Source organism: Neobacillus sp. GCM10023253 (assembly GCF_042653105.1).
GTDB classification, from domain to species: domain Bacteria; phylum Bacillota; class Bacilli; order Bacillales; family Cytobacillaceae; genus Neobacillus; species Neobacillus citreus.
In genome coordinates this window covers 54,366-112,036 of sequence record NZ_JBHSHV010000012.1, presented here as the reverse complement: position 1 = coordinate 112,036, position 57,671 = coordinate 54,366, and the positions used below count along the sequence as shown (strand labels likewise).

Below are 57,671 nucleotides of genomic sequence, written 5' to 3'. Positions count from 1 at the left end.
TAATCCCAAGTTACAGTGATTTTTTGTGTATCTTGCTCAAATTTTGCTGCCAAGCCGCTAGGTGCCTCAAGCTTGTTATATTTCTCGGATACTGTTTTCGGGGCATGGCCCTTTACAGCATATTCCGTGAGTACTTCGCTGTCAGGAGTGTATTCACTCGCAAGCACAGCCGGCATGGAGCCTTTTTCGATTCTGACCTTCTCCACACTATTTGGCATAGTAAAGTCAGCTGTTTGTTTGCCTTTTGAGACATGCGCTAGTAAATTTTTAAAGATTAACTGGGCAATTCTTTGGTTATTTCCCTTTGCCTCAATCGGCGTTTTATAGTCACCGTAACCAGTCCAAATGGATGCTGTGTAATTGGTCGTATACCCTGTAAACCAAGAATCTGGTACCGCGCTTTTACTAATATTCCAAGCATTTCTTTGTTCTTCCGAATAGTTTGTAGTCCCTGTCTTACCTGCCATTGGGAGTCCTGGTACTTTTGCGTTTGTCCCCGTACCCGGAGAAACTAGAACACTCTTTAGCATGTCGGTAACCATAAACGCTGTGGAATCCTTCATGGCCACCTTTGGTTCTGGTGCTGTGTCAATAACGGTACCATCACGCAGTTGAATTTTCGTGACAGCATGCGGCTTATTGTAAATACCTTTGTTGCCAAACGCCGCATAAGCTCCAGCCATTTCTAAAGGTGATACCCCAACGGTTTTTCCGCCAAAGCCGCCAATCGCATAGGATTCAGAGATTTCTTTTAACGGGATGCCCAGATTTAAGGCAAATTTCATGGCATTATCCAGTCCAACCTGTTGAATGGCCTGAACCGCCGGTGTGTTCCTAGATAACTGAAGGGCCGTCCTCATCGTCATCGGACCCTTATATTGACCGTCCCAGTTTCCGAATTTCTTACCAGACGAATACGTAATTGGTTTATCCTCAATCATTTGGTAGGTGCCCCAATTCAGGTATTCGATGGCAGGGCCGTAATCCAACACAGGTTTAATGGTAGAGCCGGGCTGGCGCTGTATATCAATGGCATAGTTGTAGCCGCGCTGCACCTGTTGGTTTCTGCCGCCGCCAATCGCCCTAATTTCTCCAGTCTTTGTGTCGAGAAGTGCGACTCCTGCCTGGAATTGATCATCAGGATATGGAATAAGGTCTTTGGAGTTTAAAAGCTCGTTAACATAGTCTTGCGCGTTTTTGTCAAGTGTTGTATAAATTGTTAAACCGTCAGAAAAAATATCAAAATCGGTTGTTTTTTTAACTTCATCAATGACAGCATCTACGAAGGCATCATATGGTTTGTCATTTATTTTACGCTGTTCCTCTTTCAGGACCGTATCTTTTACGGCAACCTTCTTAGCTTCTTCCATCTGTGCCTTTGAAATAAAACCATGCTGATACATTAAACTCAATACGATGTTTCGTCTTTTTTCGGCTAAATCCGGATGGTTAAAAGGATTGTAATTATTCGGGCTTTGCGGCATCCCAGCCAATTGGGCTGCTTCCGCAAGTGTCAACTGATCAAGTGTTTTTCCGTAATATATTTTTGCAGCAGTGGCAATACCCCAGCTATTTTCCGAGACATATACCTTATTGACATACATTTCAAAAATTTGATGTTTTGTATATTTTTGTTCCAGCTGATAGGATAGCCATGCTTCCTGAACTTTTCGTTTCAAGGTTTTATCACGTGATAAAAAGGCGTTTTTGACAACCTGCTGGGTAATCGTGCTGCCGCCTTCCGAACCAAAGCCATCACGGAAATTTGCGAGAACCGCACCGCCAAGGCGTATCGGGTCGATGCCATGATGTTTATAAAAACGATAATCCTCCGTTGCCAAAATGGCATTTTCAACCTGCTCCGGTATATCTTTATAAGTAACATATTCCCGGTTCACTGAGCCGGCTTCGGAAATAAGCTCTCCATCTTTATCTAGAATCTTTGAAGGGATAGGATCTTTTAATAATTTAGGATCAAGCTTGGGAGTGTCCTTTACTAAATAGGCGAAAGTGCCGACACCAGCCAATAAGCCGACAAAACAAAGCACCACTAAGGAAAGGAAAATTTTCTTTGCCATTCCGCCTTTCTTAGCCTTTGCTTTTGGTTTGGCCTTATTGTTTGACTGCTGTTTCTTTCGGCGCTCCTCTCTTGATTGGTATTGCTCAGCCATTTTGAAATTCCTTCCTTTCTGCTCTTTATTTGTTTATTAATAAAGAGGTAAAAGATTATCTAATATTTTAATATAATCAATTCTTGGATGAAATCCAAGCGGTATGAGATAACCGTTGTGTATAATTTCTTCCCTTGTAATCGATTTTCTTCCTCCACTCATCATTCTGTCCCAAAAACCTAACATATGCCTTGCCTCTAGCAAATATACCTCATCAAATCGCGAAAATCGGATGATAACAAAGCAAATCCCACCCTGATTCATCACTTCTTCCATATGGGTAATTTGGTGCTGATGGAAATTTTTCAACGGAAATGAAGTTGGATTTTCTGTTTCCTTTGCTTCAAAATCAATATATTTCCCTTTATAAACGCCATTATAATCAGTGGTGGAGGCAAGTTTAAAATAGGCTTCTTTAATAACTGCAGCACTTCGCTTTGGGTAATCCACTTGGACGATTTGAATTGGTGTCGGTTTCTTATGGATAACGGCCATCTTCCTTGAACGGTAATATTCATTACTCTCGTTTAAGTCCTCTTCAAGTGTCATTCCCCGATTGCCATATCCATCATTTTTTTTGATTTTTACCGGTGCTTTTTTCTCTTGATCCAAGCGAACATACTTTTTTCCATTTGGATAATTAAAGCTCATTTTCTTCACCTCTTAAGACACTCACTATCATATCAAATCTTAGAAAAAAGTGGGTGAATAAAATAGCCCTTCAGGTAAACGCTAATATTAATTGTACCGTTTTTGTTATAAAAATAAATGATTCATTCTTCTTAAGGGATTAGCATGCGCTAATAATCTATTAAAAACTGAAGGAAAGATGCACAAAATATGAGTCTCCTTACAATACACGAACAAAATATCATTCGTCAAATTGAAACCGAAACAAGCAAAAAAAATATCGATAATATTTCAAGGACTAATGCATATTTTTCCTACTTTAAAGAAAATCCGGATATTCAATGGTCTTTTCTGGCAAGCATGGTATCCCGAAATGGCGGCTGGAATATGTGCGATCTTGAAGGATCTATGTTTCGGCAGCTGCTTGCCCCCCAGGTCAGAAAACAGCTTTTTTTTACATATGAAAGGGCAAATTGGCTAATATTTCATGATGTTTTCCCCCAATTATTGGTCTATCAATATTCGACGAAATTAGGCCGGCCTCTGTTTCATTTACTTCCCTATTTTCATGTTTCATCCTTTATTCAAAATGAGTGGCACCGCTTTTGGAGGGATAAAGATAGTAAAAGGCTCACGACCGCCCTAATCATTAATGAACAAAATGTGATTCAGAAACCGGTCATTGAACACCCTGTTTATAAGAAGAAGGTATTTCAATCACTTATATTCAATTTTCAAGATTGGCTGCATTTTAGCTGCGTGTTGTTCCCAACCTGCGGCGGGGAGGTATATGGCGCAAGCGTGAATGGCTTTAGGTCTCTTTCAAAAAGGATTAATCTTGGAAAAAGGCTGGCGAGCATTCTTTTTCAGCCGAGGTTATTTCCTCATTTTTTTGAGTTTGCTGAAAAGACAACACATACAGGCTCAAGAAATGATTATGAACAGTATTTCAAAATGAAAACGGAAGGAACTACTCCTATCTTAAGAATGACCTACCCGGTAATCAAGCACCATCGGCAGGATAATCAGGATTGGAGTAAAGTTCGAAAGGTCTCTTCCTCGTGGCTGCATTTTCCAGTCCATCATCGCCACCCGATTCACCTAACCGATTGGTACGTGGCTAAATCCCATCAGCTGCAGCTGCTTGTTTCCTTGAAAAAGGCACTGGATTTAAAAAAATGGAAATAAGAAAAAAGCAAGGAGGGTGATCTCCTTGCTTTTTTCTTACTCAGCCGGTCGGTTTGGTCCTTCTAACTTTTTATCGCCGTAACCTGTTCTTTTTTCTGTATCAGATTGCCGCGGTTGGCTTTTGTTTTGTTTATTGTTGTTAGACAAAATAAACACCTCCACTAATATCATGTGCTGAATTTTGGTTTTCATACGATTCTAGATTCTGTCGAATGAAAATAGAGAATATGCCAGAATGGCACTTTCTTTGCCGAAATGCTTCTAGTTTTGTCAAGGGTGAAGGAACCATTGATTGGAAAGAGAATATTAACTTTAGGAAAAACGTGGGGGAGGTTTTAGAAAATGAATAGTTCATTTAGTGATAAGGATAGGCTCCTGTCTAAGCTGGCGGGGATATATGACCAATTGGAAGAATTAGATGAGGCACTAAAAGCATCCTTTTCTGAACTTCGCATCGAGCTTGATCAAAGGGAACAAGATAGACTGCTTGATTCGGCTGAAAAAATTACAAAGTTGGAAAGAATTACAGACCAAATGCTTTTGAATGGAGAGATGGTCCAAAATCCGCTTTCCCACCATTCCGCAAAATCATTAAAGCTTGAAATGGGTTTTTAATATTCGGTATCATAGTTTTAAATCTAAAAGTGGCATTTAAAATAGTGCTGCTTTTTTATTTGGCGGGAAGGGAGTGAGCATTCTTGGAAAAGGAAATAGAGCATTTAACAAAGGAGTTATTATCATTCAATGAAGAATTTTTGAGGCATTTTCAGGAAGCAAGAGAAACGGGGAGTGAACAAAATTTTGATAAGGTGATAAAGCCATTTGCCAATAAGGTTAACTCAATAAACGGAGAGTGGAAAGAGGAGATGAAAAAATGGCTTATAAACCTTCCATTAAAACATATCCGCATTCAGCAAGTCGAATCTGTTTCAGAACATATTGAACAGCTCTCCATCCAGGCTTTCTTTCCGAAAACAAGCAAATCAAGATTTCTAAATGCCCAGCGGACAGTCGAATTTTTTCTGACGGAAGTTTTAAAAGAAGTTAATAAAGAGAAAAGAGATGCATGAGCATCTCTTTTTTTGACTAACTATTATGTTCGATGAGGGAGTTTTCCTGCGCTGCCTCTGGGGGCACCGCACCTTGATTTTCAAGTTCACGGACAAGATTGCGATATTCTTTAATGCTAATTTCATTGAAGATATAGGCCTTTTTAACAAAATCCATTAGTGCATTAACATCATCAGTGGTGTAATCACGGTTTTGACTAAATCTCACTTTTAATTCGCGTATGTCCATTCCTACTCCTCCTTCATCATTTTTACTATCGTAACATGAAATTAAGAGATTATTATTTTTTCAAAAATTTAAACTTTAGACAAAATCTTTGAAATTTTGACATTTCCTTGAATCACCAATTAGGCTTTTTTTTCATAATGTGAAGCAGAGATAAATACGGAGGAGATGTTTGCCCGTGTTTGGAAAAATGAGACCAAATACCTTCTTTCATAATGGATATTCGGGACAAATGATGCAATATGGTCCAGTTGGCCAACAATGGAACCGGCATTTAGTAATGCGAAATCAAGCTTTTCCATATCAGCCTCCTGTTCAGAATCAGACCTGGAACACTTTCCAGTCGCAGGGAGGCTATCATCCAAGTACGTTCCAGCCAATGGGGCCGGCTTATCAGCTTGGGTCTAACGCACAGAATATGAACTATCAAAACTCCCAGTATCCGCAAAAGGATTCACAATTCCTATTTCAGAATCCCCTGCAGCCAAAGGAGGATATGTATCCTGCTCCATATGCGCCAATGAATGGATATCCGGTTATGAACCCATATCCTAAACAAAGCTTTATTCCGAAACAGCCAAGTGGTATGCAGTCCTTAATGAATTCCTTTAAATCGCAGGATGGCTCAGTTGATTTTAATAAAATGATGAATACAGCGGGCCAGATGGTGAATGCGGTTACGCAGGTTTCTTCCTTAGTAAAAAACTTTAGCGGCATTTTTAAAGCGTAATAAAAAAGACGGCAAGCGTTGCCGTCTTTTTTATATATTATGGAAAATGATTATTCTTACTCGTCAATTTCAATAATTTTTCCTTTTTCGCGGGGGATGCGGATTTGTAGTAATCCGTCCCGGTAGGAGGCATTAATTTTTCTGTCATTAATCATATGAGGCAGGGAGATGGTTCTTGCGGTTTGCTGTCTGACAAAACGGCGCTGATAAATTTGATTTCGCTCATCCTCTGAGGTTTCTAATTCTTTATTCTCAACCGATATGGTTAAGTAGTTTCCGGTGATATTAAGATGGATTTGGTCTCTTTTGACACCGGGGAGTTCGGCCGACACTAAATATTCATTTTCTCTTTCAACAGTCTCTACGTGAAAGCCTCCGCTGCTATCAAACGGAAAAGGTGTTTTGAAAAAATCATCGATGGACTGCAAGAATCCTCTAATAGGTTTCTCCATGAAAAAATCATTCATGGATTTCATCAAATGACTAAACGGTTCGGAAACAGGCTTTTTCTCATGATTTTTATCATTCGGAAGATTAGAAGACATCCTAAAACCCTCTCTTTCCAATTTTTCACACGATATCATATGCGTTTAGTCCCGACCCGGTGCCCATTTCATACAAAAAAAAACACCGCATAAGCTTGCGGTGGCAGTTTTCATTTAGATTAAATGAATTTCTTCCATAAGGATTTCGATATCGAGGATCATGTCGCCCTCTTCATCGACTTCGATTAATTCGTCTTTTTTCATTTTTGTCAATGTTCTGCTGATGGTTTCGCGTGTTGTTCCAATCATGTTGGCTAGGTCTTTATTGGTAAATTCCGATTTTAACAATATAGTACCATCCTCTTGTTCTTTACCGTGCTTTTGGGCGAGGCGGATTAGCAGTTTGACAATCTGTTCATAGGTATTATTGAGAATTTGCTCTTCCAGCCGGTTTTGCAGGTCGACGATCTTTTCACCAAGTACTTTAAATACCTTAATGCATAGCTCGGGATTTTCGATCAAAACATTTTCAAACTTGGAAATCGGCACGGCAATCAGGGTTGAAGGCTCTAGAACCTCAGCGTAGGCTGGATAGTCTCCTTTTCGGAAAAAGCCGACATGGGGAAACATTTCCCCTTTTTTCATAATGGCCACGATTTGTTCTTTCCCGTTTACATCGCTTTTATAAATTTTAAGCTTTCCATCAAAAATGAAATAAACATTTTCAAGCGGATCCCCTTGATGAAAAACATGGCTATTTTTCTTCCATTCTCTAGCAATCGCAATGTCGGTAACTTTGGATAATTCCGTGTCGTTTAAAGAGCGAAAGAGAGTAAATTCGGAAAGCACCCTTTTAATTTCATCGATTTTCATTACATCACCTTCAGTTTCGTTCGATATATTCTATTGTAACAAAATTTGGCCGAATAAAAAAAAGGTATTTGTAAAATATAAATTTCCTCTTTTTCTCCGAACGTTCATTCGCTAAAATAGAAGTAATGAGGTGAGCTAGATGAAGTTGAAAAAAGATTTGCAGGCCATCCTTTCAGATATTAAAGTAAATGAGGATTTTAAAGATAATATCGCTGCGTGGCATACACTCCCTAAGAAAGAAGCCCAAACGGTAACATTTCCTAGGGATTTACATCCGCTATTGCATGAAGCGCTTAATCAAAAAGGGATAGACGAGCTTTATACCCATCAGAGATCAGCATACGAAGCGACGATGGCAGGAAGAAGTATTGTGGCAGTTACACCAACGGCATCAGGAAAAACACTTTGCTACAATCTGCCAGTTCTTCAATCTATATTAAATGACCCGAGCACACGAGCGCTGTATATGTTTCCGACAAAGGCACTCGCCCAGGATCAAAAAAGTGAAATAAACGAAATTATCCAAGCGGCCTCCATGGATATTAACAGCTATACGTATGATGGAGACACACCGGCAAATATCCGCCAGCGGGTCAGAAAAGCAGGCCATGTTGTCATCACCAATCCTGATATGCTGCATTCTGGCATCCTGCCCCATCATACAAAATGGGTATCTTTATTCGAAAATCTCAAATTTGTCGTGATTGATGAGCTTCATACGTATCGCGGCGTTTTTGGCAGTCATGTGGCAAATGTGATTAGGAGGCTAAAACGGATTTGCCATTACTATGGAAGCAATCCTGTATTCATTTGTACATCTGCGACGATCGCAAATCCTCTCGAACTGGCGGAAAACCTTACTGAGGAAAACATGGTCCTGATTGACAACAACGGGGCACCAAGCGGAACGAAGCATTTCGTTTTTTATAATCCGCCAATTGTCAACAAACCATTAAACATTAGAAGAAGTGCGACTCTTGAGGTTCGGAAAATTGCCGGGGAACTGTTAAAAAACAAAATCCAAACGATTGTTTTCGCCAGAAGCAGGGTACGAGTTGAAATTATCTTAACGTATCTCCAGGAACTGGTGAAACACGAGTTGGGCAGCAAATCGATTATGGGGTATCGCGGCGGTTATCTCCCCACAGAGCGACGGAAAATAGAAAAAGGCTTGCGTTCCGGGGAAATATACGGTGTTGTAAGTACGAATGCTCTTGAACTTGGTGTCGATATTGGACAACTTCAGGTGTGTATTATGACAGGTTATCCCGGAACCATCTCTAGTGCCTGGCAACAGGCCGGAAGAGCAGGGAGACGGCATGGAGAGGCTCTTGTCATCATGGTGGCAAGCTCGAGTCCGTTGGATCAATATATCATCCAAAATCCTGATTATTTCTTCAATAAAAGCCCGGAAACAGCACGGATTAATCCGGACAACCTAATCATATTGATTGACCATATGAAATGTGCCGCCTACGAGCTTCCATTTAAGGCTGACGAAAAGTTCGGTAATGTGGGAACTGAGGAGCTTTTGGAATACTTAACTGAAGAGCGAGTTCTATATCGGAACGGCGATAAATGGTACTGGATGAACGACTCTTTCCCGGCCCACAATATCAGCCTGCGGTCCGCTTCCCAAGAAAATGTCATCATTGTCGACCAAACCGATATTGCTAGTGTAAAGGTCATCGGGGAAATGGACCGTTTTTCGGCAATGACACTGCTTCACGATGAGGCCATTTATTTGCACCAAGGCACTCAATTTCAAGTGGAAAAACTGGATTGGGACGAAAAAAAGGCATTTGTCCGTGAGGTGGATGTTGATTATTTTACAGATGCCAATTTAGCGGTTCAATTAAAAGTACTTGAGGTTGATAAACTGCATCCGGTCAATGAAGCGGAAATTGGTTATGGGGATGTCAGCGTCAGGGCTATGGCGACCATTTTTAAAAAAATTAAATTCGAAACTCATGAGAATATCGGTTCCGGTCCGATCCACCTACCGGAAGAGGAACTTCATACGAATGCCGCGTGGATTTCGCTTAATAGGGCGCTCTCAGAATTGGGGGCTGTTCGGCTGGAGCAAGGACTTGTTGGGGCGGCCCATGCTTTAAGGTCAATAGCCCCATTGTTTGTCATGGCCGACCCGCAGGATATTCATGTCATTCCGCAGGTTAAGGCCGACCATAATGAAAAGCCAACCATCTTTTTTTATGACCGCTATCCTGGAGGAATTGGCTTAAGTGAAAAAATATATTCAGGGATGGCAGAGGTTTTGCTCGAAAGCAAAAAAATGATTGAACGCTGCCAATGTGAATCAGGGTGTCCATCATGCATTGGCACGGATGCAGTTGGAGATGCAGCCAAACATGATTCATTAATGATTCTTGATGCCTTCTTAGAATCATCATCGCGGTAAGGGGGAGTGCGAGGATGTCTTTAAAAAATAAATTGAATCGCTTAAAGCCCCACTTGTCGACGGGGAATTCTTCAGATAAAAAGGCTGTTCCCTCTTCAGTAGAAACGTTCGTTGAGATACCTTACAAAGAGCAATGGGAGCAAGAACATGTTTCTCCTTATTATTTAGACGAAAACTTCTGTTTAATAAGAGAGGTAAAATATCCGCTTGACCAACGGCACGGCCATTATCGGTTTCGTGATTTTCTGACGGCAATGGAAACTTGGAACCAGCAATCAGCCGCTCATCCATTATCTGCTAAAGGGTTTCAGGCGGAAGAATTATTTTTTTTCGATACAGAAACGACGGGGCTAGGCGGCGGGACGGGCAATACCATTTTCTTATTGGGGTATGCCAGCATTGAGGGAGAAGAGTTGATTTTAAGACAGCATATCCTCCCAAATCCCGGTGCCGAGGTCCCGCTATACCAAAGCTTTCTGGAAAAGATTAATTATCGGACACTTGTCACTTATAATGGGAAAGCCTTTGACTGGCCGCAGGTCAAAACGAGACATACGCTTGTAAGAGAGCATGTTCCAAGGCTTCCGTCTTTTGGTCATTTCGACTTGTTTCACGCTGCCAAAAGACTCTGGAAGCACAAATTAGAACGGTTGAAATTAGCAGTAGTGGAAAAAGAGGTTCTCGGGGTAGAAAGGGTTGACGATATTCCGGGATTTTTAGCTCCGATGATTTATTTTGATTTCGTTGAAAACAAAAAGCCCGATGGCATGATTGGCATACTCAAGCATAATGAAATTGATATATTGTCGCTTGTCACTTTGTATACACATCTGACCTTTCAATTATGCGGATTAGACCACGACTCTACCAGAAAGGAAACCTTTGAAGTAGGCCGCTGGTTTGCGGCTATCGGTGAAAAGGATGAAGCAGAAAAAGTCCTCGGTAAACTCACAGACGGGCAGGATGTTACAGCTTGCCAAGCAAAGCTTGCTCTTGCGTTTCAGTATAAAAAAGACCGGGAATGGGACAAAGCAAGAAATTTGTTTACCGAGGTTGTCCAATCTGGGGAGGGGCGTCTTGCGCTTGATGCATGTGTAGAATTGGCTAAAATCTATGAGCATAGATTAAAGGATTTAGAATTAGCTCTTCAATACTGTAGCCAAGCTATCATTATAAGTGAGCGAACCCCTAGTTTGCACAATCTTTCAGGTGATCCTTCAATGGACCAGTTACAAGCACGAAAAGAGCGTTTGAATCGAAAAATCATTAAAAGCCCACGTTAAATTTCTTTAATTAACGGTTATTAAAAATATGTAACAAAAAGTTCACAATTTAATGCTGAAAAATTTGAAATTCCATATTGTTTACTGTCGTCTTAATAGGTAAAATTATAAATTGTGTGCTGTGTAAAAAAAGCGCAAAAACTTTATGGAGTGGGTAGGATGTATAAAGCAATTTTGTTTTTATTTTTCGTTGTTGTTTGTTTAACTGCTGTTGTTTTTACAAGCTTGAAAGATAGCTTTTATACTATGTTATAAGGATATAAACCCAAGGAAGCCGGTATTATTATAAAAAATAGGTGTTTTCCTTAGTACAAGAGTAACCCTTTTTTCATAGGCTGTTAATGTAAACAGAATAAAGAAAAGAAGGGAGAGCTTAACATGTTTCTAGGAACTAATTTTGCCCCGCCGGTGGTTCATCCGACGACAAACATTGTGAATCATACTTTCTCTACAACGGTGGTGCCCCATATTCATCCGGTTCACACTACTACTGTGAATCATCATATGTTTGAGCATAAACATTATTGCCCGCAATCAGCTTCATGCTGTGATGAGGTATGTAACCAGCACATCAACTGCTGCAACCCATGTGCACCGCAAGCAGTAATGCCTGTTTCAAACGCATTGCCAAATGCGATGCCAAATGTAATGCCGAATATGCCAGGTTATGGTATGGCAGGCCCTGGTATGGCAGGCCCTGGCTTTGGCGCACCTGGATTTGGACCTGGACCTGGTCCTTTCATGGGACCAAGACCTTAAAAGTTTGACTAATCTTACAAGGGCTTTTAGCCCTTGTTTTTTATTTTGTTACTTTATAATATGCTAATGGTAATAAAATGTTTGTCCCTTTTAAAAAATTTTTTCATTTGAGGAGAATATTCTTGCTTAAGGTATTAGCCATTTCCGGATATAAACCATTTGAATTAGGAATTTTTAAAAAAGATCATCCATCGGCAAATTTTATAAAAGCGGCTATCAAAAAATCACTGGTACCCATGCTTGAAGATGGACTGGAATGGGTACTGATCAGCGGACAGTTAGGAGTGGAGCTTTGGGCAGCTGAAACTGTTTTTGACCTGCAGGGGGAATTTCCAGATTTGAAGCTAGCCGTTATCACTCCTTTTTTAAATCAAGAAGCATCTTGGAATGAAAACAATAAGGAATGGTACGAATCTGTTCTCATGCAAGCGGATTTTATTGATTCAGTTACGAAAAAGGGCTATGAAAAACCGTGGCAATTCCGATTGAAAAATCAATTTTTTATTGAAAAGAGTGATGGCCTTCTGCTCTTGTTTGATCAGGAAAAGGAAGGAAGCCCAAAATATTTGTACGAACTAGCTGTTGATTATCAAAAAAATCATCCCTATTCGATTGAGCTGATTACCTTTTATGATTTGCAGATGATTGTCGAAGAAGAACAGCTTAAACAGTCTGATTTTTAATCCTGCTCGAATATTTTAGAATATACTAAATATAATATAATGTCTGCTGAATTACTTTACTGTAATTGAAAATTGACAAAACCGCTTATATTTGAAAAAATAATAGGTAATGATTGGCTAAACTTGAGGTGATTGGAATGCTGTCAGATAAAGTGAAACTAACTGCAAAGGATATTTTGGAAAAAGAGTTCAAAACTGGCGTACGTGGTTATAGACAAGAAGATGTTGATAAGTTTTTGGATTTGATTATTAAAGATTATGGTACTTTCCATCAGGAAATAGAAGATCTTCAGCAAGAAAATCTAAGGCTTCGCAAACAGCTGGAAGATACAGCAAAAAGGCAACCTGCTGCACAGCCTGCTGGGACAACCAATTTTGATATTTTAAAGCGCCTGTCTAATCTTGAAAAGCATGTATTCGGCAGCAAGCTTTACGAATAACAAATAATACCCTCATTTCCTTTGAATAACCATTGATAATGCTGAACGATATACATATAATAGACAATGTAACGTTAATGACGTTCGGGTAATCGCTGCAAGTCTTCTTGCAGAGGAAAGTCCATGCTCGCACGAGCTGAGATGCTCGTAGTGTTCGTGCCTAGCGAATTCATAAGCTAGGGCAGCCGGGTAGCTCATTCGGTTGACGGCTGGGAAAATACCTAAGTCCTTTGGATATGGTAGGAGTACCTTTAAAAGTGCCACAGTGACGATTACCTCCTTAGAAATGAGGAGGGTGGAACGGGTAAACCCCACGAGCGAGAAACCCAAATTATGGTAGGGGCACTTTCTCTATCGGAAATCAACGAGGAGAAGGACAGGTTCCACGTGAATCTGTAGATAGATGATTACCGCCTCAGTACGAGACTTGTAAGTCGTTTGCAGTACGGAGGCACAGAACATGGCTTATAGAACGTTATTAATGGATAGTTTTGATGGAAATGAACAGCTCTCCTTAAACGGGAGGGCTTTTTATTTGTTAACTGAATCCGAAGCTTGTTTTTAGACCATAATGATATTGGGAAATCAAACTTTACAATTATTTGATACATAAACGATTAAGGGTGAAAGAATGGGAAAATATCAAATTATAGCAACCGCAGCCATGGGTTTGGAGGCGCTTGTCGCTCAGGAGGTCCGGGCGCTTGGCTACGACTGTCAGGTGGATAATGGAAAGGTAATCTTCAGCGGGGATGAATATGCCATCGCCAGGAGCAATTTATGGCTCCGCACAGCAGACAGGATTAAGATTATAGTCGGTGAATTCAAGGCGTATACTTTCGATGAATTATTTGAAAAAACAAAGGCGCTTCCCTGGGAGCAGTTTTTACCGGAGGATGCTGAATTTCCGGTGCTTGGAAAATCTGTGAAATCGAAGCTATTTAGTATATCTGATTGTCAGGCCATCGTAAAAAAGGCCATTGTGGAACGATTGAAACAGAAGTATAAAAAAACATGGTTTGATGAGAATGGTGCTTTATACCGAATCGAAGTCGCATTGTTAAAGGATACGGCCACTATTACGATTGATTCGAGCGGCACCGGCCTTCATAAACGGGGCTACCGCGCTGACCAAGGGGCTGCCCCGTTAAAGGAAACAATGGCAGCTGCGCTCATCATGCTGACCAATTGGCGGCCAGACCGTCCGTTTATCGATCCTTTTTGCGGGTCGGGAACGATTCCGATTGAGGCGGCCCTGATTGGCCAAAATATCGCACCTGGTTTTAATCGGGATTTTGTTTCCGAGGGCTGGAACTGGATGCCTTCCAGGGTTTGGGATGAAGTTAGGACAGAGGCAGAGGACCTGGCAAAATACGATACACCGCTTGATATAAGCGGATCGGATATTGATCATCGGATGGTCAAAATGGCACAGGAAAACGCCTTCGAAGCAGGTTTTGGCGACCTGATTCAGTTTAAACAAATGCAAGTAAAAGATATTTCAACGAAAAAGGAATACGGTGTGATTATCGGCAATCCGCCATATGGAGAAAGATTGGGAGAAAAGGCCGAAGTGGAGCAAATGTATCGGGAAATGGGCCAAGCCTTTAGGCCGCTTGACACTTGGTCGATTTACATCTTGACCTCAAACGAGGATTTCGAACAACTATACGGCAAGCCGGCCACAAAGAAACGAAAGCTGTTCAACGGATTTATCAAAACAGATTATTACCAATACTGGGGAAAAAGGCCGTCAAGGCAAAATGACAATAATTGAGGAATAATTTTAGCGTCTTTTGACGCTTTTCTTTTTGGAGGGATAGGATGCAAAACCGCATGCCATTTACAGTTTCGAAAACAGAAACATTTTATGATAAGTTAGGCGAATGGATTGGTGACGTCTTCTATGACATTTTGCCGGAATCCGGGTTTGAAATCCGCGATGAACAAATCTATATGGCTTTTCAGCTTGAAAAAGCATTTAAAGAGAAAAAGGTCATGTTTGCTGAAGCCGGAGTAGGGACAGGCAAAACAATCGTTTATTTGCTCTATGCCATTATGTATGCCCGTTATACAAACCGGCCGGCTGTGATTGCCTGTGCTGATGAAACTTTAATCGAGCAGCTGGTGAAGAAGGAAGGAGATATTGCCAAGCTTGAGCAGGCTCTAAACTTGAATATAGATGTCCGCTTGGCCAAATCCCAAGATCAATACTTATGCTTAAGAAAGCTCGAAAATGGCAGAAATAGTCATTTTTCTGATGAAGTTCTTGATATTTATGAGAATCTTCCTGATTTTGTTCATATGGAAGGTTCCATGATGCAATTTGAAAAGTACGGCGACAGAAGAGACTATCCAGCACTTTCCGATGAAGTATGGCAAACTGTCAGCTGGGACAAGCTCCAGGACTGTTTCTCATGTGAAAAGCGCCATCGCTGTGGTCTCACCTTACACCGGGAATTCTATCGGCATGCAAAGGATATAATTATTTGTTCCCATGATTTTTATATGGAGCATGTTTGGACAAAAGAGGCCCGGAAACGGGAAGGTCAGCTGCCGCTATTGCCGGAACATTCATCAGTGGTATTTGATGAAGGGCATTTGCTTGAATATGCGGCACAGAAGGCGCTAAGCTACCGGTTTACAGATTACACGCTTGATACACTCTTAACCAGACTAATGGAAAATGATGTCCGCGAAAAAACACTTTATACGATAGAACAAGCGCTTGTCGATAATGATGAATTCTTCGATTGCCTAGCACAGTTTTCACAACCCGCAATGGGATCGGATAAAGAGATCATTCATAGGCACCCTTTGGTCATGAAAAATTGCCGTAAACTTCTTTCGATATTACAGTCATTGGAAGAGGAACTTGTCTTTGAAAGTGAAATGTTTGTTATCAACGAATATGATTTAAAAATTGTTGAGGAATACTTGGAGCAAATCACATATTCCTTATCACTCTTCCTTCAAGAGCTAAATGGAATTACTTGGCTGGAAGAAAGCAGTGGTGAGCGTACCCTTGTCATCATGCCGAAAATGGTGGAGGAGGTTTTACGGGAAGAGGTATTTTCCCAGAAAAAGCCTTATATCTTCTCATCCGCCACCATGTCCAATCAGAAATCTTTTGATTATATCGCGTCCAGTTTAGGGGTTGATGATTACCTTTCTTGTTCGGTTGCTTCCCCATTTGATTATGACGAGAAAATGAAGGTATTCCTGCCATCTTTTAAACAAGATGCCATCAATAAAAAAATCGATTATGTGATTGAGAAAGTCAGTTTGACAGAAGGGCGGGCTCTTATTCTTTTAAATAATCATGATGAAATGAGGAATTTAAAGGAACGGCTAAAAGAAGAGCAGAAGTTTCCAATCTACTATGAAGGTGATGAGGAGATTAGCACACTAGTCTCCAAGTTTCAAAATGAGGAAAATTCGGTGCTTTGCTCCATCCACCTATGGGAGGGTCTTGACATCCCCGGCCGCTCACTGGAAAATGTCCTGATTTTTTCACTGCCTTTCCCGCCGAATGACCCCGTTTTTTCGGCCAAAAAGGAAGGAATGGCTGACCCATTTAATGAGGTGGACCTTCCTTACATGTTGCTTAGATTACGGCAAGGTGTGGGTCGGCTGATAAGAAGTGAACAGGATCAAGGCACTGTCCATATCCTGTTGGAAGAACCTCTAGAACAAGATGTACTGCAAAAGATAAAAGAAGTATTGCCGACTAAAGTAATTGAAGGGTAAGGAATAAAAAAAGAGGCTGACAATGAACTGTCAGCCTCTTTTTGCTATCTGCCAAGGGCGCGGCGGCCGTCTTCGGTCATTTTATCCGGTGACCAGGCCGGCTGCCAAACAAGGTTAACGTCAACCTTGTTTACTTCCTCGATTCCTTCGACACAATAACGGACTCCGCTTGTGATACTATTGTGAAGCGGACAGCCAGGAGTGGTCAGTGTCATTGTAATCGAAATATCATTTTCTTCTGTAATCCCCACACTATAAATTAACCCTAAATCTACAACATTGATGCCTAACTCCGGGTCATAAACGCTTTTTAATTCTTCAAAAATTTTCTCCTCGAGATTCATGGTAACTCACCTCATTATTTTTTTAGAACACTGAAAATGCTGCTTGCAATAGTAAGTATCGCTACAGACAGAACAAACTGGCTCAAATTAAAGAGAATCGTTGTTTTTAATAAAAGTGCCAAAAAGACAACTAGTACGGAACCGATGAATATTGATAAGACAGGCACAATCAATTTTTCATTCATCATTTCCTTTAACGAAGGAACTTTAGCCTTTCCTATTTCTTTGCTGTATTTATAGGTCCACCACAAGAATGGAACAATTTTATATAAATATCCGACAATACTTAGGACAATCCACAACAGTATATAGCAATATAGAAGCGGCCCAATAAGACTGGCAAACTTGCTGCTGAACAGGAGCATAAAGGCCGCTGCATGAATCACATTCCCAAAACCAATCGCAGAAAGGGCGAAGGAAAATGGTTTATCGAGCTTTTTCTTTAACCTTTTTTTAACGATGATACTAATATGCCAGCTGAAAACAGAGAAGCCGGCCAATAGCAGGAAGAATCCAATCATTAATAAAATACTGCTGTTAATAAAGAAAGAAATGATTGAAAGGACAAGCCCGGATACATAGATTCCGTACACATATCGTGCCTGCACCATCGGAAAACCATGGGCCAAAGAAAACATCGGCACCATCTTATAGGAAAAGCCAAAGATTAATAAAGTAAACCAACCGGTTAGTCCCAATAAAAGATGGCTTTTAAAGATGGCTTGGTAATGTTCACCGAGAAAGCCTGTTTGCATACTGTAAATCATCGTAATTCCCAAGAATATGGTCAAAAACAAGCAAACTAAAGCCGTTCCCACAAAAGCAGTAAGAATGTTAGGGTTTGCTTGTGTTCTTAGCGTCATTAGCATCTGGAATAAGAACATAAAGATTCCGATAAGCGTAATGACACCAGGAATGACGGCATTTTGCGGTGCTAAATAGAGCATGGCCGAAAAAGAGGCAACCCCTGCTGCGGTGATGAAAAATTGAACAAATCCAAATTTCTCATTCCAAATTTTTGTCAAAAACGCAACCGGAACAAGCTGGTACATTGCACCCATCGCCACCATTAAGGCCCAGCCTAGGATTAAGAGGTGGGCTGCCGACCAAATGGCAGGTATGCGAAAAGTTCCATCCGTCATCATATGCCCATTTACCAACAGCAGAATCTGTGAGGCGACAAGGGCAATTAAACTAAAAAGTATAAATGAAAAAGGTAGTTTAATATTTGTTTCAGTTCCTAAATTCTGAGGAAGCATATGACTCACCTTCCTAGCGGAAGATTTCTATTTTAAAACTTCCGTCTGGTTGTTGTTCTGTTTTTTGTTGATATCCTAATTCTTCAAGCTGTTCATATAGAAACATCGGTCTTCTATCATTAATTATCGTTAAAACTTCCCCTTCGCCTAACCCTTCTAAAGCGGCTAAGGTTCGCATCATCGGCTGCGGCGGTTCGAGGCCGCGATTATCCAAAATCATTGCAAATCACACTCCAAATCACTTTTAGCTTTTCTTTGTGAAAACTACTTTCCAATGCTTTTTCTCTAATTCTTCTTCTTCATGGGTAAAGCCCTTTGCCTTTAAGACAGTAAATAGTGGCACCGGCTTAAACGGTGCATGAAGAATGAACACATCTCCATCATTATTTAATTCTTTTACTGCCTCCATAATCTTTTGAAATGGTTCGAGTTTATTCTTTATATCCTCACGCACATCTAGTTCAATTTTTCTTTGTCCCATAAAATCAACACCTCTTTAATCGTTTGTTTAATAACATTGTAGCAGTGTAATCCCCTAAGATATGTGATGAGCGTCATAGCTCAATGGATTTTAATGAAAATAGTTCTCAATGTGACAAATTTGTGAAAAAGTATACAAAAAATAATATGTGTGATAAAAGTCACTATTTTGACTTTTTTTTAGGACTACAATACTTCTCGGATTGATAACCAGAAAGGGATGAAGGAAATGGAAATACAGCAGGGGACACAGCCGAAGAGCGTGGTAAAAGAAAATAAAAACGCACTTTTAAAATCCATTTTAATTATTACCATCTTAATCAGCTTTACCGTTCTGCTTGGCGGCGGCTATTGGATCTTTAAAGAGCAGGCGCCAAGACCATTGGAAGTAACCAATTCGAAAGGTGAAGTTATATTAACGAAAAAATCCATTATGGGAGGACAAGCTGTCTGGCAAAAGTATGGCTTAATGGACTACGGTACCGTGTTAGGACATGGTTCCTATATGGGTCCGGATTATACAGCAGAGTCTTTAAAAATCTATACAGAAGGAATGCAGGATTTTAAAGCGGAACAGCAATATGATAAAAAATTTGCTTCATTAACTGAAGATGAAAAGCAGATTATCAAAAACCAAGTTATTAAAGAAATGCGCAAAAATCGCTATGATGCGAGTAAAGATACATTAAAGCTGACAGACGCACAAGTAAATGGCCTTGAAAAAGTTAGAGCTTACTATAAGGATATTTTTACAAAAGGCGATGGCTGGGGTTTAAAAGCTAATCTAATCAAAGATTCTGATATACCATCAACAGACCGTGCCTATGTTGACAAAGGTGACCAAATCAAACAAATCTCTGATTTCTTCTTCTGGACAGCTTGGCTTTCAAGTACGGTTCGTCCTGGAGACAAAATCACTTACACGAATAACTGGCCATATTTTGAAGATGCCGGTAACCATCTATCCTTTTCCGCTATTTGGTGGAGCGGTGCTAGCGTTACAATCCTAATTTTAATGGTAGGGATCATCTTATATCTATTCTATCGTTATCAATTTGGTATGCAGGAAGCATATAAAGAAGGAAACTTCCCTCGTATTGATTTGCGCAAGATGCCTGTAACAAGTTCACAGGTGAAAACAGGTAAGTATTTTACGGTTGTATCGGTATTATTCTTTGTTCAGTGTATGTTTGGGGCTTTGTTAGCCCACTATTATATCGAGCCAGACAGCTTTTTTGGAATTAAGTGGATCCATGATATTCTTCCATTTAATATTTCCAAAGGCTATCACTTGCAGCTGGCGATTTTCTGGATTGCAACCGCATGGCTGGGTATGGGAATCTATGTTGCCCCGTTAGTTGGCGGTTATGAACCAAAAAAGCAAGGTCTTTTAGTTGATATTTTATTCTGGGCATTAGTGGTTCTTGTTGGCGGAAGTATGGTTGGCGAGTGGCTTGGTGCCAATGGAAAATTGGGAAATGCCTGGTTCTTGTTTGGCCATACCGGTTGGGAATATATTGAGCTTGGACGAGTTTGGCAGCTTATCTTAATAGTGGGAATGCTAATCTGGCTGTTTATCGTATTCCGTGGTATTAAAGCAGGGCTTAAGAAAGAGTCTGACAAAGGCGGATTGATACACTTACTATTCTACTCTGCGATTGCGGTACCGGCTTTTTATATCTTTGCCTTATTTATCAACCCAGGTACAAGCTTTACATTTGCCGACTATTGGCGCTGGTGGATTATCCATCTATGGGTAGAAGGTATTTTTGAAGTTTTTGCAGTCGTTGTTATTGGTTTCTTATTAGTTCAATTAGGTCTCGTAACCAAGAAATCAACGGTAAGACAATTATATTTCCAATTAACCCTGCTTCTTGGCAGCGGCGTAATCGGTATCGGACACCATTATTACTATAATGGTTCAGCTGAAGTATGGATTGGTCTAGGTGCAGTCTTCTCTGCATTGGAAGTTATTCCATTGACATTGTTAATTCTTGAAGCTTATGAGCAGTACAAAATGATGCGTGACGGCGGTGTCGACTTCCCTTACAAAGGTACGTTCTGGTTCTTGATTTCTGTTGCGATTTGGAACCTTGTCGGTGCCGGGGTACTTGGTTTCTTAATTAATCTGCCAGCGGTAGCCTATTTCGAACATGGACAATTCTTAACACCAACCCATGGACATGCTTCGATGATGGGTGTTTACGGGATGTTTGCCTGTGCAGTACTTCTTTATTCGTTAAGGAATATTGTGAAGCCTGAGGCCTGGAATGACAAATGGCTTAAGATAAGCTGCATTCTGTTAAACATTGGTCTTGCAGGAATGGTCTTCTTGTCCTTGCTTCCAGTTGGATTTATGCAAATAAAAGAGGCATTTTATCACGGCTATGCAGCAAGCCGCGCTTCCTCCTTCCTGCAAAAGGATCTGGTGCAAACCATTTTAACCTGGCGTGCGGTACCTGATACCATCTTCTTAATCGGTGTAATTATCCTGGTACTCTTCTGTATTAAGGCCCTATTTAACCTGCGTAAACCAACGCATAAAGAGGGAGAACGACTTCCGGTTAAAGATTTATCCATTGATGAAGATTAATAGTAAAAATCCGCAAGGCTTTAGCTTTGCGGATTTTTCTCTTCTTTCACTTCTTCGTAGCAGTCGAAGCAATATGACTGTTTATCCTCGGTAATCACTCCATTAAAGAATCCATCCAAACAATAAATCTCTTTCCCACAGCATTTACATAAACCAACTAATTCTTTCATTTAGACTTGCCTCCCTTATGAACAAAATCATATTTCAACTGTGATGGTACTCACTAAGTCCTAACCTAAGTTTTTCTATAATAAAAGAGAAGTTAACCCAATTAAAGGAGTGATAATGATGCAAACCTACGCAAAAGTTATCAATGTACCAGATTATCCACCAAGAGAAAAGCATCCAACCATCTTTAAGGCATTTGATGAATTGGCATCAGGTGAAACCATGCAGATTGTCAATGACCATGATCCAAGACCGCTGCTTTACCAATTTATGATGGAAAGACCAGAGCAATTTTCTTGGGAATACCTTGAAGAAGGCCCAGAAGTTTGGAAGGTAGCCGTTAACAAGAAGTAATTTTTTTAGAGGTTGCGCTCTTACAAGACTTTGTATCTTCACCCAATCTAAAATTTGTTTCTATTTATTTATCAGTTAAAACCTCTTTTTTCCTATAAACCTATTTTACAACAGAAATTCGTTTCTGTTGTTTTTTTAGCTAATAGGAAATTATAAATTTTCTCAAATTTATAATTTCCTAACGCATAAATTCAACTATGCCTCTGTCTTCGTCCTATCGGACTCGCGAATCGACGAGTTTTCATTTATCCGTATGATTTGTCTGAAATATGTTAAAATTTATAGCGAGAAAGGGGGAAAGACAATGAATACAGAGCAATTTGAAAAGGAATTCTTAGAGTATGTTAAGAAAATGACCGCTTATCACGAAGCCCTTGGTTTAATTTACTGGGACTTACGGACAGGCGCTCCTAAACAGGGAGTGGGGCAGAGGTCAGAAGTGATTGGCGTGCTGTCCTCCGAGGTATTTAAAATGTCGACATCAGAGGAGATGGCAGCCTACATAGCTGGGCTTTCAAAAGCTGTATTGTCCGATAGAACAAGAAAAATTCTTGAAGAATGCAAAAAGAACTATGAGTTAAACAAAAAAATTCCTGCGGAAGAATACAGAGAATTTGTCATTCTTCAATCAAATGCCGAGAGTGTTTGGGAAGAAGCCAAAGAAAAAGCTGACTTCAATATGTTCAAGCCATACTTAGAGAAACTGGTCGCAATGACAAAGCGATTTATCGGGTACTGGGGTTATGAAGGGAATAAATATAACGTTTTATTAGATATGTACGAACCGGGCTTGACGGTTGAGGTTTTAGATCATGTTTTTGGAGAACTGAAGGACAAAATTGTTCCGTTAGTAAAACAGATTTCGGAATCCAGTCACAAACCTAAAACTGATTTTTTGTTCCATCGATTCCCTAAGGAAAAGCAGCGGGAATTCAGTTTGGAAATCTTAGCGCAAATGGGATTCGACTTTAATGCTGGCAGGCTTGATGAAACCGTCCACCCTTTTGCGACTGGTTTAAATCCTGGCGATGTCCGCGTTACGACAAAGTATGATGAACAGGATTTTCGGACCGCTGTTTTTGGCACCATTCATGAAGGCGGGCATGCCTTATACGAACAGAATATTTCCAAAGAGTTAATCGGTACACCATTATGCACAGGAACCTCCATGGGGATTCATGAATCTCAATCGCTTTTCTATGAAAATCTTCTTGGCCGGAGCCTGCCTTTTTGGAAAAAGAATTTTGACCTGCTGAAAAAATACACAAATGGTCAATTCGATCATGTGAATATTGAGGCTTTTTATCGGGCCGTCAATGAGTCAAAGCCTTCTTTAATTCGGATTGAAGCAGACGAACTTACCTATCCGCTTCATATAATTATCCGTTACGAAATTGAAAAGGGACTGTTTAATGATGAAATAGAGGTTTCCGACCTTCCAACAGTTTGGAACGACATGTATGAGAAGTATCTGGGAATCCGCCCTGGACACGATGGCGAGGGTGTTCTTCAGGACGTTCATTGGGCAGGTGGAAGCTTTGGCTACTTTCCTTCGTACGCTTTAGGCTATATGTATGCAGCCCAATTTAAGCGTAAAATGCTTGAGGACCTTCCGAATTACGACCAGCTTCTTGAAGAAGGGAATCTGCTTCCGATCAAAGAATGGCTTACGAATCACATCCATCAGCACGGCAAACTGAAAAAGCCGCTTGAAATCCTGCAGGAGGTAACAGGTGAAGGTTTAAATGCCAAGTATTTGATTGATTATCTCTATGAGAAATATCGAAAGGTCTATCAATTTTAAAAACCAAAAGGCTTCAATCGTTTAGATTGAAGCCTTTTGGTTCACTAATCTATTTAATTCACTACGTTAATTGGTTATGACATTATTAATATTAGGCTTTTCAACAAGTCTGTTGATCGGCGCTCCAGGCACTTCGCTTTCCGCGGGCGTGCCGGGGAGCCTCCTCGTCGCTAAAGCTCCTGCGGGGTCTCCCCTGCCCCGTACTCCCGCAGGAGTCTTCGTGCCTTCCGCGCCAATCAACAGGTGTATTAAATTAAGTCATTCAACTCTTAAATCGCTTATCTAAATCTGGAAAAATGCTTATAAATTTGGAAAGGAAAATTGTGCGAAGCTTCGCAGATTCAAAAGAGCTGCATGGGCTTCGCTGTTGCCAGTTGTGAGTATTGAATAATTAAGAGAACAGAACAGACTTTTATTACTGCAGGCTTCTAAATATGGAAAATATTGCAACACACTTATCAAAAATGGAAAGTGTGTGTTGTAATAATTAGGTTAATTTGCCTCCCTGTTGATTGGAGCGGAGGGCACTCGACTCCAGCGGGATATAGAGGTCACTGGAGACCCCACAGGCGCTAAAGCGCCGAGGAGGCTCCAGGAGCTCCCCGCGGAAAGCGAGTGCCTGGAGCGGAAATCAACAGGCCAGTTAGCAGGGATTAACAATAAAAGTTTGGTGAATTTAGGTTTGGACAAAATAAAAAATTGCCGAGAAAAATACCTTTTCTCGACAATCTGCAAAGGCTTCAATCGTTGAGATTGAAGCCTTTTGCCATTACCACGTCTTAAATCCTTTGGATCCAGGCGGTGCATTTTGAATGATATCAATGAATGGTATTGTGTAAGCGAACAGGATTAAGGCAGCAGTGATGCCAAGCCATAATTTCCAGTTTTCAAATACCATTGGTGCTTTTTCCTGCAGATTTTCTGCTTCGCCGACAGGGAATTCTTCTTCACCTTTTGGTGCAAAGAAGGCAAGATTAATAAAAATAACTAATACTAATATTATGCCAAGGAATAAAATCGTTCCGCCAACTGCCTGGGCAATTTGGTAAGGAATCCACTCAAGAGCCTGCTTGGAGTCACCATAAGTGGAGAATGCTGAACGTCTTGGTGCACCAAGCAGTCCCTGGAAGTGCATTGCACCGGACATGAATGCCATTCCGATAAACCATACCCATGCTTGGATAATACCTAATTTGTTCATCGCTTTAGTCAGCTTGCGGCCGGTTAAGTGCGGCACAAGCCAATATGAAATTCCAAAGAATGTCAGTACAACAGAGGTTGCTGCTGTCAAATGAAAGTGTCCTGTTACCCAAATGGTATTATGGACAACCTGGTCCATTTGGTTGGAAGCATTGATGATACCGCCGGCACCAGCAGGAATGAATGAAGCCATACCAATGAATGGGACTGTGAAACGGGCATCATTCCAAGGAAGCACTTTAAACCAGCCAAATAAACCAGTAGCTCCTTTAGAACGGCCATATCTCTCAAACGTTGCGAACAGAGAGAAGGCTGTCATTAAGGACGGGATAATAACCATGAATGTTAAGATAACCTGAATAAATTTCCAAGCTGGATCAATACCCGGTTCTGTCAACTGGTGGTGGAAACCAACCGGAATTGAGAAAAGCAAGAATAAGATAAAAGATAAACGAGCCAATGAATCTGAGAAAATCTTTCCGCCGATAATTTTTGGGATAATTGCATACCAGCACATATATGCAGGCAATAGCCAGAAATACACTAGCGGGTGACCGAAATACCAGAATAACGTACGGCTGATTAGAACATCAACAGTATCTACTAAACCTAAAGACCAAGGCAGCAATTGGAATAGAACAGTTGCAGCAACCCCTAAGGTAGCCACAATCCACATCACCGTGTTGATAACAGCCATAAAGCTTAACAACGGGCTTGGTTTGCCAGGGTTGTTTTTCCGCCATTTTGCATAGGTCATAATTTGTGCAGCGCCATCAACCCAGCTGCCGACAACCACAAAGGTTAATCCTAAATAAAAGATCCAGTGTGCTTTAAGTGGTGCATAGAATGTATAAAGTACAGATGCTTCATTTAATAGAATCATCGTTCCAGACATAAGGGTACCGGCAGTCATTAACCAGAAACCAATCCAGCCGGTGCGTCTGGCCGCTGGAGAATGTGTTCCCGCAGTTCTGGATACAGCCGCATATTGAAATCCCATGATAAAGAATGTTGTTAAAACGAGCCCCATTAAAACACCATGAGCTGTTAAAATTTGATAGTAGCCAATTCCCCAAGGCAGTTCAAATTTTCCGGAACGGACAAGGGTTTGTAGTAATCCCATCAGACCGCCGAGAGCGAGTGCTCCGAAAGCCACAAAGAAATGCGCCATGGATAGCTTCGCGTCACGTGGGTCAACCTTTACTTTCGCTGCTGCGTTAACCATTATTTAACCACCTCAATCTTCGAGAACATTAAATGGTGCCCTGTACCACAGTATTCGTTACAAACAACTAGAAATTCGCCGGCTTTGTCAAAGGTTGTTGTATACTCGCTGACATAGCCCGGTTCAAGCATCATATTGATATTGGTTCCGGCCATTTCAAAGCCATGGACAACATCCTTGGTGGTAGCGATTACTTTCACCTTTGCTCCAAGCGGAACCTCAACCTTTGCTGGGTTATAAGAGAAAGCAGATGCGACAAATACGAGTTCATAATCCCACTCTTTGCCTTCAACCTTATGAAGTCCCGGCTTATCGAAAGGTTTTGTGGTATCAACCTTTTCCGGATTTATTGTAGTTAAACAGCTTGCTGGTTTGTTGCCAAGGTAAAAAGCGCTGACACCGACTACTGTTAAAAAGACAACGAGACAGCCGATTCCAAACGTCAGCCAGATTTTTTCAAATTTATGCATATGCATATGTAATTCCCCCCTTTATTCCCTAAAAACGGTCTACGAACAGATAGTAAACTGAAACCCATGAAACAATGATAAATAGCCCCAGAATGAATACAGACGCCAGTGTCCCCTTTAAAGAAGAACTGTCTTCGATCTCTGTTTGGTGCTTTGTCTTTAGTTCCGCCTTTGCCATCCCCCTACACTCCCTTCAGAAAATGAAAAGTAAATAAATGATTTCTCTTTCATAATACAAAACAATTTTGAAAGTAAAATATCAAATTCAAGAATTCACAAATTGTTCATTCCTTAGTTATCTACTATGGTAATGTTAATAAGTTGGTATAACAGTGATTAAAGTCACAATTACCCACCTGTAATTGTGACTAAAGTGTGAAACATCACACCAAGCCTGTGATGTAGATAATTGATAATTTGATTACGTAATGGATGATCGGCAATTCGTTTTTTGTCACAATTCTCTGTAAAAAAAATATGATAATAATAAAAATCTTTTTCTTTGGAAGTGGTTGGTTTGGAGAAATATTATTGCGAACATTGCCGTCTTTTGTATAATAAGATTGAAATTTGTAAGGTTTGCGGGACATTGGCGGGAAATAAAATAAAAATTGAGGTTCAAAAGCAACCAGAAAAATAAGAGTCAGGATAAGTTAGAGAATTGGAAAAGTTTATATAATGAAGGAATAACTATTACAAGATATAATAAACATGCACAACAACAACAACCTTCAAAACGTTTACTTCTCCGAATGGGGAAGTTTTTTTTTTTTGTGTCTGGAATAATTTTCTTTAAATTGGCAAAAAATACCCTTACCTTTGGTTAAGGAGAATGATGTATGCCTACAATTCTTTCCATTGCAGAAGTTATTCCTCCATATGAAATTAAACAGACGCAGGCGACAGAGTTTGCAAGGGAATTGTTTTCTGGTTCATTTAAAGAAATTGGGCGGTTATTAAAGGCTTTTGAAAATGGACTTATTGAGAAAAGATATTTTGTTAATCCCGTAGGCTGGTTTCAGGAGAATCATTCCTTTGAGGAAAAGAACAATGTCTACATCGAATCGGCCGTTACCCTTGGGAGGGAGGCAATTGTAAAATGTCTGGATAACAATCAGTTTCTTAAGAAAAGAATTCCTTACGAAGACATTGATGCCATTTTTTATATTTCCACCACAGGGATTGCAACTCCAAGTATAGAAGCAAGAATAATGAACCTGCTGCCTTTTCATCTCCACACGAAACGAATCCCAATCTGGGGATTGGGCTGTGCAGGCGGTGCTGCAGGTCTTGCCCGTGCCTTTGAATATTGCATGGCCTTTCCAAAAGCTAAAGTCCTTGTTCTTTCTGTTGAACTTTGCAGTATTACCTTTCAGCGAAATGATCTATCGAAGAGCAATTTAATCGGGACATCTCTTTTTGCAGACGGGGTTGCCTGTGCGTTAATATGTGGTGATTCCTGCGATATCGGGGATTTTCGCTTAAAAACCACATACCCGTCCATATTAGCGGTTCAATCCGCACTGCTCCCCGATTCTTTGGATGTGATGGGCTGGGATATAAAAAATGAAGGATTGTTTGTCCGGTTTTCTCGTGATATACCAAAAATCGTACATAATTGGCTAAAGCCAGTGGCAGAAGAATTTTTACATGAGCACCGGCTTCAAATAGATAAAGTAGACTATTTCATTGCCCATCCTGGCGGTAAAAAGGTGTTGGATGCCTATGTTGAATCACTTGGAATACCTGCGTCGATGACAGACGTTTCGCTTGAAGTGTTAAAAAACTTTGGAAATATGTCTTCTGCTACCATTCTTTATGTGTTGAAACAATATATGGAAATGGATATTCCACGTGGGTCAAATGGGCTTTGTGCCGCTCTTGGACCGGGTTTCAGTTCGGAAATGCTTCTATTGAGGTGGTTTGATTGAGGGACTTGCTGCCATTTATTAGCTTTATGGGTTTCATCATTTTTCAGCGTGCAGCAGAGATTTTATTCGCAAAAAGAAATGAAAAATGGATGAAGAGTAAGGGAGCACTTGAATTTGGCATTGTCCACTACCGCTGGATTGTCCTTGTGCATGTACTATTTTTACTTAGCTTTAGTATGGAAAAGTTCATCTTTAATCACGGGTTATCACCTCAATGGCTGATTATTTTTATTGCTTTTATCTTCGCCCAGGCCTTGAGGATATGGGCACTTGCCTCACTGGGCAGGTATTGGAACACGAAAATACTCGTGCTTCCAAATGCAGACGTTATACGTAAAGGTCCGTACCGTTTTATAAAGCATCCGAATTATTTCGTTGTTTGTGTGGAAATCCTTGTCATTCCTTTACTGTTTCAGGCGTATTATACTGCCTGTTTATTTACAGTATTGAATATCATGGTGCTTGCCATCCGTATTCCCGAGGAAGAAAGGGCGCTTGAATGCTACAGCGAATATAACGGAGTTTTTCATGACTGCCGCCGTTTCTTGCCAAAGTTTGTTAAATAACTGTGACAATAATCTGCAAAGTATTGAAAATGATTATCACCTGTGTTAGAATTTGATTAACAATGAAAGTCATTCTCAACTAAGAGTCTGATTAAGGGAAGGTGTTACATATGACCTATGCTTTCGTCGGCGGAACCATTTTAATCTACGCATTTGTCATGAAGCACGTCTTAAAAAATGTCACCCAATAAATATATTTAGCATTAAATGAAGCCAGGGAATATTCCTTGGCTTTTTTTTAGTATGTCAAGATAGGAAAAGTTCGATTTATCGTATAAAATAAACATATTATCATGTTGTTTAAGGGGAATTAGTTTAAATGATCAAAATAGCCGATCAAAATGAAACGATACAAACATTAAAACAAAAAATAATTGCCATATATGAATATTTAATGGAGCAAAACGATGTTCAAAATGCGCAAAAAATTAAGCAGCTTGCTCGAAAATTAGAAAACCGCGAATTCGCGATAGCGTTTTGCGGCCATTTTTCCGCAGGCAAATCAACCATGATCAACCGGGTCGTAGGGGAAAAACTGCTTCCCTCAAGTCCAATTCCGACAAGTGCAAACCTTGTAAAGGTAAAGTCCGGAGAGGATTATGCCAAGGTCTTTTTTAAAAACGAGAAACCACGGCTTTATTTAGCGCCGTATGATTATGAAATGGTCAAAAGGTATGCTAAGGATGGCGATAAAATCGAGGAAATCGAGATCAGCCATAGCGACTCAAACCTGCCTGCCAATACCGTAATAATGGACACACCGGGAATTGATTCAGCAGATGATGCCCACCGCATTGCCACTGAGTCAGCCATCCATCTAGCTGATTTAATCTTTTATGTGATGGACTATAACCATGTCCAGGCAGAGTTGAATTTCCTGTTCACAAAGGAATTGGCGGAAGCAGGTAAAGAGGTTTATTTAGTTATTAATCAAATTGATAAGCACAAGGATGAAGAGTTAAGTTTTGCCGATTTTCAAAAAAGTGTCGTTGATGCCTTCGCCTCATGGGGAGTTAGACCGGCACGGATTTTTTATACTTCACTAAAGGATGAAAAGAACCCCCGCAATGAATTTCAGGCATTACAGAAATTTATTGCGGATAAATTGGCAGCAAAGGATCAATTGCTTATTCCGTCCGTTTTCCATTCGTTGAAAAAAATCGTCCAGGACCATATCAACCAGGCGGCAAAGCAGGATGAAGAAAAGCTTCTTCCATATCATGAGCTATTAAATGAATTAACTGAGGAGGAAAAAGAGGGTCTGTTGAATTCCTTCCACCAGATTAAAGACAGCTTGACTAGGCTTGCCGGAGGAACGGACGTTAAGGAAAAGTCATTTGATGAAGAAATAGCGCAAATTTTGAAGAATGCTTATATTATGCCTTTCCAGACAAGGGAAATGGCAGAGAAGTATCTAGAAGCATGCCAACCTAATTTTAAAGTAGGCTTTCTTTTTTCAAAGCAAAAAACGCAAGAGGAAAAAAATGCGCGACTGGAGATTTTTTATCAGGATATTCTTGAAAAATCAAAATCCCAGCTTGAATGGCATTTACGTGAATTCCTGCTCCGTACATTAAAGGAAACAGAACTGGACCAAGGAGACCTGCTAGGGCTCGCTCAGGGCTATGTCGTTACCATTCCTAAAGATGTCCTGATCAACACGATAAAGCCTGGTGCCCGCCTATCCGGCGAATACCTGCTTCACTACACAGAAGATGTGGCGAATGAAATAAAACGGATCGCCCGAAACCGACTTGCTGAGTTCAAAGAAAAATATCTAAATGCACTAAAGGAACAGGAGTCAAAATTAAACGAACAATTTGCCAAGGAATTCAATAAACAGGAACGCTATGTAAAAGCCTTAACAGAGCTCGATAAATACGAAGAGGCTATTGTTGCAAAAGAAAACAACCTTATGAACCTATTGAACAATCCGCAAGGACTTGAAGATGGCCATTACCAACTTTTCGACCTGCAGGAAGAGGAATTTGAACTAATTAAATCTGAAATGGAACCGGATTCCCATAAGGCTGACATGAAGAAGGAAAGCAAGCAAGTACCTGCACAAATCAGTCATGCTGAAACAACAAATAATGGCTCTAAGGGTGAAGGGAACAACGAAGCAGAGGACCGTCTGCTACGCACCATTGACAAGCTTCTCAACGCTTCCAAGCTAATTAACGGTTTGCCGGGCTTTCAAAAGCTGGCAGGTGAATTGGCGGAAAAAGCAGGCCGGCTTGAAACTCAGGGCTTTACCGTAGCCTTATTCGGTGCGTTTAGTGCAGGGAAATCGTCCTTTGCCAACGCGCTGATGGGGGAAAAGGTTTTACCGGTTTCACCAAACCCCACTACAGCAGCAATTAATAAAATAAAACCAGTCACGGCTGAATATACGCATGGGACTGTCCTTGTAAAGTTTAAAGAACGAGAAGCAATGCTCGATGACGTCAACCGCTCGCTTAAGGTCTTTGAATTACATGCGGCCGATTTCAAGGCTGCCGCTAAAATCATTGAAGGAATCATCTACGAGCAAAGCCAGGAAGGGATCGTTGAGAAGACTCATTATGCCTTCTTACAGGCGTTTCTTAAAGGTTATGCCTCTTTTGTTGAACTGCTCGGAACGGTTAAGGTTACAAGTTTAGACGAATTTCACGATTTTGTCGCCAAAGAAGAAAAATCCTGTTACGTGGAATGGATTGAACTCTATTATGACTGCGAACTGACGAGAAAAGGGATTACGCTCGTTGATACGCCAGGGGCGGACTCCATCAATGCCCGCCATACAGGAGTAGCCTTTGACTATATCAAAAATTCAGATGCCATATTATTTGTCACGTATTATAACCATGCTTTTTCAAAAGCTGACCGGGAATTTTTAATACAATTGGGGCGGGTAAAGGAATCGTTCCAAATGGACAAAATGTTCTTTATTATAAATGCGATTGACCTCGCCGAAGATGAAGAGGAAAAGGAAGCGGTGGTGGACTATGTTTCAGAGCAGCTGGTGAAGTATGGAATCCGGAATCCGCATCTATATCCTTTATCAAGCCTAGAGGCCTTAAAGGAAAAAATAGACTCAGCAGCGGTTTCCAGGTCAGGGATGAGCCAGTTTGAAAATAGTTTTTATCACTTTATTTCAAATGATTTAACCGAAATGGCGATTTCAGCGGCACAGAATGAATTGAACCGTGTCCATGAATTGGTAGAACGGCTCATCAAAAGCTCGCTGGAGGACAAGAACGTTAAAGAACAAAAACGCCGTGATATTGAAGGACAGAAGAATATGATTCAAGAGCTGTTTGCAAAACAAACGGTCGAATCAATGGAAAACCGCCTGTTCCAAGAGGCTGATGAATTAATTTATTATATTAAGCAACGGGTTTTCTTACGGTTTGGCGATTTCTTTAAAGAGGCCTTTAATCCTTCAACCTTAAGGGACGATGGCCGCAACTTGAAGAAGGCACTGCAAATGGCACTTGATGAATTTTTGGAAAGCTTAGGTTTTGATTTTGCTCAGGAAATGAGAGCTACAACGGTTCGAATCGAGCGGTTTATGGAAAAACTGCTTTGGGATTATCAGGCCGCACAAATTCGGACACTTCTGGACGTCAATCAAGACCTGTCCTTTTCACCATATGAAAAAGGTACGGCAGAAGAAATAGACTTTCCAATAGCGTTTGAAACCATGGAACAGCAAGCTTTTGCAAAAGCAAAATCTTATTTTAAAAATCCAAGGTCCTTCTTTGAGAAAAATGAAAAGAAATGGATGAGCGATGAACTTAATCAGGTATTAAATGGGCCAGCGGATGACTATTTGCAAAATCAAGGCAGTCGCTTAAAAGACCATTATGCAAAGAATCTAAACAATGAATTCAAGCTTCTTTTAGCGCAAATGAAGGATCAGACCGATGATTTTTATTTAAGTTTATTGGCAGCATTAGAAGGCGGAGTTTCAACCGAAATTTTAACAGATATACTAAAGCGGCTTGAAAATTAGGAGAAACGGGGGAGAATCCCAATGAAAAATATTGTTACGAAGGAATGGCTGGAACAAAATTTAAACATCGACACAGTCAGAATTGTGGATTGCCGATTTTCCTTGGCTGACCCGCAGAAGGGGAAACAGGAATATTTAGAAGGACATTTGCCGGGTGCTGTTTTTTTTGATCTGGAAAAGGATTTATCAAGCCCTGTTCAAACTCATGGCGGACGCCACCCATTGCCTGACTTGCAGGAATTGGTAAGCAAGCTTGAGGAGGCAGGGATTGATGAGACGACAACAGTCGTGGCCTATGATCAGGGAGAAGGTGCATTCGCCGGACGTTTTTGGTGGCTCTTGAAGTACCTTGGACACGAAAAAGCATATGTTTTAAATGGCGGATTTAGGCAGTGGGCAGAGGCTGGACTGCCAATTTCAGCAAGTATTCCAACATTCACTAAAGCTCAATTACAGCACCAGATAAAACCAGAATTATTAGCATCCGTCGACGAAGTGAAAGAGGTTATAGCAGGAAAAAAGGAAAACGTAGTTTTGATTGATTCCCGCGAAGAAAAACGCTATTTAGGTATTGTCGAGCCAATTGATAAGAAGGCAGGGCATATTCCGGGGGCCATCAATAAGCCATATACGGAAGGATTTGCAGGAGGAGAATACAAATCCGCTGAGGAACAAAAGCAGCGGTTTTCTGATGTGAATCCTGAACAGGAAATTATTGTTTATTGCGGTTCCGGAATAACAGCAACCCCGAACTTCTTGGCCTTAAAGGAAGCAGGATTTCAGAAGGTCAAGCTCTATGCCGGCAGTTTCAGCGACTGGATTTCCTATCAGGAAAATAAAGTCGATTAAAATTTGAACCATACCTATGTTATAATAGAAATCGTGTTGTAAAAAAACATCCATAGGAGGTTCAATTTTATGACGAATCAAAAGCCTTCGCTTATGCTTGTCGATGGTATGGCCCTTTTGTTCCGCGCTTTTTACGCAACGGCCGTAACAGGGCAGTTTATGATAAATTCAAAAGGGATCCCGACAAATGGGATTCATGGTTTTGTGAAGCATATGTTCACAGCCGTTTCGACCTTTAAGCCAACCCATCTTGCCGTGTGCTGGGATATGGGCAGCAAAACCTTCCGAACCGAACTTTTTCCTGACTATAAAGGAAATCGCGGTGAAGCACCGGTTGAATTAATTCCGCAGTTTGACCTTGTTAAAGAAGTGGTCGAGTCATTCGATATCCCCAATATTGGTTTGGCAGGATTTGAGGCGGATGATTGTATTGGTACTATTGCTAATCATGCGAAGGAAGAAGCCCATGTGTCCATCTTGACCGGGGATCAGGATATTCTTCAGTTGCTTGATGACAGAATTTCGGTCATTTTAATGAAAAAAGGATATGGAAATTACTTGGTCCATACACCGCAGACCTTTAAGGAAGAGAAAGGTATTACGCCTAGACAAATGGTCGACCTAAAGGCATTAATGGGTGATACTAGCGACAATTACCCTGGTGTTAAAGGAATCGGTGAAAAAACAGCTCTGAAGCTATTGCAAGAGTTTGAACATGTTGAAGGAATTATCTCCAATTTGGACAAACTGTCAAAATCCCAAAAAATCAAAATTGAGCAGGATTTGGACATGCTTCACCTGTCCAGAAAACTGGCGGAAATCAAATGTGATGTTCCAGTAAATTGCAGTCTGGAAAGTGCCAGCCTTAAAATCGAGAAAGAAAAGGCGGAAAATAAATTAAGGGAATTGGAGCTTCGCGGCCTTGGCAGGCTTTTCCCTCAGGTGGAAGCACATATTTCCTAATGACCCTGGTTGTCTCATTTAGAGGCAGCCTTTTTTTATTCACCACTATTTACGAATTTAATAGGATAGTTATTAGGAATTGACTTGAAGGCAGTAGCCCATGCGAACATATACATTTCACCGCCTTATCGAAAGCGGCGCAACCAGTCAGGTTTATGAACCTTAAGACCTTTATGGGTAAAAAACCGGAGTCAAATTGCATGATATTTGGAAAACAACCTATAGAACACCAATCGAATATGGGAAATTCCTGTTGGAGAACCGAAAGATAATTTCATAAAGCAAAGAAAGGCTGCCTGATGGACAGCCTTTTTTTTCTGCCATTTTATATTTTTGTATTTGATTTCTTTGCTCTATTTTCCAGTTTGCTTTTTGGCTCTTCAGCAAACTCGGCATCCTGGCCATATCCTTGTGGATTTACACCAGGTGCTTTAGCGCCGCGGTTATTGCTTACCTTTTTGGTCATACAAGTCACCTCCACTTTTTTAGTATCTCCATCCGGAATAATTAAACTCATCTTTCTTCACAATAAAGGTAGAGGTGATCAAATGAACAAGGCTGTTTATTTAGCACTTTTAAGCATTGGACTCGCCCAGGGGATGAAAATTCCGATTCAGTATTTCAAAAAGAAGGAATGGCGGCCGGAAGTCTTTTTTGGAACAGGTGGAATGCCAAGCTCCCATTCTGCAGGAGTCGCTACTCTAACCACCTATATCGCATTAAAAAGGGGATTGCCGACCATTGATTTTGCTTTGTCCCTTATCTATGGCTTAATTGTTATGTATGATGCCCAAGGAGTCCGAAGGCAAACGGGTGAACTGACGTTAAGAGTAAATTCAATGAATGAATTAATCGACAAAATCAATGAAAAAGAAAGTGTAGAGTTTAAAGAAAAGCCGCCAACAAAGCTGAAGGAAGTCCTGGGCCATCAGCCTGAGGAAGTGCTAGGCGGCGCGCTTTTAGGAGTATTGGTCGGGATAATTGGTCATAAATGCACAGAAAAAGATAGAAAAATGTCGAAATTTAAGCTAAGATTTTAAAGGGGATATTTCTAGATTTACGGGAGAGGGTTGGATCATCAGTGCGGACGGTTGAGGAATATTTGCATTACTTGAAGGGAAAAGGCTTCCAATTTCAAGAGGATGCAATCGGCTTTATTTACTTCGGAAAACATTACACAAATGCTTCCGATGAGATAATTAATACAGCAATTGAACTGACCTTAAAAGCACAGAAAAGCTTTGATGGCAGCTTTTATGTTTCCTTACTGGAAACCTTTATCCAAAATCAAATAAACAACAGAAAAGACGCCATCAGTTTTGTGAAAAATCACGAATTGTTGGCAATCTAAAAAAGGAGGCTGACCTATAAGTCAGCTTCTTTTTTCGCTAATAGGAAAGTATAAATTCAACTACGCCTCATGAACCGTCCTATCGGACTCGCCAATCGGCGAGTTTCCATTTAGCTTCCGATACTTTTGTTTTTTCTTAATATGAAGATTTTCTTAGCCGGCAGTTCGGCGAAAATCATTCCCATAAAAATAAGGATGCAGCCAATTAAAGCACTGGAGGATAAACGTTCCTGCGCCCAGAAATAGCCCGTAATGGCTGCAAAAACCGGCTCCATGGCAAAAATAAGGGCAATCCTTGTTGCAGATGTATACTTTTGAAAGTTTGTTTGAATAAAGAAAGCAATTGCTGTTGCAAAAATACTGGTAATAACCAAAGCAATCAAAACATCTTGTGATAATAAAATGTCAATCCGAAATGACTTCCGCCAATCTTCAAAAATGAAAGAAGAAATAGTGGAAAGAATAGCAACAGTTGAGATTTGGATAACGGTCAAAAGTAAAGTCGGATATCTGCTTGAGAATTTTCCTGTTAAAATAATGTGCATCGCAAAGCTGATGGCACAAACAAAAACAAATCCATCGCCAATATTTAATGCTGATATATCCGTCAGGGTCAGCAGAAACAAGCCAACAGTCGCCGTAAGAACACCAAAAATCGCGTTTTTACCTGGAATTTGTTTCATTAAAAACATCGAAAATAAAGGGACAAGAACAACACTGAGCCCGGTGATAAAACCGGCTTTCGAAGATGTTGTATACAAAAGGCCGATTGTTTGCGTAACATAACCCAAATAGAGCCAAAATCCAATAAAAACTCCGGAAATAATTAATTTTATATTTATTTGTTTAAGCTGCTTTCTTTCAAATAGGATTAAAGCGAAAAAGAGCAAAACTGCGGCAATAAAGAAGCGTATTCCATTAAACGCAAATGGCTCCAAAAAGTCTATCGCATTTTGCACTAAAACAAATGTCATTCCCCAAATCATTGTCACTAAAAGCAGGCTTAAATCTGCGAACAGTGGTTTTTTCATGGTGCTAGTGCCTCCGTTTTCAAAATTCCCCCATCATTACCTAACTGAAAGTTTATCATATATTACTTATACGTTGCAGGAAAATATTTTCTATGACGCTTCTGGGTATGATATAAATGAATTTATATAGATGGATACATTATTTACCATAATAATCAATTAGAAAGGTTGAATATCAGTGAAATATAAGCTTGAATGGGTGCATAAATTAAAAAGTAATGAAAAAGTGAAATGTACTTCCGACTGGGCTTCCGCTGAAACAGCTATCCAGCTTGGGGAAGAGCTCGAGCGATTGGGGAAAGCGGTCGACCTGTATTTTTATGATGAAAAAGGAACATCTTGGATTTTAAAGGAAATGAAAAAGCTGCTGACAGAAATAGAAGAGGAACCTCAAGAAATAACCGTTTATTTTGATGGCGGATTTCACAAGGAAACCAATCAGGCTGGTCTTGGCGCAGTTATCTTTTTTCAGCAGGGAAAAAAGAAATACCGTATTCGCGCCAATGAACTTTTTGATGAAATGGATACAAACAACGAGGCAGAATATGCCGCTTTTTATTTTGCCCTTAATATTTTGGAAGATCTAGGTGTGCAGCATCAATCATGCGAATTTAAAGGTGACTCCCAGGTCGTATTAAAACAGCTGGAGGGTGAATGGCCTTGTTATGAAGAAAACTTGAACCGTTGGCTGGACCGGATTGAGGAAAAAATTAAACAACTTGGCATTTATCCAAAATACACAGCTATCCCACGAAATGACAATAAAGAAGCTGATAAGCTTGCAACCCAGGCGTTGGAAGGAAAAAATATCTTTGCGAAAACGATTATTCTATAATGGAACGGGGTGTCTAATCTTTGTGAAAGAATCAGCCAGAAAAGCTCTTTTTAATCAAGTGGAACATTTGCTGAATGAATACTGTGAAGGCTGTTTTGTACATCGGCAACTAAAAAGGGAAGGGGGCCGGAGAACGGCCCACCGGTTTTGCATTTCACAATGTACTGTCGGGCAAAAAATTCAGGAATATGGAAAAAAGCTGACGTAAAAAAGGCTGACAATCCTGTCAGCCTTTCAAGATTTATGATTGATTATAATTTTACAACGTTAGCAGCTTGAGGTCCGCGGTTTCCTTCAACGATTTCGAAAGAAACTTCTTGGCCTTCTTCTAAAGATTTATAGCCGTCGCCTTGGATAGCGCTGAAGTGTACGAATACATCGTCTCCGCCTTCAACTTCGATAAATCCGAAGCCCTTTTCGTTGTTGAACCATTTTACTTTACCATTTTGCATGTACTTCTTCCTCCTAAGCCTTTCAGGACACCCTCATATATGGTGCCAGAGAATAAATATTATCATGGAACAAAACATGAGCATGAGCAAATGTATTCGATTTCATGATGCTTTAAATATACAATAACAAATATGGTCAGTCAAGAAATGGCGGTAGGTTTTTCCTCAAAAATCTAAACGTTTTTGAACGGAAGAAAACCTGCCAACTTTTTTGGCTAATGGACATAAAACCATCCTTTCCTCAATATGTTAAACTAATAACTTTTCCATGCTGGGGTGGGGATGTAAGTGTTTCGATTTTCAATTGAGGGCGAGGAATGGATATTACGGTTCTCTCCGACGGTTGCGATAGAAGACGCTGAAAAACAGGTGATCATGATGTCTCTCCTGCATATTGGGGAAGAGTTGGGCAAATTTTCACATGGCACTGCCTTTATTATGTTTACGAAGATAATAGGCGCCATTGTTTTTGACGTTGAACGAATTCCTTCACTTATTTTAACTGTATCGAATATTATTCCGGAAGAGAATTGGTACACCGAGCCATCTTCAATAAAACCATTTAATAAAATATAGCCAGGGCTTTAGACAGCCCCTTTAATAATGATGAGACGAAGAACACTGGTAATCAGGCTTTTCCTTTCATTCTGTCATTCTTATATTCAACTTTTTTCTAAGTTCCGATTCCAACTTGATATAATGCTCCAGCCTTTTTTCAGTCGCCTCTAAGATGCCTTCTAAAATTTTTATTCTTAACTGTTCTTCTGACATGGCCTTAACTTTTATGATTTCTTTTGAACTTTTTAGTGTTTTTTCAAATGATTGGTCCTTTATCATTTTCCTTTGATCCTTCCTTTTTGTACAAACAAAAATTGTTTTTGCCTCCAGGTCAGTTTCATCAACAGTGCTGAATCGCAGTATTTCAACCGGGATTAAATACTCTAAAATTTCTTTGTCAGGGTAATCATAGAACAGATATTCCTTATTCGAATTTAGAAAAATTATGATAGATTCCTTATCTGTTGATTTAAAAAAATTTACGATTTCTTTAGCATTGGGCAATATTTCATTATTAAAATCATCAATTAGTACAACACTTTTAGCAGGAATTTGACTTAAATTCTTGCAGCTCTTAACGATGCTGCCTAATTGATTTCCGGAAATGTTTAATAAATTTTCCAGCAGCAGTTTATCTGAATTCATTTCAAAAACTTCATAATTTCTGAACAATTCGTTAATTATTTTTAGTGCACAATAATATTGATGTGTAATCGTAAAATTCTTAACATAATCGGTGGAAAACAGTAAGCAATTTTCAAAAAATCCAGTTAAGTTACAGATTTCAGTGGGTGTTAAAGTTATTATTGTTTTTGGTTTTCTGCTAAAAACAAAGGGGAGTAACTCGGATGGAATTTTCTTTTTTATCACAGTTGCTTGAGGAAATAGATAATCATAGTACATAAGATCATCGGGATGCGGTGTTATTACCAGACTTGACTCCGGTACGAAATAATCAAGAACTAGTTGAAATATTTTTTTGTGTTCTTCGAAAGACATATTATTTAAATTTGAAAAATCTGATGTTAAAAGGAGTGTGGAATTTTCGTTGATTTGAATCTTTTGATCAGCGCAAAAAAATCCAAGCTGATTTTCATCGCAACTACTATTCAATTCTGAGCTTGAAATAATCATGCACCTCCCTCTATAAACTCCTATATTTGTATTCTATTGTCCTGCCTGATCCATTAGCTCAGTTAGTGTTTCAAAGGTTTGATTTTCAGTATCTGCAATCACACCTCTGGAAAAACTCAATTCACCAAAGTATTTCCTTATAAAACGAAGATCTTTTATTATCATTCTAAATGGCATATACGCATCGTAACCAGAAATATTAAATAGATACTCATAATTTGCGAATGTTTTTTTATACAATTTAACAAAATCAAATATCCCATTATGAATTTGCTTTATAATTTTATAGTTTTCTACTTCCGGTACGTCAAATGTTAATTTATACCCATCTTCGGTTTTCTTAAAGCCCGAAAATGAAGGATAGCAAGCCTGAGTAAATAACTCGAAATAGATGTTAAGATGTTTAGTGCTTGAGTGGATATCGTATAAATTTCTGTTATACATTCTAGAAAAAATGTAAACTGCTATTTCTTTTTTCATTATTTGACTTAGATTACCCGTGTGGTTAGAGTGTCGACAACCTGCTACTAAGCTGTGGACTTCACAATTCAATTTCCATTTATCTTCAATTAAATATTTTATTCCTGCCCCACCGGAACCCACCCAGCCAACATCCACTACTGCAACCTTTTTACATCCCTGAATGAGGTTTTGAAAATACTCTTTCACTATTTCATCGTCTTCAGATAGTTTTTTCACAACAAACTGCCAATTTTCCACAAAAAATGATTGAATGATTTTAACATTGTCTTTATGAATCAGGTCATCTTCTTTTAGTTGATAAGAAGATAACAAATCTACCATTTCCCCTAAATCTAAAGATTCTAATAGGCATTTTATTGTAATTTTTAAAATGCCACTTGCCTTCTGTTTTACCATTCGATTCAAAAAGTCATAGCGATTTTTTTCTATCGTATATTTCATATTGGCAATTCGAGACCAGTAAACATATTCATTATATATATCTGAATTTAGAAAATTAAATACTTTATGATAAATATCCCCATCTCTTGAAAGGAATAAAATTTTATCGATATGATTCTGTTTCGCATAATCATGAATCCATTTACAGTAGCCTAATATATACAAACCACCGTAAATAAAACCATATTCATAATAAGGTGTGTACTGCTTACTTCCATTATGCAAATGCATATTCACAATCCCGCTGTAGGTGGAAGCAATCAACTCAGACATACCGTCTGCACGATATTGATTTCCTGTTTTATGAACATTATTGTAATATCTTGCCGCTAATCCTAGTTCCTGAGCACTTTTTATATCTGACTCAATATTTTCACCGACATGGACTATTCGTATGTCCTTGCCTAATTTTTGCAGTGCTTTTTTGAATAATTGATGATCTTGTTTACTGCCATTGTTTTCACTGGAAACAAAAACATCAAAAAATCCTCCAAAGCCTGCCTTGTCCAACATCTGTACAATCATGGACTTTGTTAGATACATATCTGAAATAGCAATTATCTTCTTGTTTTGTGATTTAAGTATTTCAAAAACATCTTTCATATATGGATTAGCGTAACAAACCTCTAATTCTGTTTGCCATTCTGCCTGGACTCCATACTGTCCCTGAATACCTGTTTTTTGCTCAATAAATTCATATATATCGTATATTGATACTTCTCTGTTTCCCTTCATAACCTCCGCACGATCACGCGCTTCCTTTTCCGCTTTCATCCGGATAGACATAAAATTCACACAGTCAAGCTTGTCTCCCACTACCATAAATAAATGATGAGGCTCTGCAAACGGCCTTAGTAACAAAGTGTCAAAAACATCAAATGAAATGACATCGTAATCTAACAATTCTCTGGCAAAATCAAGTGCTGAAGGTCGGTTTAATACTGTCGACTCCGATCCATCCAAATATGGGAACTTAACCGACACTGTTGAATTCAAAGAGTCAACCATTAATAGATATTCCTCCTGTTTTTTTATGAAAATTTACAATTTCCATTAATTTACATTCATGATATTCACTTGTCCAATTGAGGTGAGGGCAGGAGAATACTAGAGACACTAAATTTTAGCCTTTTAATATCTAATTTTGTAATGAGCAAAAACCGAGAGGGAATGTGCTCCCGGGACGATAAATTTACTATTCGCTACTTAACCATAAGGTTATATACGGCCAATAGTTAGCAGCCGTTACGGTAGAATAGCTTTGATAGTAATCTAGTAGAAAAGGAGTGAAAAAATTGGATGATTATCACAAAATAACTGTGGAAAAAACAGGACTTAAAATAAATAATCCAACACGCTATGAATTGATTGGAAAAGGGGTGCAGGGAGCTGTATTCAGGATTTCCGAAGACCGATGTGTAAAGGTGTACGCAAGGGAAAGGCACTGCCTTAAAGAGAGCGAAGCACTAAACTTGGGGCAGCATTCCGCAATAGTTCCTAAGGTTTTTGATGTGGGAGCGAAATATATTGTAATGGAATACATCAAGGGTCAATCAATGAAGGATTATCTTCAGCCATTAGCAATCATTCCAGACCCAATCGCCAAACAGCTAGTATTTATATTTAAGGAAATGAAAAGAATGGGCTTTACTAGGATCGATGCCAGTATTCGCCATCTTATCGTAAACGAACAAGGAGAGGTTAAAGTGATTGACCATGTAAATTCATTGAAAACCCGACATTTGTGGCCGATGGATTTTTTTAAAGCCCTCGGCAAATTAAAATTATTAGACACGTTTTTGTATCAACTCAAGGAAATGGATCCTGATTTATATTGTGAATGGAAAGCAATGATGGACACAGGCGTAAATTAATCCAAAATTCCGCCTCCTTTATACTTCAGAAAAATTGAAATTGCGTTTTATAAGGGAATTATTTGATTGCTTTCATAGCCGCTATACGAAAATAATTTTAAAAGGTAAAATGAGAGAGGAGATGTTATTAAAAAGGGAGTAATTATGATGAAACTAATCATTGCCGAAAAACCTGATCAAGGCTCTACCCTGGCATCCATCTTTAAACATAAAAGACAAAACGGTTTTATTGAAATTTTTCCGAACGAGCTTTTTCCTGATGGGGGCTATGTTACTTGGGCCATTGGGCATATTTGTCAATTGGTTCAGCCAGAGAAATATCAGCCGGAATGGAAGAAGTGGTCCTTAACGAATCTGCCGATTATACCAGAGCATTTTAATTATGAAGTAACGAAGGACAAAGCGAAGCAATTTGCTGTGATAAAAAAATTAGTATCCGACCCGCAAGTGACCGATATTATCCATGCCGGTGACGCAGGAAGGGAAGGGGAACTAATTATTCGCAATATTTTAAGACTGACAAATTGCCGTAAGCCAATGAAAAGGCTGTGGATTTCTTCGCTAACCCCTAATTCTATTAGGGAAGGCTTTAAAAAGCTGCTGGAAGAAACAGACACCCGAAATCTTTATTTTGAAGCCTATACCCGGGCCTGTGCAGATTGGGTAGTGGGAATGAATGCTTCAAGACTGTACAGCCTGCTCCTTAAGAAACAGGGCTTTTCAGATGTTTTTTCAGTCGGCAGAGTACAAACTCCTACGCTAGCATTGATTGTAAAGAGGGAGTTAGAGATTGAAAATTTTAAATCTGAACCGTTTTGGGAAGTCGTGGCACAATTTTTAATTAATGATAAAAAGTACACGGGCAAATGGCAAAACGACGGTGAAACTCGTGTTAACACCAAGGAGATGGCAGAAAAGGTAGCAGCATTTTGCCGTGGGAAGAACGCGGAAGTCGACGATGTTCAATGTGAGCGGAAAGAGTTTTTACCGCCGCTTCTCTATAACTTATCTGCATTGCAGGCTGATGCCAATAAACGTTATAAATTTTCACCGAAAAAAACTTTGGATGTTCTGCAGCAGCTTTACCAAAAAGGATATGTATCTTACCCTCGTTCCGATTCTCGTTATGTGACGAAAGAGGAAGCGGCCAATTTCCCCGATACTCTTAAAAAATTAAGCCATCTCAAAGAATATCAAGGCTTTTTCCCATTACCTGTTGATTCAATAGCGGAGAATAAAAGATATGTAAACGAGAAAAAAGTGACAGACCACTATGCGGTTATCCCGACGGAACAAATACCGAATATTGAAAAGTTATCCGCTGATGAACAAAAACTATATGACCTGGTGGTTAAGAGTTTAATTGCCGCCTATTACCAAAAGGCCATTTTTGAATATACGACCGTCATTACGTTAGTAGATGGGCGGGCAAAGTTTGTCTCGAAGGGGAAAGTGCAAATTGATGAGGGCTGGAGGAAGGTCATCAATCAAAAGGAACAGGATGACGAGCCGTCGCTGCCGCCGCTGGAAAAAGGGGAACAAGGCAAAACAATCAAAGTGGACGTGAAGGAAAGCCAGACACAGCCTCCAAAGCGTTATACTGAAGGACAGCTGATTACGCTGATGAAGACAGCCGGCAAGCATATTGAGGATAAAGAGCTGGAGAAAATTCTGACCAAGACTGAGGGGCTTGGAACAGAGGCGACAAGAGCTGGCATTATCACCATGCTCAAAGACAGGGCATATATCGAGGTTAGAAAAAATCTGGTTTACGCAACGGCAAAGGCTAAAATTCTCATTGAAGCAGTCGGCAAGGAAATTCTCGCATCGCCGGAAATGACCGCAAAATGGGAGCAGAAGTTGAAGGAAATTTCAGAGGGCTCAGCCTCCCCAAAGCAATTTATGGAGCAAACGAAAAAGATGGTTAACCATTTAATTACGACCGGGGTTGATCAGGCGGTTAATTGGACGTTTTCTAAGGAACTAAGCGAAAATTTCACACCTGGTAAACGGGGGGCAAAGAAAACTCAGACTAAGCTTGGACCATGTAAGAAATGTGACGGTACGATGGTCGACAAAGGAAGTTTTTACGGCTGTACGAACTATCAAAAAAATAAGTGTAACTTTACGATTTCAAAAAAAATTCTTGGGAAAAATATAACGCAGAAAAATATAAAGCTGCTTTTGACAGAAGGAAAAACCGAGGTCATTGAAGGCTTTACCAATAATGAGAAAACCTTTAATGCCAGACTGTATATAGATGAAAAGGAAAAGCGAGTGAAATTTATATTTGAAAACGCAACTGTTTAAAGTTTGGCTGAGGAGTTATTGTGATAAAGAATCTTGTCACTCTTATTTTTCTATAGTAAACTTTTAGGTGATTCTGTTTAATGGAGGGTATCGGATGCCAACACCCAGTATGGAAGATTATATTGAACAAATTTATAATTTGATAGAAGAAAAAGGATATGCCAGGGTTTCCGATATTGCCGAAGCATTGTCCGTTCATCCCTCCTCGGTAACAAAAATGGTTCAAAAGCTCGATAAAGATGATTATTTGGTGTATGAAAAATATAGAGGCTTCAGCTTAACAACAAAAGGGAATAAAATTGGCAAACGGCTAGTTTTCCGCCATGATTTGCTTGAGCAATTCCTTAAAATCATTGGCGTGAAAGAGGAAAACATCTATAAGGATGTAGAGGGAATTGAGCATCATTTGAGCTGGGATTCCATTGATCGGATCGGTGATTTGGTCCAGTTTTTTGAAGAAGACGAAAAACGGATAGACGCCTTAAGAGAAATTCAGAAAATAAATGAGAATGAATAATGAAAGAAGAGGCGGTCAGATGACTGCCTCTTTTAGCTAATAGGGAAGTATAAATTTTTACAAATTTATACTTCCCTAACGCATAAATTCAACTACGCCTCTGTCTTCGTCCTATCGGACTCGCCAATCGGCGAGTTTTCATTTAAAATAGGACTGGATAATGGTCAAAGCTTTCTTCCTCAGCAGGGCTTAAATAGGCATTTCCGTTTCCATCCTCTTGCATTTGTATGCCTGCTAGTAATCCGCTCTCTGCTTCGAGTAATGCTTTTCGATATGAGATTACACGCCCCTCAGAGGTAATGAAACTAATAATTTCCCCAAGATGATTGCGGTGAAGTCCGACAATGGATTCTATTCTATATCCCTCCTTTTCCACCTCTATTTTGGTCATAACAATCAAAAAAAAAACATCGGGAAATCCCGATGCTTTATCCCCAAAAAAATGGGGTTTCCTGATAGACATAATAATTGAGCCAGTTGGAAAAGAACAAATGGCCATGAGAGCGCCAGCGATTGATTGGAGGCTGGGTCGGGTCGTTATTTGGAAAATAGTTTTCCGGCATGTGAATTTCGAGGCCCTTAGATAAGTCTCTGTCATATTCCTGTGCTAATGTATCAGATTCATATTCTAAATGACCGGTAATCATGACATGCCTTCGGTCTGTTGAGGCGATTAATAATGCGCCTGCATCCTCGGAAGCAGCTAATAATTTTAACTGAGGGTTGCTTTTGATGGCCTCAATTGAAACATCCGTATAGCGTGAGTGCGGTGCATAGAATTGATCATCAAAGCCCCGTAATAAAATATCATTTTGTTCAAAAATTCGATGGGAATAAATGCCGGAGCATTTCCGTGTAAGCTCGAATTTTCTAATTCCATAATGATGGAAAAGCGCGGCTTGTGCTCCCCAGCAAATATGTAGTGTCGAGGTAATATTAGTTTTGGTCCAATCCATGATTTCGGTTAATTCCGACCAATATTTAACCTGTTCGAATTCTAATAACTCGACAGGCGCGCCGGTAATAATCATCCCATCAAACTTTTGATTCTTAACTTCAGAGAAGGTAGTGTAAAACATCTCTAAATGCTGCTTGCTAGTATGAGTGGATTCATACGAGGATGTTTTTAAAAATTTGACATTAACCTGGAGCGGAGAGTTTCCCAATAGCCTTAACAGCTGCGTTTCCGCTTTTTCTTTTTCTGGCATTAAATTTAAGATTAAAATCTTTAATGGCCGGATATCTTGGCTCGTCGCCCGTTCATCGTCCATGATAAAAATGTTTTCCTGGTCTAAAACTTCCCGGGCTGGAAGAAGTTTCGGAATGTTAATAGGCAAGTGACCATCCCCTTTACAATTAAAAAAGTTATATTCATTTATACAATGGTTAATAAAAGAAATCAATGAATATTTTTAAAATTTGATAATTCTATTATAAACATTATTCTAAATTCAGAAAAGATAATAATTTGTTCATAATTATCTGTCGGAATGAAAACGCCTTTTTGATACAATTTAAAGGTAGTTACTTTTAAATATAAAGAATGCGGGGGATTGAATTGGCAATGGAGATTAGTGTAAAATCGGACATTGAAATTGCTCAAGGCTCAAAAATGCTGCCGATTGTAGATGTTGCAAATAGGCTGGGGCTTGAAGAAGATGATCTTGAACTGTATGGCAAATATAAAGCAAAGCTGTCTACCGATGCACTGGCCAAATTAAAAACAAAAGAAAGCGGGAAAATTATTCTCGTAACGGCGATTAGTCCAACCCCTGCCGGAGAAGGGAAATCGACGGTCACTGTTGGATTGGGTGATGCTTTTAACCGGATTGGCAAAAAGACGATGATTGCGATACGGGAGCCGTCCTTGGGTCCGACGATGGGCATTAAGGGAGGGGCTGCCGGAGGAGGCTATGCTCAAGTTCTCCCTATGGAGGATATAAACCTGCATTTTACCGGCGACCTTCATGCAATAACGACGGCAAACAACGCCCTTGCTGCGTTTATTGATAACCACCTTCAGCAAGGGAACGAGCTTAATATCGATCCGCGCAGAATTGTTTGGAAACGAGCGGTAGATTTAAATGACCGAGCCCTTCGGAAGGTTATTGTAGGTCTTGGCGGACCGCTTCAGGGAATGCCAAGGGAGGATGGCTTTGACATCACAGTTGCGTCTGAAATCATGGCAGTATTATGTTTAGCAACAGATATAAAAGACTTGAAATCACGGTTAGCGAGAATGGTAGTCGCCTACAATTACAATAAGGAACCGGTAACGGTCGGTGATTTAGAGGTTTCAGGGGCATTGACTTTATTATTAAAAGATGCGGTAAAACCAAACCTTGTCCAAACCATTGAACATACGCCGGCCCTAGTCCACGGCGGTCCTTTTGCGAATATCGCACATGGGTGTAACAGTGTGATAGCGACACTGACTGCAGCAAAATTAGCTGATTACGTGGTCACGGAAGCGGGTTTTGGGGCCGATTTGGGAGCGGAAAAGTTTTTACATATCAAATCGAGAATAGCCGGGATTAAACCTGAGGCTGTTGTCATTGTCGCTACCATTCGGGCTTTAAAAATGCATGGCGGTGTGGCGAAGCAGGATTTAGCAGAGGAAAATATTCCGGCGCTGACACTTGGCTTTGCCAATTTGCAAAAACATATTGAAACGATTAAAGGCTTTGGGCTGCCGGTTGTTGTCGCCGTAAATAAATTTATCACAGATACCGACCTTGAAATCCAGACACTGCTAGAATGGTGCAAACGGGAAAACGTCTCCGCCGCTTTGACAGAGGTTTGGGAAAAGGGAGGCGAAGGCGGAATTGAACTGGCTGAGACCCTTTTGTCTGTCATCAGTAAGGAAAAGAACAATTTCCACCCTTTATATGACATGGCAGACCCGATTGATAAGAAGATAAGAACCATCGTCCAAAAGGTTTACGGCGGCAAAGATGTCGAGTTTTCGCCAAAAGCAAAAAAACAAATGCAGGATTTTGAAAAAAATGGCTGGTCCTACTTAGCTGTTTGTATGGCGAAAACGCAGTATTCCCTATCAGACGATCCGGCAAAGCTTGGCAGACCATCAGATTTTACCGTTACGGTAAGGGAATTCAAACCATCGATAGGTGCAGGATTTATCGTTGCTTTAACCGGTGAGGTTATGACGATGCCAGGCCTGCCGAAAAAACCGGCGGCCTTGAATATGGATGTAGATGAAAATGGGAATGCGGTAGGTCTATTCTAAAGGAGTCGAAGCGCAGTATGTTTGATCCAACAGCCTTTGATAACATGAAGGTCGTAATCGAAGGCGCCCTTTATGATTTGGATATGATCGGTGAAATCTTTGTAACCGATCGCAATGATTGGCTTAATCTAGCGAAAATGTCCCGATTGTTTACGATCAGCTTTGGTTTAAGAGAAAGCAGGCTTCCGATACATGCGAAAATGGAATTAGAAGCAAGGCTTAACAACTTAGCAGCGGAACTCCTTCCAGAGTCACTTTCAGAGCAGAATGCCGGGTGCTATGTGAAGCTGCAATTTTCACTCGAACTCCCTGAAAACCAAAGGGATTTTTACGGATTATATAAAATTTTCCAAAATATTTGGGGGGAAACAAGGAAAATCTCCCAGTCTGTTGAATATAACCCTTTAGAAAAGTCAAAAAATATCCGCTTAGTCATTTCCATTGACTTTGAGAGAATTGTCAAAGAGGAGCAAATGGAGGACTTTGCTGAGATGACGGAATTTATGATTGCCACTTTACAACAACTTGAGGAATACGGAAGTGGCAGCTAAAGGGGGAGACTTGAATGTCGATCTATCAGTTTAAGGCGAAAGCTATAGGTGGAGAGGAAATTTCACTAAAGCAATTTGATGGGAAGGTTCTGCTCATTGTCAACACTGCCAGCAAGTGCGGTTTTACACCTCAGTATCGGGAGCTTCAAGGACTTTATGAAGCGTATAAAGAAAAGGGTTTCTCGGTTCTGGGTTTTCCTTGCAATCAGTTTATGAGCCAGGAGCCTGGGACGGAAGCAGATATTAAATCCTTTTGTGAATTAAATTACGGCGTCACCTTTCCGATGTTTGCAAAGGTCGATGTAAATGGCGTATACGCTCACCCGCTGTTCGTCTATATAAGAAAGCAGACACCGGGAATCTTGGGTTTTAATACAGTCAAGTGGAACTTCACGAAATTTCTTGTTGACCAAAAAGGAAATGTTGTAAAACGTTTTGCACCGAACGTAAAGCCAAGTGAAATTGCCAAAGATATCGAAGCACTACTTAGCTAATGACAAGCCGGCATTTTGCCGGTTTGTTTGTTTTAGGCGTTATAAATATTTACAATATTCGGAATTACAGTTACTATTAGTAGTAGGTACTAAAATTCCAGCAAGGGGAGATGACCGTGGTTAAAACGGCATGGGTGACTGATAGCACCGCTTATTTAGACTCAGAATTAAAAAAACATCCTGATATATATAGTGTTCCATTATCCGTTATTCTTAACGGAGAGGTATTTGCAGATGGGATTGACTTGACTTCACATGAATTGTTTGAGAGGTTAAAGCACCTTAAAAGCCCGCCTAAGACATCCCAGCCTTCAGTGGGGGCTTTTCAGGAAGTGTTCGAACGGCTTTCTAAAGATTATGACCAAATTGTTGCTGTCCATCTTTCCGGGAAGCTGAGCGGTACAGTTTCTTCCAGTGAGCAGGCCGCAAAGCTGGTGGATATCCCAGTAACAATTTTTGATTCAAATATTCTTACTCTGCCAATGTCGGCATTGATGAAAAAAGGAATGGAATTATTGGCGGAAGGTCATAATCTCGAACACGTCATTAAAAAAATGGAAGAAATAAGAGATACAAACGAAACATACGTATTAGTTGGAAGTCTCGAGCAGCTTCACCGCGGCGGCAGAATGTCGGGCGTGCAATTCTTTCTGGGCAGCATGTTAAACGTCAAGCCAGTGATTTCATTTGATAATGGAGCCTTGTATGTGAAGGAGAAAGTCCGCACCGAGAAAAAGGCCAAGGATAAAATTCTCGAATATTTTAAACAGGCATATGAAAAGCATCACTTTAAAGAAGTGTATTTATTGTATGGTCTGCATGAAGAGCATACAGTTGATTGGCGGCAGGAAATACAAACACGCTATCCGGAACTGAATGTGCTTGATGCACCATTAGGGGCCGTCATCGGTGTCCATGCAGGGGAAAATACACTCGGCATTAGCTGGTTTAATGGATTAAAATAAAAATGCTATAAAAAGATAACCTCGCTTTTTCGGGGTTATTTTTTCTTGTTTGGCTGATATTCGTGTTAAAATAGCAAGGATAAAGGCAGGTGCTAAATTTGATAGACAAAATTATAGAGCAGACGGAAGAATTTGTCCGCAATCAATTAGGTGAGGATTCAACCGGTCATGACTGGTTCCATGTGGACCGTGTCAGACGGAATGCCATACATATTAGCAAGGCGGAACAGCAGGGCGACCCATTTATCATAGAAATGGCTGCCTTGCTTCATGATATTCCTGATGAAAAGCTGAATTATAGCGAAGAAGCAGGGAAACAGAAACTTGAGAGCTTTATGGAGACGATCCCCCTCAAGGATGTTGAAAAAAATCACATTAGGGAGATTATTTTTTCTATTTCTTATAAAGGCGGTCATGGCAGTATGCTTTCATCGGTGGAAGCAAAAATTGTTCAGGATGCAGATCGGCTGGATGCCATCGGCGCGATAGGCATTGCAAGAGCCTTTGCTTACGGCGGCAAAAAAGGGCAGTCCATCTATGACCCCGCTATCATGGTGAGGGAAACAATGAGCCAGGAAGAATATCGAAGAGGAAAATCAACGAGCATCCATCATTTCTATGAAAAATTATTAAAATTAAAAGATTTATTGAATACCGAGACGGCAATGCAAATGGCGGAGCCAAGGCAGCAAATGATGCAATCGTTTTTAGAACAATTTTACCGTGAATGGAATGGTCAACAATCATGAAAATGCTGACAGTCGAAAATGTTTCAAAAACATACGGAGAAAAGCAATTATTTTCTAATATTTCGTTTACCATCGGCGAAAAAGAACGTGTCGGGCTGATTGGAGTAAATGGAACTGGAAAATCTTCATTGTTAAAAATCGTGGCAGGTTTGGATGTGCCTGATGAAGGAAAAATCATTTCCGGTAAAGATTATTCCATTGCTTACCTGTCGCAGCAGCCTGATTTTGAAATGGACCGGACTATACTAGAACAAGTTTTTCACGGAGATGCGCCAATCCTTAAGCTGATGAGGGAATATGAAAATATACTTATGGAGCTAAATGCTGCACCAGATGATGTGAAACTTCAGGATGAACTTTTCCGTCTGCAGAAGCAAATGGATGCTTTGGACGCCTGGGATGCAAGCACAAATGCCAAGTCGGTCTTAACAAAATTGGGCATTGAAGATTTTACCCAAAGAGTTGGCAGTTTGTCCGGGGGCCAGAAGAAACGGGTTGCGTTGGCACAGGTATTAATCGCTGAACCCGATTTGCTTATATTGGATGAACCGACAAACCACCTCGATTTTGATAGCGTTAAGTGGCTTGAGGATTACTTGAGCAGATATAAGGGCTCCATCCTCCTCGTCACCCATGACCGCTACTTTTTGGATCGGGTTACCAATCGGATGTTTGAGCTTGATGGCGGCAATTTATACAGCTATAAAGGCAATTATGCCGCTTTTCTGGAGGCAAAAGCGATCCGCGAGGAAAATGAGGCGGCCACATTTGAAAAAAGAAAGAACCTGTTCAGACGAGAACTGGAATGGATCCGGCGCGGGGCAAAGGCGAGGACGACTAAACAAAAGGCGCGGATTCAGCGTTTTGAAGAGCTTGACGAAAAGCTCTCAAGCGGAAAGTCGTCAGGTGAAAAGCTTGATATTTCTTTGAATGGCAGTCGCTTAGGTAAGCAGGTATTTGAACTAAAAGATGCATCCAAGCGGTATGGTGAAAAAGCAATCCTTAACCGCTTTGATTTGCTTGTCAAACCGGGGGACAGAATTGGCATTATCGGTAGGAACGGAACTGGTAAATCCACATTATTAAATATCCTCGCTAAGCGCATTCCTCTTGATGAGGGAGAGTTTAATTTGGGTGCTACTGTGAAAATTGCCTACTATACCCAGAAAAGCGAGGATATGGATGAAAATAAGCGGATGATTGAATACATTAAGGAAACAGCGCAAATCGTCGAGACATCAGACGGGAAGACGATTTCCGCGGCACAAATGCTCGAGCGCTTTTTATTTCCTCCATATACGCATGGGACGCCAATTCGCAAGCTGTCGGGCGGGGAGAAACGCCGTTTGTATTTATTGAAAATCCTGATGACAGCACCGAATGTCTTGCTGCTTGATGAGCCGACCAACGATCTTGATACTCAGACATTGACGGTTTTGGAAGACTACCTTGAGGAGTTTCCAGGTGTCGTGATTACTGTTTCCCACGACCGATATTTTCTTGATAAAGTCGCTGAACAACTGTTAGTGCTGCGCGGGGAAGGTAAGATTGATTTCTTTTTCGGAAATTATAGCGAATATTTGGAAAAAGAAACAGTAACTCAAGATACCTTGAAAGCAGCACCTGCCGCTGCTCCAGCTGTTAAGGCTCCTGAGAAGGAAAAAAAGAAGAAAATGACCTATATGGAGAAAAAAGACTGGGCCGAGATTGATGAGGCAATTGCTAAAACCGAAGTTGAGCTTGAAGAAGTGGCAGCGGAAATGGCTTCGGCTGGGAGCAATTTTTCAAGATTACAGGATTTAATGAAAAAAGAGGCTGAGCTGAACGAAAAATTGGAGCACTTAATCGAAAGATGGTCCTATTTGGCTGAATTGGCTGAGAATGAGTGAGAGTACGCCTTAGTGCGTGCTCTTTTTTGTAACTTGGAAATATATCTACAAAAATTAGGCAGATATCTACAATTTTTTTGTGATATCTACATTTCTTGAAATTTATCTACAAAAATAATGATGATATCTACAAATTTTCAAAGGATATCTACAATTACCATGAAAATGGAAATGAGAACTAACCATTTATCAGGCATCTTACATGAATATACTCCTCTCATTATGTTAAACTTGTTAAAGAAAACATATGAATAAGGTGAGTATGTTGAAAATTAAGTCAATTGAACCGACGCCAAGTCCGAATACGATGAAAATCCTTCTTGACCATGAGCTTCCAATGGGCAAGAGCCATAATTATAAAAAGGAAACAGCGCTGGATGCACCCCCTGTTATTCAAGCCGTCCTGCAAATAGAGGGCATTAAGGGCGTATATCATGTGGCTGATTTCCTAGCTGTTGAACGCAACGCTAAATATGACTGGAAGGAACTTCTACCAAAGGTCCGCCAGGCATTCGGTGAAGATACTGACCAAATCGCAAACACTGCAAAAGCAATCAACGATCATTTTGGTGAAATCAAAGTGGAAGTTCAAATGTTCAAGGGGATTCCGCTCCAAGTTAAGCTGACAGATGGCACTTCTGAAAAAAGGTTCGGAATGCCCGACTACTTTTTAAAAGCGCGGGAAAATGCCCAGCTTCCGGAGGATAATTATATTTTGCTGCGGAAATGGGATCATCAAGGAGTTAGATATGGTGAAATGGATCAGGTTGGGCCGGAGGTTGTCGAGGAACTAATCGCGGCTTATCCCACGCTGCGCCTTGAAGAACTTGTCCAAAAAGCGCAAGCTGCAGAAACTCAATTGGAGCAAAAAACAAAGCCGAAGCGCCGTAAAGTGACGGCTGGCGACATGAGTAACCCTGATTGGCAGGTTCGCTACCAATTGCTTGAGCAAATGGATGATCCGGATTTGGAGGATTTGCCAATGCTCGAAAAAGCACTCTCTGATGAAAAGCCGTCTATCCGCAGACTTGCCACTGTTTATCTTGGAATGATTAAGGACCAAGCGGTATTGCCGCTGTTATACCGCGCTTTAAAGGATAAAACCGTAACCGTCAGAAGAACAGCAGGCGATTGCTTATCGGACCTCGGCTTCCCTGAAGCGCAGGACGAAATGCTTGAAGCCTTGAAAGACCCGAGCAAATTGGTCCGCTGGCGGGCCGCGATGTTCCTTTACGAGGTTGGAGATGAAAAGGCGCTTTCAGCTCTAAAGGCTGCTGAAAATGACTCTGAATTCGAGGTAAGCATGCAAATCAGGATGGCAATTGAGAGAATCGAGGGCGGGGAAGAAGCAAAAGGCTCCGTTTGGAAGCAAATGACGGAAGCAAGGAAAACAGAAGAGTAAATGGGTTCATACTAAAATTTATGGAGGTTATAAACTATGTCAAATGCTTATGAAGAATATATGAGACAAATGGTCATGCCAATGCGTCAGGAGTTAACAAACGCGGGTTTTGCGGAACTGACAACGGCAGAGGATGTTGAAAAATTTATGGAAGACTCATCAGGCACGAAACTTGTTGTCGTGAACTCCGTTTGCGGCTGCGCAGCCGGTTTAGCCCGCCCGGCGCTTACCCAGGCTGTTTTAAACAGCGAGAAAAAACCGGATCATCTCGTCACCGTTTTTGCAGGCCAAGATAAAGAAGCAACAGCGAAGATGCGCGAGTATTTCGAAGGGATTGAACCGTCATCACCATCGATGGCGTTATTAAAGGATAATAAAGTAGTCCATTTTATCCCGCGCCATGATATCGAAGGAATGCCGATGGAAACCGTAATGCAAAATATATTAGGAGCATTAGAAGCTCATTGCTAAAAACTTTAAGGGGACGTGCGAAAGCCGTCCTTTTTTACTACTAAATACACAATAGGATGGAATACCATGTTTATTACTACTTCAGGCAGAACGAATCAGCTTAAGAAAGAAGAAGCCATCCAGATTTCAAAGCTCTTGGATGCACCCTATATCCCCCGCAGGAAAAAATCCATTAGCCAATTACAAAAGGAGGCAAACAGCGATTGTCTTGTAGTAGGCAAAGAACGTCTGGAATTACATAAGGCAGAATCTGCTGAGCCTTTTTTCTTTCACCCAAACTCCGCGATGTTCCGCATCAAACGTCTCCTAAGAGGAGAGCATGACCCTTTTGCCGATGCTGCCAAACTGGAAAAAGGGATGAACGTTTTAGATTGCACTCTTGGGCTGGCCGGAGATGCAATAGTCGCAAGCCTTCTCGTCGGAAGTGAGGGAAAAGTCAAAGGACTAGAAGGGCAGAAATTTTTGGCCTACGTTGTGAAGGCGGGTCTCCAATCGTGGGATTCCGGCATCCTTGAAATGAACCAAGCAATGAAAAGAATCACAGTCATCAATTCCACTGCCCATGACTATTTAAAGCTGCAGGCAGAAGCCTCCGTCGATTGTGTCTATTTTGACCCAATGTTTGAAGAAAGTATCAAAGAGTCTGAAGGAATTAAGGCTTTAGGGCAGTTTGCCATTTATGAAGAGCTGGGAATGGAAACAATTAATGAGGCGATACGAGTGGCCAAGCATCGCGTTGTCTTAAAGGACCATTACAAAAGCTCGAGATTTGAAAAATACGGATTTCAGGTAATTAAAAGACAAACCGCAAAATTTCATTATGGTTTTATTGAAAAATAATTCTGCTTTTCTATTTCTGGAAAAAAGCAGTATACTTAATAATAGAAATTACATATTTTTTACAGGAATAAGGTGAACCGAGGATGAATAAATGGGTTCGTAAATCACTTTTTGTTTTCATATCGATTTTAACTTTTGGGCTCGTCACACCTGCGCAGTTAATGAACGCTGTCAATGCCGAGACGCCAAAAGATCAAGATGTTTTCGAAATACAAACGGGAGAGGATGGGTATTCTCAAGGATATTTCGAAGAAACAAAGTTTAATAGAGAGCGCTTTATACAAGAAATGATGCTGCAGGCAGAAACCCAATCCTATCAAAAATTCGGGCAAAAAATTAAGCCGGTCATCGAAAATGAATTCCGCGACCTAATTTTGCCAAACATGGAAATGGCGATTGAACAAACAGCTCTTCAATTTCCAGAGGAAGACCTAAAGAATCTTGTGATAACAGAGGAACCTGGTGCAGGATACTCCGAAAAGATTTTTCATATAAAAAACAGCCAAACAGGGAAAGATATTTTACGATTCCATGTGAGAAGGGATTTGCCGCCGCAGTCCGGGTACTGGTTCAATTTTCACTATCATACTTTTAAGGATAATTTCCAAACCCACCATAACCTTGGAGCTATTTATTGGGCTAAAAACACACCCCCAAAATGGATGAATTAATATGTGAAAAAATTTTTATTGTAAAATTGAAACCTTTTTAAAGGAACGCTCGTAAATAAACTATTACCCAATTAGGAGGAAAGAAAAATGGCAATCAGTTTATCAAAAGGTCAAAAAGTTGATTTAACAAAAACAAATCCCGGCTTATCAAAAGTTGTTGTTGGACTTGGATGGGACACCAATAAATATGACGGCGGTAATGACTTTGATTTGGATTCTTCGGTGTTTTTATTAGGAGAAAACGGAAAAGTCACAACAGAAACAGATTTTGTTTTTTACAATAACCCGCAAGGTGCGGGTGGTGCGGTGGTACATACTGGGGATAACCGGACCGGTGCAGGTGATGGCGATGATGAGCAAGTAAACATTAATTTATCGGCAGTTCCAGCCAACATCCAACGGATTGCCTTTACGATTACAATCCATGATGCAGCAAGCCGTAATCAGAACTTTGGACAGGTATCAAACGCATATGCACGGATTTTCAACGAAGAAA

58 protein-coding genes and 1 other RNA gene (2 of these 59 cut by a window edge) are annotated in these 57,671 nt (G+C 40.3%); 39 read left to right on the top strand and 20 right to left on the bottom strand.

The window, feature by feature from the left end; translation table 11 throughout:
- Positions 1–2,171, bottom strand: partial view of a transglycosylase domain-containing protein gene (locus ACFPA1_RS14540; protein ID WP_378583914.1) — the 5' portion only. The gene continues 388 nt to the left of window position 1, outside the view; 2,171 of the gene's 2,559 nt are visible here — the first part of the coding sequence; the start codon lies at positions 2,169–2,171; its stop codon lies off the left edge, out of view.
- A 36-nt stretch (positions 2,172–2,207) separates the two neighbouring features.
- Complete coding sequence (gene recU / locus ACFPA1_RS14535) at positions 2,208–2,822, bottom strand: Holliday junction resolvase RecU (protein ID WP_213145058.1); 615 nt, start codon at positions 2,820–2,822, stop codon at positions 2,208–2,210.
- Between the two features lie 189 nt (positions 2,823–3,011).
- Here recU and ACFPA1_RS14530 point away from each other — a divergent pair, with 189 nt between their 5' ends.
- From ACFPA1_RS14530 to ACFPA1_RS14520, 3 genes are all read left to right on the top strand, one after another.
- Positions 3,012–3,989: a DUF2515 domain-containing protein gene (locus ACFPA1_RS14530; RefSeq protein ID WP_213145059.1), complete on the top strand. Its 978-nt coding sequence runs from the start codon at positions 3,012–3,014 to the stop codon at positions 3,987–3,989.
- A 342-nt stretch (positions 3,990–4,331) separates the two neighbouring features.
- Positions 4,332–4,604, top strand: coding sequence for a hypothetical protein (locus tag ACFPA1_RS14525; RefSeq protein WP_213145060.1), 273 nt, complete (start codon positions 4,332–4,334; stop codon positions 4,602–4,604).
- Positions 4,605–4,687: 83 nt separating this feature from the next.
- Positions 4,688–5,059, top strand: coding sequence for a DUF1798 family protein (locus ACFPA1_RS14520; protein ID WP_213145061.1), 372 nt, complete (start codon positions 4,688–4,690; stop codon positions 5,057–5,059).
- A 16-nt stretch (positions 5,060–5,075) separates the two neighbouring features.
- On the opposite strand, the gene yppF is transcribed toward ACFPA1_RS14520, so the two are convergent.
- Complete coding sequence (gene yppF, locus ACFPA1_RS14515) at positions 5,076–5,288, bottom strand: YppF family protein (protein WP_213145062.1); 213 nt, start codon at positions 5,286–5,288, stop codon at positions 5,076–5,078.
- A gap of 175 nt (positions 5,289–5,463) precedes the next feature.
- Between yppF and ACFPA1_RS14510 the strand changes: the two genes are divergently transcribed.
- Positions 5,464–6,015, top strand: coding sequence for a YppG family protein (locus ACFPA1_RS14510; protein WP_241114013.1), 552 nt, complete (start codon positions 5,464–5,466; stop codon positions 6,013–6,015).
- Between the two features lie 56 nt (positions 6,016–6,071).
- Here ACFPA1_RS14510 and ACFPA1_RS14505 read toward each other — a convergent pair whose 3' ends face one another.
- Complete coding sequence (locus tag ACFPA1_RS14505) at positions 6,072–6,560, bottom strand: Hsp20/alpha crystallin family protein (protein WP_213145063.1); 489 nt, start codon at positions 6,558–6,560, stop codon at positions 6,072–6,074.
- Positions 6,561–6,674: 114 nt separating this feature from the next.
- The gene (locus tag ACFPA1_RS14500; protein WP_213145064.1) at positions 6,675–7,373 is read right to left on the bottom strand and encodes a Crp/Fnr family transcriptional regulator; all 699 of its coding nucleotides are present in this window, start codon (positions 7,371–7,373) and stop codon (positions 6,675–6,677) included.
- A 139-nt stretch (positions 7,374–7,512) separates the two neighbouring features.
- Between ACFPA1_RS14500 and ACFPA1_RS14495 the strand changes: the two genes are divergently transcribed.
- The 8 genes from ACFPA1_RS14495 to ACFPA1_RS14460 all read left to right on the top strand — a co-directional run bounded on the left by ACFPA1_RS14495 (position 7,513) and on the right by ACFPA1_RS14460 (position 16,707).
- A complete protein-coding gene (locus ACFPA1_RS14495; protein ID WP_213145065.1) occupies positions 7,513–9,792 on the top strand; it encodes a DEAD/DEAH box helicase in 2,280 nt (759 codons plus the stop codon).
- Positions 9,793–9,806: 14 nt separating this feature from the next.
- The gene (locus ACFPA1_RS14490) at positions 9,807–11,075 is read left to right on the top strand and encodes a ribonuclease H-like domain-containing protein (RefSeq protein WP_378583907.1); all 1,269 of its coding nucleotides are present in this window, start codon (positions 9,807–9,809) and stop codon (positions 11,073–11,075) included.
- Between the two features lie 378 nt (positions 11,076–11,453).
- The gene (locus tag ACFPA1_RS14485; protein ID WP_213145067.1) at positions 11,454–11,834 is read left to right on the top strand and encodes a CotD family spore coat protein; all 381 of its coding nucleotides are present in this window, start codon (positions 11,454–11,456) and stop codon (positions 11,832–11,834) included.
- A gap of 122 nt (positions 11,835–11,956) precedes the next feature.
- Positions 11,957–12,517: a DUF1273 domain-containing protein gene (locus ACFPA1_RS14480; protein ID WP_213145068.1), complete on the top strand. Its 561-nt coding sequence runs from the start codon at positions 11,957–11,959 to the stop codon at positions 12,515–12,517.
- Between the two features lie 137 nt (positions 12,518–12,654).
- The gene (gpsB, locus tag ACFPA1_RS14475) at positions 12,655–12,957 is read left to right on the top strand and encodes a cell division regulator GpsB (RefSeq protein ID WP_213120405.1); all 303 of its coding nucleotides are present in this window, start codon (positions 12,655–12,657) and stop codon (positions 12,955–12,957) included.
- A gap of 80 nt (positions 12,958–13,037) precedes the next feature.
- An RNA gene (gene rnpB, locus ACFPA1_RS14470) (RNase P RNA component class B) lies at positions 13,038–13,430 on the top strand.
- 158 nt (positions 13,431–13,588) lie between these two features.
- On the top strand, positions 13,589–14,734 hold the full coding sequence (locus tag ACFPA1_RS14465; RefSeq protein WP_213145069.1) for a THUMP domain-containing class I SAM-dependent RNA methyltransferase: 1,146 nt from the start codon (positions 13,589–13,591) through the stop codon (positions 14,732–14,734).
- Between the two features lie 47 nt (positions 14,735–14,781).
- Positions 14,782–16,707, top strand: coding sequence for an ATP-dependent DNA helicase (locus tag ACFPA1_RS14460; protein WP_213145070.1), 1,926 nt, complete (start codon positions 14,782–14,784; stop codon positions 16,705–16,707).
- A gap of 44 nt (positions 16,708–16,751) precedes the next feature.
- Here ACFPA1_RS14460 and ACFPA1_RS14455 read toward each other — a convergent pair whose 3' ends face one another.
- Genes ACFPA1_RS14455 through ACFPA1_RS14440 form a run of 4 tightly spaced genes read right to left on the bottom strand, consistent with a single transcriptional unit; the run spans position 16,752 to position 18,791 of the window.
- The gene (locus ACFPA1_RS14455) at positions 16,752–17,051 is read right to left on the bottom strand and encodes a metal-sulfur cluster assembly factor (RefSeq protein ID WP_213145071.1); all 300 of its coding nucleotides are present in this window, start codon (positions 17,049–17,051) and stop codon (positions 16,752–16,754) included.
- A 14-nt stretch (positions 17,052–17,065) separates the two neighbouring features.
- On the bottom strand, positions 17,066–18,310 hold the full coding sequence (locus ACFPA1_RS14450; RefSeq protein WP_378583903.1) for a hypothetical protein: 1,245 nt from the start codon (positions 18,308–18,310) through the stop codon (positions 17,066–17,068).
- Between the two features lie 13 nt (positions 18,311–18,323).
- Complete coding sequence (locus ACFPA1_RS14445) at positions 18,324–18,530, bottom strand: DUF2249 domain-containing protein (RefSeq protein ID WP_213145073.1); 207 nt, start codon at positions 18,528–18,530, stop codon at positions 18,324–18,326.
- 24 nt (positions 18,531–18,554) lie between these two features.
- The gene (locus tag ACFPA1_RS14440; RefSeq protein WP_213145074.1) at positions 18,555–18,791 is read right to left on the bottom strand and encodes a DUF2249 domain-containing protein; all 237 of its coding nucleotides are present in this window, start codon (positions 18,789–18,791) and stop codon (positions 18,555–18,557) included.
- A 228-nt stretch (positions 18,792–19,019) separates the two neighbouring features.
- Between ACFPA1_RS14440 and ACFPA1_RS14435 the strand changes: the two genes are divergently transcribed.
- Positions 19,020–21,383, top strand: a complete 2,364-nt coding sequence (locus ACFPA1_RS14435) for a nitric-oxide reductase large subunit (protein WP_213145075.1) — start codon at positions 19,020–19,022, stop codon at positions 21,381–21,383.
- A gap of 20 nt (positions 21,384–21,403) precedes the next feature.
- On the opposite strand, the gene ACFPA1_RS14430 is transcribed toward ACFPA1_RS14435, so the two are convergent.
- Complete coding sequence (locus tag ACFPA1_RS14430; RefSeq protein ID WP_213120412.1) at positions 21,404–21,553, bottom strand: hypothetical protein; 150 nt, start codon at positions 21,551–21,553, stop codon at positions 21,404–21,406.
- Between the two features lie 118 nt (positions 21,554–21,671).
- On the opposite strand from ACFPA1_RS14430, the gene ACFPA1_RS14425 reads away from it, so the two are divergent.
- Both ACFPA1_RS14425 and ACFPA1_RS14420 read left to right on the top strand, forming a co-directional pair.
- Complete coding sequence (locus ACFPA1_RS14425; protein WP_213145314.1) at positions 21,672–21,905, top strand: DUF2249 domain-containing protein; 234 nt, start codon at positions 21,672–21,674, stop codon at positions 21,903–21,905.
- A gap of 304 nt (positions 21,906–22,209) precedes the next feature.
- On the top strand, positions 22,210–23,709 hold the full coding sequence (locus ACFPA1_RS14420; protein WP_378583900.1) for a carboxypeptidase M32: 1,500 nt from the start codon (positions 22,210–22,212) through the stop codon (positions 23,707–23,709).
- Between the two features lie 769 nt (positions 23,710–24,478).
- Here the strand turns inward: ACFPA1_RS14420 and ACFPA1_RS14415 are convergent.
- From ACFPA1_RS14415 to ACFPA1_RS14405, 3 genes are read right to left on the bottom strand one after another with little or no spacing between them, the layout of a single operon-like run.
- The gene (locus ACFPA1_RS14415; RefSeq protein ID WP_213145077.1) at positions 24,479–26,134 is read right to left on the bottom strand and encodes a b(o/a)3-type cytochrome-c oxidase subunit 1; all 1,656 of its coding nucleotides are present in this window, start codon (positions 26,132–26,134) and stop codon (positions 24,479–24,481) included.
- The gene (locus ACFPA1_RS14410) at positions 26,134–26,610 is read right to left on the bottom strand and encodes a cytochrome c oxidase subunit II (RefSeq protein ID WP_213120416.1); all 477 of its coding nucleotides are present in this window, start codon (positions 26,608–26,610) and stop codon (positions 26,134–26,136) included. Before ACFPA1_RS14410 ends, ACFPA1_RS14415 begins: the two co-directional genes overlap by 1 nt.
- 22 nt (positions 26,611–26,632) lie before the next feature.
- Positions 26,633–26,782, bottom strand: coding sequence for a cytochrome c oxidase subunit 2A (locus ACFPA1_RS14405; RefSeq protein ID WP_213120417.1), 150 nt, complete (start codon positions 26,780–26,782; stop codon positions 26,633–26,635).
- A 661-nt stretch (positions 26,783–27,443) separates the two neighbouring features.
- On the opposite strand from ACFPA1_RS14405, the gene ACFPA1_RS14400 reads away from it, so the two are divergent.
- The 5 genes from ACFPA1_RS14400 to ACFPA1_RS14380 all read left to right on the top strand — a co-directional run bounded on the left by ACFPA1_RS14400 (position 27,444) and on the right by ACFPA1_RS14380 (position 34,910).
- Complete coding sequence (locus ACFPA1_RS14400; RefSeq protein ID WP_378583896.1) at positions 27,444–28,535, top strand: type III polyketide synthase; 1,092 nt, start codon at positions 27,444–27,446, stop codon at positions 28,533–28,535.
- The gene (locus tag ACFPA1_RS14395) at positions 28,532–29,101 is read left to right on the top strand and encodes an isoprenylcysteine carboxyl methyltransferase family protein (RefSeq protein ID WP_338088315.1); all 570 of its coding nucleotides are present in this window, start codon (positions 28,532–28,534) and stop codon (positions 29,099–29,101) included. Before ACFPA1_RS14400 ends, ACFPA1_RS14395 begins: the two co-directional genes overlap by 4 nt.
- A gap of 319 nt (positions 29,102–29,420) precedes the next feature.
- Positions 29,421–33,098 carry a dynamin family protein gene (locus tag ACFPA1_RS14390; protein WP_378583892.1) on the top strand — a complete coding sequence of 1,226 codons (3,678 nt, stop codon included), beginning with the start codon at positions 29,421–29,423 and terminating at the stop codon, positions 33,096–33,098.
- 21 nt (positions 33,099–33,119) lie between these two features.
- The gene (locus tag ACFPA1_RS14385) at positions 33,120–33,947 is read left to right on the top strand and encodes a sulfurtransferase (protein WP_213145080.1); all 828 of its coding nucleotides are present in this window, start codon (positions 33,120–33,122) and stop codon (positions 33,945–33,947) included.
- 69 nt (positions 33,948–34,016) lie between these two features.
- A complete protein-coding gene (locus ACFPA1_RS14380; RefSeq protein WP_378583890.1) occupies positions 34,017–34,910 on the top strand; it encodes a 5'-3' exonuclease in 894 nt (297 codons plus the stop codon).
- A gap of 325 nt (positions 34,911–35,235) precedes the next feature.
- Here the strand turns inward: ACFPA1_RS14380 and sspL are convergent, their stop codons facing one another.
- The gene (gene sspL, locus ACFPA1_RS14375) at positions 35,236–35,376 is read right to left on the bottom strand and encodes a small, acid-soluble spore protein L (protein ID WP_213120425.1); all 141 of its coding nucleotides are present in this window, start codon (positions 35,374–35,376) and stop codon (positions 35,236–35,238) included.
- A gap of 82 nt (positions 35,377–35,458) precedes the next feature.
- Between sspL and ACFPA1_RS14370 the strand changes: the two genes are divergently transcribed.
- Entirely contained in the window at positions 35,459–35,950 is a 492-nt protein-coding gene (locus ACFPA1_RS14370; protein WP_213145082.1) for a divergent PAP2 family protein, read from the top strand.
- 41 nt (positions 35,951–35,991) lie between these two features.
- Complete coding sequence (locus tag ACFPA1_RS14365) at positions 35,992–36,261, top strand: DUF6123 family protein (RefSeq protein WP_213145083.1); 270 nt, start codon at positions 35,992–35,994, stop codon at positions 36,259–36,261.
- Positions 36,262–36,371: 110 nt separating this feature from the next.
- Here the strand turns inward: ACFPA1_RS14365 and ACFPA1_RS14360 are convergent, their stop codons facing one another.
- Complete coding sequence (locus ACFPA1_RS14360; protein ID WP_378583885.1) at positions 36,372–37,292, bottom strand: DMT family transporter; 921 nt, start codon at positions 37,290–37,292, stop codon at positions 36,372–36,374.
- A gap of 178 nt (positions 37,293–37,470) precedes the next feature.
- Between ACFPA1_RS14360 and ACFPA1_RS14355 the strand changes: the two genes are divergently transcribed.
- On the top strand, positions 37,471–38,127 hold the full coding sequence (locus tag ACFPA1_RS14355; RefSeq protein WP_213145085.1) for a reverse transcriptase-like protein: 657 nt from the start codon (positions 37,471–37,473) through the stop codon (positions 38,125–38,127).
- Positions 38,048–38,335: a zinc-finger domain-containing protein gene (locus tag ACFPA1_RS14350; RefSeq protein WP_378583883.1), complete on the top strand. Its 288-nt coding sequence runs from the start codon at positions 38,048–38,050 to the stop codon at positions 38,333–38,335. The genes ACFPA1_RS14355 and ACFPA1_RS14350 overlap by 80 nt, the downstream gene beginning before the upstream one ends.
- Positions 38,336–38,378: 43 nt before the next feature.
- On the opposite strand, the gene cspD is transcribed toward ACFPA1_RS14350, so the two are convergent.
- Positions 38,379–38,579: a cold-shock protein CspD gene (gene cspD, locus ACFPA1_RS14345; RefSeq protein WP_023627628.1), complete on the bottom strand. Its 201-nt coding sequence runs from the start codon at positions 38,577–38,579 to the stop codon at positions 38,379–38,381.
- A 288-nt stretch (positions 38,580–38,867) separates the two neighbouring features.
- Here cspD and ACFPA1_RS14340 point away from each other — a divergent pair, with 288 nt between their 5' ends.
- A complete protein-coding gene (locus ACFPA1_RS14340) occupies positions 38,868–39,155 on the top strand; it encodes a hypothetical protein (protein WP_378583880.1) in 288 nt (95 codons plus the stop codon).
- A 66-nt stretch (positions 39,156–39,221) separates the two neighbouring features.
- Here ACFPA1_RS14340 and ACFPA1_RS14335 read toward each other — a convergent pair whose 3' ends face one another.
- Positions 39,222–40,271 (bottom strand): hypothetical protein, encoded by a 1,050-nt coding sequence (locus ACFPA1_RS14335; RefSeq protein WP_378583877.1) that lies wholly within the window; start codon positions 40,269–40,271, stop codon positions 39,222–39,224.
- 33 nt (positions 40,272–40,304) lie between these two features.
- Positions 40,305–42,203: an HAD family hydrolase gene (locus tag ACFPA1_RS14330; protein WP_378583874.1), complete on the bottom strand. Its 1,899-nt coding sequence runs from the start codon at positions 42,201–42,203 to the stop codon at positions 40,305–40,307.
- 287 nt (positions 42,204–42,490) lie between these two features.
- Between ACFPA1_RS14330 and ACFPA1_RS14325 the strand changes: the two genes are divergently transcribed.
- The 3 genes from ACFPA1_RS14325 (at position 42,491) to mntR (ending at position 45,896) form a co-directional block, all read left to right on the top strand.
- Complete coding sequence (locus ACFPA1_RS14325; RefSeq protein WP_378583872.1) at positions 42,491–43,069, top strand: AarF/UbiB family protein; 579 nt, start codon at positions 42,491–42,493, stop codon at positions 43,067–43,069.
- A 147-nt stretch (positions 43,070–43,216) separates the two neighbouring features.
- The gene (locus ACFPA1_RS14320; RefSeq protein ID WP_378584394.1) at positions 43,217–45,379 is read left to right on the top strand and encodes a DNA topoisomerase III; all 2,163 of its coding nucleotides are present in this window, start codon (positions 43,217–43,219) and stop codon (positions 45,377–45,379) included.
- A 94-nt stretch (positions 45,380–45,473) separates the two neighbouring features.
- Entirely contained in the window at positions 45,474–45,896 is a 423-nt protein-coding gene (gene mntR, locus ACFPA1_RS14315) for a transcriptional regulator MntR (RefSeq protein ID WP_378583869.1), read from the top strand.
- 142 nt (positions 45,897–46,038) lie between these two features.
- Here mntR and ACFPA1_RS14310 read toward each other — a convergent pair whose 3' ends face one another.
- Together ACFPA1_RS14310 and metA are read right to left on the bottom strand one after the other, a co-directional pair.
- Entirely contained in the window at positions 46,039–46,287 is a 249-nt protein-coding gene (locus tag ACFPA1_RS14310; RefSeq protein WP_378584393.1) for a hypothetical protein, read from the bottom strand.
- Between the two features lie 37 nt (positions 46,288–46,324).
- On the bottom strand, positions 46,325–47,233 hold the full coding sequence (metA, locus tag ACFPA1_RS14305; RefSeq protein ID WP_213145089.1) for a homoserine O-acetyltransferase MetA: 909 nt from the start codon (positions 47,231–47,233) through the stop codon (positions 46,325–46,327).
- A gap of 227 nt (positions 47,234–47,460) precedes the next feature.
- On the opposite strand from metA, the gene ACFPA1_RS14300 reads away from it, so the two are divergent.
- The 11 genes from ACFPA1_RS14300 to ACFPA1_RS14250 all read left to right on the top strand — a co-directional run.
- On the top strand, positions 47,461–49,143 hold the full coding sequence (locus ACFPA1_RS14300) for a formate--tetrahydrofolate ligase (RefSeq protein ID WP_378583867.1): 1,683 nt from the start codon (positions 47,461–47,463) through the stop codon (positions 49,141–49,143).
- A 17-nt stretch (positions 49,144–49,160) separates the two neighbouring features.
- Positions 49,161–49,694 carry a hypothetical protein gene (locus tag ACFPA1_RS14295; protein ID WP_378583865.1) on the top strand — a complete coding sequence of 178 codons (534 nt, stop codon included), beginning with the start codon at positions 49,161–49,163 and terminating at the stop codon, positions 49,692–49,694.
- A gap of 14 nt (positions 49,695–49,708) precedes the next feature.
- Positions 49,709–50,188 carry a glutathione peroxidase gene (locus ACFPA1_RS14290; RefSeq protein WP_378583864.1) on the top strand — a complete coding sequence of 160 codons (480 nt, stop codon included), beginning with the start codon at positions 49,709–49,711 and terminating at the stop codon, positions 50,186–50,188.
- A gap of 116 nt (positions 50,189–50,304) precedes the next feature.
- Positions 50,305–51,153, top strand: a complete 849-nt coding sequence (locus tag ACFPA1_RS14285) for a DegV family protein (protein ID WP_378583861.1) — start codon at positions 50,305–50,307, stop codon at positions 51,151–51,153.
- Positions 51,154–51,251: 98 nt separating this feature from the next.
- Positions 51,252–51,902 (top strand): HD domain-containing protein, encoded by a 651-nt coding sequence (locus ACFPA1_RS14280; RefSeq protein ID WP_378583859.1) that lies wholly within the window; start codon positions 51,252–51,254, stop codon positions 51,900–51,902.
- A complete protein-coding gene (locus ACFPA1_RS14275; RefSeq protein WP_378583856.1) occupies positions 51,899–53,791 on the top strand; it encodes an ABC-F family ATP-binding cassette domain-containing protein in 1,893 nt (630 codons plus the stop codon). The genes ACFPA1_RS14280 and ACFPA1_RS14275 overlap by 4 nt, the downstream gene beginning before the upstream one ends.
- Positions 53,792–54,056: 265 nt before the next feature.
- Positions 54,057–55,193 (top strand): conserved virulence factor C family protein, encoded by a 1,137-nt coding sequence (locus ACFPA1_RS14270; RefSeq protein ID WP_213145319.1) that lies wholly within the window; start codon positions 54,057–54,059, stop codon positions 55,191–55,193.
- A gap of 36 nt (positions 55,194–55,229) precedes the next feature.
- A complete protein-coding gene (locus ACFPA1_RS14265) occupies positions 55,230–55,664 on the top strand; it encodes a BrxA/BrxB family bacilliredoxin (RefSeq protein ID WP_378583854.1) in 435 nt (144 codons plus the stop codon).
- 66 nt (positions 55,665–55,730) lie between these two features.
- Positions 55,731–56,504 carry a class I SAM-dependent methyltransferase gene (locus ACFPA1_RS14260; protein WP_378583852.1) on the top strand — a complete coding sequence of 258 codons (774 nt, stop codon included), beginning with the start codon at positions 55,731–55,733 and terminating at the stop codon, positions 56,502–56,504.
- Positions 56,505–56,587: 83 nt separating this feature from the next.
- Positions 56,588–57,175, top strand: coding sequence for a YpjP family protein (locus tag ACFPA1_RS14255; RefSeq protein WP_213145097.1), 588 nt, complete (start codon positions 56,588–56,590; stop codon positions 57,173–57,175).
- Between the two features lie 87 nt (positions 57,176–57,262).
- On the top strand, positions 57,263–57,671 hold the 5' portion of the coding sequence (locus tag ACFPA1_RS14250; RefSeq protein ID WP_213145098.1) for a TerD family protein. It continues 173 nt past the right edge of the window; only the first 409 of its 582 coding nucleotides appear in the window; the start codon lies at positions 57,263–57,265; its stop codon lies beyond the right edge, outside the window.

Bases quoted from the DNA above. Each gene is read 5' to 3' on its own strand.
- recU (WP_213145058.1), bottom strand. From the start codon at position 2,822: ATGAGCTTTAATTATCCAAATGGAAAAAAGTATGTTCGCTTGGATCAA.
- ACFPA1_RS14530 (WP_213145059.1), top strand. From the start codon at position 3,012: ATGAGTCTCCTTACAATACACGAACAAAATATCATTCGTCAAATTGAA.
- ACFPA1_RS14525 (WP_213145060.1), top strand. From the start codon at position 4,332: ATGAATAGTTCATTTAGTGATAAGGATAGGCTCCTGTCTAAGCTGGCG.
- yppF (WP_213145062.1), bottom strand. From the start codon at position 5,288: ATGGACATACGCGAATTAAAAGTGAGATTTAGTCAAAACCGTGATTAC.
- ACFPA1_RS14505 (WP_213145063.1), bottom strand. From the start codon at position 6,560: ATGTCTTCTAATCTTCCGAATGATAAAAATCATGAGAAAAAGCCTGTT.
- ACFPA1_RS14500 (WP_213145064.1), bottom strand. From the start codon at position 7,373: ATGAAAATCGATGAAATTAAAAGGGTGCTTTCCGAATTTACTCTCTTT.
- ACFPA1_RS14495 (WP_213145065.1), top strand. From the start codon at position 7,513: ATGAAGTTGAAAAAAGATTTGCAGGCCATCCTTTCAGATATTAAAGTA.
- ACFPA1_RS14490 (WP_378583907.1), top strand. From the start codon at position 9,807: ATGTCTTTAAAAAATAAATTGAATCGCTTAAAGCCCCACTTGTCGACG.
- ACFPA1_RS14485 (WP_213145067.1), top strand. From the start codon at position 11,454: ATGTTTCTAGGAACTAATTTTGCCCCGCCGGTGGTTCATCCGACGACA.
- gpsB (WP_213120405.1), top strand. From the start codon at position 12,655: ATGCTGTCAGATAAAGTGAAACTAACTGCAAAGGATATTTTGGAAAAA.
- ACFPA1_RS14465 (WP_213145069.1), top strand. From the start codon at position 13,589: ATGGGAAAATATCAAATTATAGCAACCGCAGCCATGGGTTTGGAGGCG.
- ACFPA1_RS14460 (WP_213145070.1), top strand. From the start codon at position 14,782: ATGCAAAACCGCATGCCATTTACAGTTTCGAAAACAGAAACATTTTAT.
- ACFPA1_RS14455 (WP_213145071.1), bottom strand. From the start codon at position 17,051: ATGAATCTCGAGGAGAAAATTTTTGAAGAATTAAAAAGCGTTTATGAC.
- ACFPA1_RS14450 (WP_378583903.1), bottom strand. From the start codon at position 18,310: ATGCTTCCTCAGAATTTAGGAACTGAAACAAATATTAAACTACCTTTT.
- ACFPA1_RS14445 (WP_213145073.1), bottom strand. From the start codon at position 18,530: ATGATTTTGGATAATCGCGGCCTCGAACCGCCGCAGCCGATGATGCGA.
- ACFPA1_RS14440 (WP_213145074.1), bottom strand. From the start codon at position 18,791: ATGGGACAAAGAAAAATTGAACTAGATGTGCGTGAGGATATAAAGAAT.
- ACFPA1_RS14435 (WP_213145075.1), top strand. From the start codon at position 19,020: ATGGAAATACAGCAGGGGACACAGCCGAAGAGCGTGGTAAAAGAAAAT.
- ACFPA1_RS14430 (WP_213120412.1), bottom strand. From the start codon at position 21,553: ATGAAAGAATTAGTTGGTTTATGTAAATGCTGTGGGAAAGAGATTTAT.
- ACFPA1_RS14425 (WP_213145314.1), top strand. From the start codon at position 21,672: ATGCAAACCTACGCAAAAGTTATCAATGTACCAGATTATCCACCAAGA.
- ACFPA1_RS14420 (WP_378583900.1), top strand. From the start codon at position 22,210: ATGAATACAGAGCAATTTGAAAAGGAATTCTTAGAGTATGTTAAGAAA.
- ACFPA1_RS14415 (WP_213145077.1), bottom strand. From the start codon at position 26,134: ATGGTTAACGCAGCAGCGAAAGTAAAGGTTGACCCACGTGACGCGAAG.
- ACFPA1_RS14410 (WP_213120416.1), bottom strand. From the start codon at position 26,610: ATGCATATGCATAAATTTGAAAAAATCTGGCTGACGTTTGGAATCGGC.
- ACFPA1_RS14405 (WP_213120417.1), bottom strand. From the start codon at position 26,782: ATGGCAAAGGCGGAACTAAAGACAAAGCACCAAACAGAGATCGAAGAC.
- ACFPA1_RS14400 (WP_378583896.1), top strand. From the start codon at position 27,444: ATGCCTACAATTCTTTCCATTGCAGAAGTTATTCCTCCATATGAAATT.
- ACFPA1_RS14390 (WP_378583892.1), top strand. From the start codon at position 29,421: ATGATCAAAATAGCCGATCAAAATGAAACGATACAAACATTAAAACAA.
- ACFPA1_RS14385 (WP_213145080.1), top strand. From the start codon at position 33,120: ATGAAAAATATTGTTACGAAGGAATGGCTGGAACAAAATTTAAACATC.
- ACFPA1_RS14380 (WP_378583890.1), top strand. From the start codon at position 34,017: ATGACGAATCAAAAGCCTTCGCTTATGCTTGTCGATGGTATGGCCCTT.
- sspL (WP_213120425.1), bottom strand. From the start codon at position 35,376: ATGACCAAAAAGGTAAGCAATAACCGCGGCGCTAAAGCACCTGGTGTA.
- ACFPA1_RS14370 (WP_213145082.1), top strand. From the start codon at position 35,459: ATGAACAAGGCTGTTTATTTAGCACTTTTAAGCATTGGACTCGCCCAG.
- ACFPA1_RS14360 (WP_378583885.1), bottom strand. From the start codon at position 37,292: ATGAAAAAACCACTGTTCGCAGATTTAAGCCTGCTTTTAGTGACAATG.
- ACFPA1_RS14350 (WP_378583883.1), top strand. From the start codon at position 38,048: ATGACAATAAAGAAGCTGATAAGCTTGCAACCCAGGCGTTGGAAGGAA.
- cspD (WP_023627628.1), bottom strand. From the start codon at position 38,579: ATGCAAAATGGTAAAGTAAAATGGTTCAACAACGAAAAGGGCTTCGGA.
- ACFPA1_RS14335 (WP_378583877.1), bottom strand. From the start codon at position 40,271: ATGATTATTTCAAGCTCAGAATTGAATAGTAGTTGCGATGAAAATCAG.
- ACFPA1_RS14330 (WP_378583874.1), bottom strand. From the start codon at position 42,203: ATGGTTGACTCTTTGAATTCAACAGTGTCGGTTAAGTTCCCATATTTG.
- ACFPA1_RS14320 (WP_378584394.1), top strand. From the start codon at position 43,217: ATGAAACTAATCATTGCCGAAAAACCTGATCAAGGCTCTACCCTGGCA.
- mntR (WP_378583869.1), top strand. From the start codon at position 45,474: ATGCCAACACCCAGTATGGAAGATTATATTGAACAAATTTATAATTTG.
- ACFPA1_RS14310 (WP_378584393.1), bottom strand. From the start codon at position 46,287: ATGACCAAAATAGAGGTGGAAAAGGAGGGATATAGAATAGAATCCATT.
- ACFPA1_RS14300 (WP_378583867.1), top strand. From the start codon at position 47,461: ATGGAGATTAGTGTAAAATCGGACATTGAAATTGCTCAAGGCTCAAAA.
- ACFPA1_RS14295 (WP_378583865.1), top strand. From the start codon at position 49,161: ATGTTTGATCCAACAGCCTTTGATAACATGAAGGTCGTAATCGAAGGC.
- ACFPA1_RS14290 (WP_378583864.1), top strand. From the start codon at position 49,709: ATGTCGATCTATCAGTTTAAGGCGAAAGCTATAGGTGGAGAGGAAATT.
- ACFPA1_RS14275 (WP_378583856.1), top strand. From the start codon at position 51,899: ATGAAAATGCTGACAGTCGAAAATGTTTCAAAAACATACGGAGAAAAG.
- ACFPA1_RS14265 (WP_378583854.1), top strand. From the start codon at position 55,230: ATGTCAAATGCTTATGAAGAATATATGAGACAAATGGTCATGCCAATG.
- ACFPA1_RS14260 (WP_378583852.1), top strand. From the start codon at position 55,731: ATGTTTATTACTACTTCAGGCAGAACGAATCAGCTTAAGAAAGAAGAA.
- ACFPA1_RS14255 (WP_213145097.1), top strand. From the start codon at position 56,588: ATGAATAAATGGGTTCGTAAATCACTTTTTGTTTTCATATCGATTTTA.